This window comes from Mycobacterium sp. 050272, from assembly GCF_039023525.1.
In the GTDB taxonomy this organism is placed as follows: domain Bacteria; phylum Actinomycetota; class Actinomycetes; order Mycobacteriales; family Mycobacteriaceae; genus Mycobacterium.
Genome location: NZ_JBCHKV010000009.1, coordinates 56,124 through 112,231, shown reverse-complemented (window position 1 = coordinate 112,231; position 56,108 = coordinate 56,124). Strand labels below are relative to the sequence as shown.

Sequence of the window (56,108 nt, the reverse complement as noted above, 5' to 3'; positions counted from 1 at the left end):
CATAGCGCGCCAGCTGCCGGTGGTCTTTGAGGAACGTGACGACGAGCGCGAACGCGGCAACGCTGACCAGTGTCCACAACATCTGCTGGGTTGCGCTCGGGTGATGACGACCGCTGAGCTCATTGCCGACCAGGTCGAGCCGGTGGATCATCACCAAGCCAAGTCCGTTGAGCAGCGCCACAATTGGCAGCAGTAGCGGGTCGGTGTAGGGGGCGAAGCGCCTAATGGCCAGGTGCGCGCCGCCGAACAAGGCCAGGAAGGCCAGCCCGTAGCTGACCACACCCCAGCGCAGGCCGCGCTCCTGGTTGGCGTCGACGATCAGCAACGCGGCGACGGTGATCACCGCGGCGAAGCACAACAGCAGGAACTCGGAGTTACGCCGGGTCCGCAACGGCGGCGTCACCGTGACCGGCGGTTGGACCTGTGTGGTCATGCAGCCGCCCGGCAGTCGATGCCCGGCTGAGGTGGGGGTGGCGGGAGCGTAGTCACCGCCGGGGAAGTGGTCGTGGGCGACGGGGTCGCGGGCGGTGCCGGAGGGGTACTGGCGGGGGCGGTACTCGGAGCTGTGCTGCTGGGTGGGGGTCCGCTGGAAGGGGTGGTGGGCACAGGGGCGCTCGGCGGTGTCGTTCCGCTGGTCGCCGGGCTCGGCGACCCGGGTGGCGACGTCGCGCGCGGCGGCGGGCAGGGCGGCAGGAGGTTGTTGGCCGACAATTCTTTCAGCTGCGATTCGGCCTCATCGAGCGTGCCGGCCGGCAGCCCGGCCAACACTTGCGCGCGTGCGGCGGGGCGCAGATCCTGCAACTGCATGAGCCGGCAGTCGGGATGGCCACCGGATTGACTGAAACTAATGATCGACAGGTCGTTGCGTGCGTTCAGACAGCCCACCAAATAGGGTTCGTGCAGGGACATGCCCAGCAGCGACCCTTGAATCCCCTTCATGATCGAAACCGCGCCGTCGTTTTCGGCGACGTAGTAGTTGCTTCGGATGATGGCCCGCCCGATGGCCAGGCCGGTGAGTGCCAGCAGCACCACTAGCGTCACGACGATCACCATCCGGCGCCACGCAAAGCGTGGCCGGGGCGCTGGCTCCTCTTGCGGCACAACGCGTTTGGCGGCTTCTTTGCGGGGACCGATCGCGGAAGCCCGGCCCGCCGAGGTGTTGGGCAGCGTCAGCTGGTCTTCCTCACCGGATACCGCACCGGCGAGAATCGGCTGGGTCTGGCCGTAGTCGTAGTCGACGACGTCGGCGACCACCACCGTCACGTTGTCGGGACCGCCGCCGCGCAGCGCCAATTCGATTAGGCGGTAAGCACTTTCGGCGACGTCGGGAATCTGCAGCGCCTCGTGGATGGTCTCGTCGCTGACCGGATCGGACAGCCCGTCGGAACAGAGCAGGTAGCGGTCACCGGCGCGGGCCTCGCGCATCGTCAAGGTGGGCTCGACCTCGTGGCCGGTCAGCGCGCGCATGATCAGCGATCGCTGCGGGTGGCTGTGCGCTTCTTCCTTGGTGATCCGCCCCTCGTCGACCAAGGTTTGGACGAAGGTGTCGTCCTTGGTGATCTGGGTCAGCTCGCCGTCGCGGAGCAGGTAGCCGCGCGAGTCTCCGATGTGCACCAGCCCAAGCCGGTTGCCCGCGAACAGGATTGCGGTCAGCGTGGTGCCCATCCCTTCGAGGTCGGGCTCCATCTCTACCTGTGCGGCGATGGCCGAATTGCCGGCGCGCACCGCCGTATCGAGCTTGGCGAGCAGGTCGCCTCCGGGTTCGTCATCGTCGAGGTGAGCCAACGCGGCGATCACCAACTGGGACGCGACCTCGCCGGCGGCGTGGCCGCCCATGCCGTCGGCCAGGGCCAGAAGTCGAGCGCCGGCATAGACCGAGTCTTCGTTATTGGCGCGTACCAGGCCGCGGTCGCTGCGCGCGGCATATCGCAGGACCAAAGTCACGGGCGCAGCTCGATTGCCGTCTTGCCGATCCGAATCGGCGTTCCGATAGGAACTCGTACCGCAGTGGTCACCTTCGCCCTGTCAAGGTAAGTGCCGTTGGTCGATCCTAGATCCTCGACGTACCATTCGGAGCCGCGCTGAGACAGCCGGGCGTGCCGCGTTGAGGCATAGTCGTCGGTCAGCACCAGCGTCGAGTCGTCCGCGCGTCCGATCAACACCGGCTGCCCGCTGAGCGTGATGCGTGCACCTGCCAACGCTCCTTCGGTCACCACCAGATAGCGGGCGGCATGGCGGCGCTGGCGGGATGGCAGCAACGTGCCGCGCAATACCAAACCGCGGCGAACCATGACCGCACCGGTTGGTGCGTAGATGTCAGTCTTCAAGATCCGGAGAACGGCCCAGATGAATACCCATAACAGCATTAAAAATCCGGCGCGCGTCAGCTGCAGTACCAGTCCCTGCATCTGGCGTCCTTTCCGTCCTGGCGCCGCACCTCATGAAACCAAGCAACGTCACGATACTTGGAGGGCGGTCGACGCGGGGCGAAGCACGGCAGCTTATGCCCGGTGCGTTCAGTGGATCCGGACGATGATCTCCGAGTGGCCCAAGCGGATCACGTCGCCATCGGCCAACTGCCACTCCTGTACCGGCGCATTGTTCACAGTCGTGCCGTTGGTGGAGTTGAGGTCGGACAGCAGGGCGACCTGTCCGTCCCAGCGGATTTCCAGGTGGCGCCGTGACACACCGGTGTCTGGCAACCGGAACTGGGCGTCTTGTCCGCGACCGACGATGTTCGATCCGTCGCGCAGCTGGTAGGTCCGGCCGCTGCCGTCGTCGAGCTGCAGCGTGACCGCCGCCCCGGCCGACCCATAACCGCCCTGGCCGTAACCGCCGTAGCCGCCGCCGGCCTGCTGACCATAGTCGGCCTGCTGGCCGTACTCGCCTTGCTGGCCGTACTCGTAGTCGCGGTGCGCGGTTTCGGGGTATCCAGCCCCGGCCTGCTGGCCATACCCACCGGCCGGAACGTTCTCCGCGTACTGGGTGTAGTCCCCGCCGCCGTACTCCTGCTGGCCGCCGTAACCCTGGCCACCCGGCTGGTAGCCGTGGTCGTATCCGCCAGCCTGGTCCGGGTAGGACGGCCGCTGCTGCTCGGGCGCGCTTGGGGCGCCCGGGGGGGCATAGCCGCCTTCTTCGGGACGAGCCGGACCGCGACCGTACTCGCTGTAACCGCCGCCGTAGCCCTGCTGGCCACCGCCGGGCTGTCCGTAGCCGCCGCCCTGGCGGTAGCCCTGGTCGTAACCCTGACCGCCTTGGTCGTAACCCTGACCGCCCTGGTCGTAACCCGGGCCGCCATAGCCGCCGCCGGCAGGCGGCCGCTGCTCATACGACGGCGGGTAGCCGGCCTGACCCTGGTCGTAACCGCGACCCTGTTCCGGGTAGCCGCCCTGGCCGGGGTAGCCGCCTTGCTGCGGATAGCCGCCTTGTTCGGGATAGCCCCCGCGCTGGTCCGGGTAGCCGCCCTGCTCGGGGTACCCGCCGCGCTGCTCTTGGTAGCCGCCCTGTTCGGGGGGGCGAGGCGCCTGGTAACCGCCCTGCGCCGGGTAACCGCCCGGCTCCTGCGGATATCCGCCGCGAGGGTCGTGCCCGCCCTGGGGTTCCTGCCCGCCGCGCTGGTCGTCCTGCGGACGCCCGTAACGCTCGTCGTAATACTCGTCGCCGGGACGCCCCTGCCCCTGACCGCGGTAGCTCGAGTTGTCAGTCATTGGTGGTACTCCTGGTTCTGCGCTGAACGCCTGACTTGATTGTGGCCGGGCGGGATCATTGAACTTCGGGCGGGGCTCGACATCGGGGTTGACAGAACCGCGGGCGCGAAACTGTCCGGTATGCAGGTTCGGCAATTGCTCGAACCGAACGACGACATCACCATACGTTTCCCACCCCTGTTCATGGATATAGTCGGCCAGGTATCGACCGAATGCGCTCGACGTGAGATCCGGATCGGCGCCCACCTTCTCGAAGTCGTGCACACCGAGGGTAATGACGTATTCGTTGGGCGCCAAAAGGTGATTCCCGCGAAGCGGCTGCAGACCGTCCTCGGCTTCACGGCGCAAAAGCGCCTCAACCTCTTGGGGGACGATCGAACCCCCGAACATGCGGGCAAATGCGTCGCCGACAGTCGACTCCAGCTTGCGCTCGATCCGGGCAGCGAGCCCCCGTTGGCTACCCATGCTTCAGCGCTCGCCCGCACTTGTCGCGGTATATCGCCGGCGCAAGGCAAACCACCCGCCCGCGTGTCGCATCACCCATGCATGTTATCGGGACACGGTGAGGCTGCGTCACCGTGAGAATTCTGAGAATCACATTCATGCAGGTCAAACTGATACCGAGGCACCACCGCCGACGCCGAACGGGCGGGGCCGGCCACCGCAGCGGTTAGTGCGAACGGCCACTACAGTGATATGGTCCATCGGTTGTTTTCCCCGGGCGAGTGGCGGAATGGCAGACGCGCTGGCTTCAGGTGCCAGTGTCCTTCGGGACGTGGGGGTTCAAGTCCCCCTTCGCCCACCATGTGATGTCGCGAGACATCGAGGACAGATGTCTCGCGACATAGTGAACACCCTCAGTTGTTGGTTGGGGGTGTTTTCTGTTTTTGGGGTTGGTAGTCGGTGTTGGTGTCGAGGGTGAGTTCGCGGATGAGTTGGCCGCCGGGGGTGGCCACGATGCGGATGTTGAGGTCGGCGATGAGCATGAGCAGGGGGGTGTTGGCCCAGCGGTGGCCGATGCCGATGTGGTGCAGGCGTGCGGCGTGGCGCAGGGTGAGCTTGCCGTAGCTGTCGACGCGGTCGGTGCGCACTCGCCAGTGGATGCCTGGCCGCAGTGAGCGCGGCTCGAGTCCGGCCTGGCCCTGGGCACGGTAACGGGCCAGCAGGACATAGGTCCATGAGCGTGCCACCCGATAATCTCGGGCGACCTCACTGATTGGCCGGTGCTCAATCTCGACGGCGGCAACGACCAAACGGGCCTTGGACATGAGGACACCTCGCGATCACTGGGCTGTCCTCTATGTCGGGAGACATCCGTCCTCTATGTCAATGAATCACAGACCCCTTCGCCCACCACGGCGGTTGGTTGGAACCGCAGGCGCAAAGGCCACGAACTCCGCGAGGGGTCGTGGCCTTTCCCAATTGCCACCCATTGAGCGCGATTAGCGATCGGGTGACTACCCCGTCCGCGCCGCGATCAGTAGAACTTGAGCCATGACCGACACAGTCAAGGTCACGATCGATCGCAGCTCGGTGGCGATGGGAGACGACGTCGAATCCCATCGAGAATTTTGGATTTTCTCTGACGACGCGACCGTCGACGATCTTCTCGTTGAGATCTCGGCCCACTACATCCCGGGGGTTGCCGGGCCCGCGGGGTGGCGTGTCGACGTCAACACCGATGAGTTGAACCGCCGCAGCGACATCGGCCTGATCTACACCCGTGACGACCTCCGCCTGGAGGACCAGATCTGCCGAATGCTGCCCGGGAAAACGACATTGGGCGACTTGCTCCGACGTGCCAATTCCGTCGAGCTCGATGTTTACGCAGGCTATATGACCTGGGACATGGGGCGCCCACTTGCTTTTAGCGAGATCACGGCCGGTACTACGTACGCCGGTTCTCAACCGGTGAAGCTGGAATCCGAAGCAGCCGCCGATGCCAAGCGCGACTGGGTGCTGCTCCGTGAACTGGATCGGCGAGCCGCCGCCGTCACCGCAGCGCGGCGGGACTGGATTCGCAACAACATCGTCTGGGCGGCACCGCCGCCGCCCGGCTCCGAAGTCCTCGTCGCCCGCAGTTTCCATTTCCTCACCAGGCTGCACTGCCCCGCCAGCATGAAGGTCGCGGCTGCGCTGCTGGGAACCGACGACGCCGAATACGAGGACTTGGAGACGCTGGTCGATGTCGACAGTCGGCCCGCCGCGGTGATCATGGCGATGGTGCTCGCCGCTTTCGAGTGGCATACCGCGAACCGCAGCTGGCAAGGCGGGCAACGCGATTACTGCGAGGTGTATTTTGAATTTCTGGCGAGATGCGGCTATCGGCTTTCCCCGGTTGAAGAAGTTCTCGCGGGTCGAATCTCCTTGCAGGAGCTTACTTTCTCCGCCGACGACACCGCCCGGCTCGAACGCGTCCGGGAACTGCGCGCCCAGCAGTATCAGCTGCGCAATGATCGCTACTACGCGAAGACCCTCAGCGACGAGCAGTACAAATCCGCGATCGGCCAAGTACACGCCGAACTGAGCGCGCTGGGCGAGCTTCCCGGACCGACGTAGGGACCGGGGTCGGTCGCGTCCGGACCGGGTGCTTCACTGCAACCATGCGCAGAAAACCAGAGCTGGCGCGACGCTTCTATGACCGTTTCGAGCCGGTGCACGCGGTGACCTACTTCGCGCCGGAGGCGCGGGCAGCACTCGACGGGCTGGGATACCGGGGCTTTTGGATGGGCTACTTCGCGGCCCGGTCCGCCCCGCTGGGCATCGCCCCGGCGGAGCTGGTGACCGCGATCTTCCACAACTTCGCTGCCCAGCGGGTGGCCAAGGCCTTGCCGGCCGCCTGGCAGATCGCCGGTCCCGATGCCGCGTTGCGCGCCCGCCAGGACTCAGCGGTCGCGGCGCTGCGCCGCTACGGGCTGCAAGAAGACGAAAACGTCAGTGTTGCAGCCGAATTAGCGGGAAAGGCGGTGCGCCAGGCGGGTGTCGATGGGCGGCCGCTGTTCGCCGCGAACCGCGCCCTGCCCTGGCCGGACAATCCGCTCGCCGCCCTGTGGCATGCCACCACGCTGTTGCGCGAACACCGCGGTGACGGCCATGTGGCGGTATTGACCGCGGCAGGCATCTCGGGCCGGGAATGCAATGTGCTGCATGCGGCGGCCGACCGCGTCCCGCGCGACTACATCGCGCGCACTCGCGATTACGACGAGACCGAATGGCGCCACCACGAGCAGCGGCTGGCCGAGCGTGGGCTACTGAACGAGGACGGCTCGCTCACCGCCGCCGGCGCCGAACTCAAAGATCACGTCGAATCGAGCACCGATGCGCTCGGACTGTCGGCGCTTGACGCACTGAGCGACGACGAGGTGGAGGCGCTGTTCGGAGCTCTCACTCCCATCACCCGTGCGGTGGTCGAAGCCGGCGACGTCCTTGCCGTGACGCCAATGGCACTGCGCCGCAATGAGTTACACGACGCCAGTGCGCATTTGACCTCTGCCTAGCGTTAGGGATCACGCGGCAGCAGGCGCTGCTTCTGCTCGATGAATTCGTCTTGGGTGAGAATTCCGGCGTCGCGCAGGGAGGCCAGCTCACGCAGCTCGGCGGCGATACTCGTGATCGGGCCGCCCGCTGGAATCTGGGCCGCTTCGATCGGTTCGGCAGGCCGGGAATCCTTGGGTTTGCGCCCGGGGATCCCGACGCGCTCCTGGGTTCGAGCGCCAGCGCCGCCGGTGGTGCCCGCCATAGCGCGTCCGGCCATGCTGGCCAGGGCCATCTGGCTGAACAGGCTTCCCGCGCTGGAGCCCGTGGCCTGGGCGGCGGCGCCGACGGTCGCGGCAGGCAGTGCTGTCGTCATCGCGCGTAATTCCGGGGCCGCGGCCACCCACGCCGGCGGCACCGACAGCCGCCCGACCGAGGGCGCGTGGCGGAACTGCCCGGAAACCGTCGATGCCGGTTCGGTGAGCACCGGAAAGGATGTCGGCGGTGCCGGCGCATTGCCCGGCCATGGCTGTACACCGGCCCAGCCGCTGACGATGTCGTCGGTGTGGACACCGGTCCAATATCCGCCCACGTCGTAGGGCAGAGCCGTCGTCCCCAGCGAGGTGTCGGCCGCAAGTCCCGCCGCCCCGATCTCCGGATCGAGAAAAACAGCACTCAGGTCCGCGAGCAGGCCAAGCAGGTCCCGCCCCCCGAATCCAAAGGCGTCGGCTGGGCTGGCCAGGTTGATCAGCGCGTTGGGGACGGCGGAGATGGCTTGCTGGACGTTCTGCTGCGCGTTGCCGACGGACGTACCGGCGGCTTGGGCGACCGCGTCGGCTTGGTAGGCGGTCCCGTCGGTGCTGGTGCTCGACGACGGCGACTCGAACGGGGTCAGTGATGTGGCCGATGCCGACGAGGTCGCGTAGGACTGCATGGCACCGGTGTCCTGCGCCCACATCTCGCTGTACTGCGCTTCGGTAGTCGCAATCGCACTCGTGTTCTGCCCGAAGAAGTTCGTCGCGACCAGCGCTGCCAGCAGAGTGCGATTCGCGGCGACCACCGGCGGAGGCACCGTCTCCGCGAACGCGGCCTCGTAGGCGGCGGCCGCCGCAACGGCCTGGTTGCCCGTCTGCTCCGCCTGCTCGCCGGCGGTTCTCAACCAGGCCACAAGGGGAGCGGCGGCGCCGGCCATGGTTGCTGCCGCCGGACCCAGCCAGGGTCCGGAGGTCAGCTCAGCAATTGCCGCCTGATAGGAGGTTGCTGTCGAATACAACTCCGCGGCCAGGGCCTCCCATGCCGACGCCGCGGCAAGCATCGGTCCTGAGCCAGGTCCGGCGTAGATGCGCGCAGAGTTGATCTCCGGCGGCAGTACCCCGAAGTCCACTTTTCCCTCCGATCGAGCAGGCCCGGCGCGCGCCGCTTGGGTAAACGGCAAACGAACACGCCGCCAAGGCCTGGCCTGGCCGCCTGAGTCCATCATTTTGCTCACGGAGACTGTGAGTTAGCTGGGAGGTCCGGCTACTACTGCCGCCGCTGGCATGTCTAGCTAAGTGAGTACCCGATTTACCCAGCTGCCCTGCGATAACACGTTAAGTCACGTGGCATTGTCCGCCGAAACCGCATGGGCCGCCAATCGCACCGACGGGAATTTAGCTGCCAGTTGACAGCGGCCGTGCCGGAGGTTCGCTTCCAGTAAAGCCGCCGTTGACTGGCGGCCCGCTAGCTGCTGGGCTGGGTTTGCGCCCAGCCTCGTACCTCGGCGGTCACGGGGTCGGTGACATCGTCGAACTCGGGGTGCTTCTTGAGCACGCTCTCGACCATCGAGCACACTGGGACGATTCGTTTGCCGGCATCCCGCGCCCCGTTCAGGGCCTCCTCGATGAGGATGGTCGCCAGGCCGCGTCCGCCGAATTCCGGGTCTACCACGGTGTGGTAGAAGACACGCTGCTCGCCGCGGTCCGCGTAATCGGCGTGGCCGACCGTCTTGCCTTCGACGGCGATGGCGTACGTCTGATGGCCCTCCGTGACGGTGGTTTCCGCGCCGGTCTTATCGGTTGTCGTCATGTCGTTTCCTCTCCAGTCGTTCCGTTCGGTATCGGTCGTGGCCGTAGCCGGGCGGTCGGCAGCGCTGGGGCCGGCAGCCGCGTGAGCGTGCCCCGGTAGCCGCTGACGGCGCCGAAGCGTGCGTCGGCGTCCTCCCAAAGCTGGCGGTACCCGACGATTTCATCGTGAGTGCGCCCGACGAAGTTCCACCACATCAGCAGCTCTTCGGGGAACGGCACGCCTCCCAACAGCATTACCCGCGCGGGCTGCTGCCCAACATTGCGCAGGTGCACGGCTGCGCCGCCCGGGCCTTGATAGCCGAGCGCGGCGACGGCGAGAGTCGTTCCGCTCATCGCCACGGTCCCGGTATCGCAGAGCACACCGTGCTCGAACGCCGGGTCGATGTCGAGGTGCAGTTCGGCGTTCGGGTCGAGATCGATCTGGGCTCCGAGAAGCGGGGTGAACGTATGCACCGGAGACCGGCTACCGGCCAGCTCGCCCAGGAACACCCGCGCGTGCGCGCCCGCCAGCGCGATGGGGTCCGGCACATAGTGTGCGAAGCCGCGTTCGGTGCCGCGATCGGAATCGGGCAGGGCGACCCACAGCTGCAGTCCGTGCAGAACAGCGTCCGACTCGACCGAGACCTCGGAATGACAAATCCCCGCACCCGCGGTCATCAGATTCAACTCGCCGGGCCGGACGAAGGCGTGCACTCCCGCACTGTCGCGATGTTCCACTTCCCCGCTGAACAACCAGCTCACCGTCTGTAGTCCGGTGTGCGGATGCGGGGGTACATCCATGCGCGCCCGGACGGGGCCGTAATGGTCGATAAAGCACCAGGCTCCGATCAGCGACCGCTGTCGCTGCGGCAGGGTCCGTTGCACCCGGATGGCCCGCGGGCCGCCGAGCGGAACTTCCCGCGGATGTAGCACCTCGGTCTCCGCAACCCCTGTAGCGCTGCAGGTGACTTCGGCCGGCGCGTTCTCGAGGTTGCTCACCGTGCCCCCTCTGTTGCGAGCCTGATACGGCGACGCTACCCGCGCTCGCCGGCCTACCTGCCCGGCGGCCGCAGCATCCGCATGGCCACCCGCATGATCGGCTCGGGGACCTGATCCTTCACCGACAACGCGGCGTCGGCGGCGCGGGACCGCAACGGGGCTCCCCGGCCGAACATCCGGTTCAGCGGTCCGCCGGACGGTTCCAGCACGACGTGCAGCGGCGGGGTGCCCACGGTGGCGCCCCGCGCATTGGAGATGACCATCCGCTGAATCTCGCTGGTGCCCTCAAAGATGGTGTACAGCTTGGCATCTCGATACCACTTCTCGACAGGGTGATCGGTGATGTAGCCCCAGCCTCCCATGGTTTGGACCGCGCGCTCGGTGGCTTTGATGGCGACTTCGCTGGCGGCGAGCTTGGCCATCGAGCCCTCGCCGCGCTCGAAGGGGACTTCGTTGGCGGCCATCCAGGAAGCCCGCCAGGTCAGCAGCCGGGCCGCATCGATCTGTGGCCAGGTCGGCCAGCGGGAAAGCGATGCCCTGATTGTCGATGATCGGTGCGCCGAACGCCTCGCGCTCCGTGGCATATGCCGTCGCGTACTCCAATGCCGCGCGCGCGATGCCGATCGCCTGGGCCGCGACCATCGGGCGGGTCTGTTCGAACGTGCCCAGGGTCGCCGAGCCCGAGCGCTGTCCTCCCGCGACGACCGCGCGGGCCTTGGCGAGTTTGTGCTCTAGCTTCTCTTGCCCGCCAAGCAAATTGGCAGCGGGGACGCGAACGCTGTTGAAGCGCAACTCCGCGGTGTGGGATGCGCGACAGCCCAGTTTGTCGAGTTTGCGCACCAGTTCCAGGCCGGGCGTGCCGCCCGGCACCACGAAGAGGGCCTGGCCGCGGTGGCCGAGTTCTTCGTCGACGACGGCATTGACGACGTGCACGTTGGCGATGCCGCCGTTTCCGATCCACATCTTGTGCCCGTCGATGATCCAGTCGTCGCCGTCGCGGCGTGCCCGGGTGCGAAGATTGCGTACATCGCTGCCGCCCTCCGGCTCGGAAATCGCCAGGGCAGCGAGCTTGAGATCGCCTGGGGTGCCGAAACATTCGGGCGCCCACTCCAGCATCTGTTCGGGGGATGCGGCCTGACCGATCGCCGAGAGAGCCAGCGCCGGCATCACGATCGCCAAGCCGATTCCGGCGCAGCCCCAGAACAACTCCTCCATGAACATCGGCAGCGACAGGCCGGTGCGATCACCGATCAGGTCGCGGTAGAACAGCGGACTGTAGAAGCCGCGTTCGGCCGCTTCCTCGAGGACCGGCCAGGGAAACTCCTGCCGCTGGTCGTACTCGAGCGCGACCGGGCGGATCACGGACTCGGAGAATTCGTGCGCCCGCCGGGCCAGGTCGTGCTGCGCGGCCGTCGGGGTCAGGTCGTAAGTCATCATGGGCCTCCGGGTCGACGGACTGTTGTTCCGTCGCGGTCGACTACCCGGTCGACTCGGTGAACAAACGTTCACGGTCGCGGTGCGCCAGTCAGGCTGCTGAACGCGGGCCGACCTGTGCGATGGGCAAATGCAGCACCACTGCGGGCACCGGGATGGGCTCGCTGCGGGCCAGCAACGCCGCGTTCTCGGGCAGCTGGCGGGAGTTGATCTCGCCGGCGGCGATGCGCCGCAAGACGTCGTGGGCTCGAGCCAGCTGGTCGCGCTTGCGGTACTACGCGATCAAGGGCACTGCGACCGGTACCGATATGACCAATCCGGACCAGCCGCAGACGTTAACCAAGCCTTTTGAGATGGACGTGACCTGCCCGTAGCGCGGGCCAACGAGACATCGTCGGGGCCGAAGGCCCAGAGGGGACGCAGCTATGTCGAAGAAGCGTGTCAGCGCGGTGGCGCTCGTGGCGGGACTCAGCATCTCGGCGTTGAACCCGGGATTCGCGAGCGCCTTCCCGCTCGACCCGCCGGCATGCCCGAATGGCAGTTGCCACGGCGGGCCCGGCGGACCGCGCCCGCAGGCGCCGGAAACCACCGCTCCGCCGGCCACCACAGCGGCACCCGCGACCACTGCCGCGCCGGCGACTACGGCAGCTCCGCAGACGACCGCAGCGCCGCAGACCACGGCCGCGCCGCAGACCACTGAGCAACCGAGTCCGCAAACCACCGCGCCGCAAACCACCGCGAGCGCGCCAACCACGACCGCACCGGCCACGCAGACCACGACCCCGCCGGCCAGCCAAACGACGACGCCGGCCCAACAGACCACGACCCCGCCGGCCAGCCAAACGACCACGCCGGCCGAGCAAACCACCACAGCGCCGAGCGCACAAACCACGACGCCGGCGGGCAGCCAAACCACCTCGCCCTCCGGACAGCGGCCCACTCGGACCGTTGTTGCGCCGAGCACTCAACCGCCGCACGAGCCGTATCAGCCCCGTGGGACCTACCTGACGGCCAGCGCCGAGGTCGGCGGACCGATGGACTCATCTGTTGGCTTCAGCATTGTCGGCCACGGGGCCCCGCCTCCACCGCCGCCGCGAGGCTGGGGCTGGAACGACGGCCCGCCGCCGGGTCACCCGCCGCCACACTGGTACGGCCCGCCGCCTCCGGGTGGCTGGAACGGCCCGCCGCCTCCGGGTGGCTGGAACCGTCCGTGGGTCGGCCCCCCGCGTGACGTGGTGTATGCGCGCAGCAACTTCTCGCCGTTCGCCTACAACACCTTTACCGTTGTTCCGGTCTTCAACTGGCAGTTCGGCGGTTGGGGTTACTGGTTCTTCGGTGTCTGGGTCCCGCTTTACTGAGCACCGAAGCCCTTAGTTGGAGCCACGATTCGTCAGGCTGGGCCGCGATGGCGGCCTGGTCACCGTCGAGCTGATCAACTCCAGGACGCTCAATATCTTGGGTAGCGGGGCCATCGAGGAACTGTCCCAGGCGTTCCGCGGGATCAGCGGCGACACCGACGTCCGCGTCGTGGTGCTGCGCGGCGCGGGCGAGCAGGCATTCATCGGTGGCGCCGACATCAACGAGATGGTCGACCTGGACCGCGCCACCGGTGAGGTCTTCATCCGCCGGCTCGCGGGCCTGTGCGAAGCGATTCGCCAATGCCCGGTACCCGTCCTCGCCAGGCTCGCGGGCTGGTGCCTGGGCGGTGGGCTGGAGGTCGCGATCTCATGCGATCTGCGGATCGCGGAGTCGGGAGCCAAATTCGGCATGCCGGAAGTGGCCGTGGGAATCCCCTCGGTCATCCATTCGGCGATGCTGCCCGCGCTGATCGGAGCATCACATGCGGGCTGGCTGTTGCTGACCGGCGAGACGATCGACGCCGCGACGGCGCTTGGGTGGGGACTCGTCCACGAGGTGGTCGCCGCCGACGAGCTCGACCACCGCATTGCCGAACTCACCACGAAACTCAGTGGGTTCGGCACGTCCGCGGTTCGTCAGCAAAAGCGCCTGCTCAACAAATGGTTCGATATGACCCTGCACGGGGCGATCGAAGACAGCGTTGAGCAGTTCGGTCTGGCCTTTCTGACAGGCGAGCCTCAGCAGCACATGCGGGCGTTCCTCTCCCGCAAGCGCGACAACAGCTAGCCCTGCCGGTCACTGGCCGCGAAGGTTCTTGCGACTCTCGTGACAGAAAACTAAGGTAAGCCTAAGCTATGATGCCGGTGATTCTCGCGCGACGACAACGGGAGCGATCATGACTTCTCAACCAGGATTCTCGCTGGTTGTCGGCTACGGCAGCGACATGGGCAATGCCGAGGATGCCGCCATGACGTTCGCCGAAGCGGTTGAAGAATCTCTCGCCGTCGGCGCCGACGCGGTCGAACTGAACCAGGTCGAGCCAGCCGACCTGCAATCGGCGACCCACCTCGTCGTCGTGTGCTCGACATGGGGGGAGGGCGAGTTCCCGGACAACGCCTCCTTGTTCTGGGAGGCGATCAGCGCCGAGGGTGCGCAGCGGCTGGATCATCTGCGGTTCGCGGTGCTTGCCCTGGGCGACACCGGATACGAGCAGTTCTGCAACGCCGGACGGCTACTCGATGAGCGACTGGAAGCCCTGGGCGGAATCCGTTTGATGGACCGCGTCGACGTCGACGGCGTCTATGGGCAGGTGGCCCGGGCGTGGACGGAGGATCTCGTCAAGCTGCTACTGGCCGATCGCACCGATCCTGCGCCCGCGATTGCCGTCGGAGCGCCGGAGCCTCGCCCGTCCGACCATGCCGAACAAGCACGGCGCGATCGCAGCCATCCCCTCTTCGATGCGCGCGTCGTGGTCAACCGACTGCTGACCACCGCCCAGTCCGACAAAGAGGTCCGCCACTACGAGGTCGACCTCTTCGGTTCTGGAATCGATTACCACGCGGGCGATTCCATCGCGGTCCATGCCGGCAACGATCCGGTCCTCGTTGAAGCGATTCTGAGCGAGCTGGGCGTGGGTGCCGACCACGCCGTCGTCGGCTATGACGAGGACCTCGGCGAGCTGCTCACCGAGCACCTCGAGATACGCACACCGTCGCGAGCGCTACAGACGTTGGTCGCCGCCCGCACTGGCGCCGCCGCCGCGAACGCGCTGGGCGCCGAAGCCGTTGCCGGGCAGGGCTCTTGGTGGTACGGCAAGGACGTGCTCGACCTGATTCGGCTGGGCGGGCTGACTGTCGACGAAGTCGTCGACACTTTGCGTCCACTTCAGTCGCGTGACTATTCGATCGCGTCGAGCCCACTGGTACATCCCGACCACGTGCACCTCACGGTGGCGACGGTTCGCTACACGGTCGGCGATCGCCGGCACGGCGGCGTCGCGTCGACATTCCTGGCGGACCGCGCTGACACCGTACGCGTACACCTGCGGCCCAACCATGCTTTCCGGTTGCCCGCGGCCGACGTACCCATCATCATGATCGGCCCGGGCAGCGGCATCGCGCCGTTCCGTGGTTTCCTGCAAGAGCGGCAGGCCCTCGGCGCGTCCGGGCGATCATGGTTGTTCTTCGGAGACCGGCGGCGTCACTGCGACTTCCTCTACGGCGACGAGCTCGGTGCGTTCCTCCGGTCAGGCACGCTGACCCGACTCGACTTGGCGTTCTCCCGCGATGGAGCGCCCGGTGAATCGAAACAGTATGTGCAGCAACGTATGTGGGAGAATGCAAGGGCCATCTTCGGCTGGTTGCAGGACGGCGCGTATGTCTATGTGTGCGGAGACGCCGAGCGAATGGCCAAGGACGTCGACGAGGCGTTACGCGCGATTGTGGGCAGCTGTGGCGGGATGAGCGACGGCGCCGCACACGCCTATGTCAACGACCTCATGAAGAGTCATCGTTACCTGCGCGATGTCTACTGACTAGCTGCCGCCGGGTACACCGGACCCGGGCGTAGCGGCAGGACGAGCCGAAAGCGTGCCCCGCTGTCGTTGGGCAGGCAGGTCAGCTCCCCATGGTGGGCGCGCGCCAGTGCGCGGGCGATGGACAGGCCGAGTCCGGCGCCGCCGTGGTCCCGGTTGCGCGAAGAGTCAAGTCGGACAAGGCGATCGAAGATTCGTTCGCAGTCGGTGTCCGGGATTCCCGGTCCCGAGTCCGTGACCGTCAACTCCGCACAGCGCAATCCCGAGTGATCGGCCTCGCGCACATCGAGCACGATGTGGCCACCGGCCGGGGTGTGCCGGCGGGCGTTGTCGACGAGATTCGACACGATCTGGGTGACTCGGGTGTGGTCGGCGTGAATGGGCGCGGTTGGATCACCGGTACGGCTCACGGTCAGATCTGGGGAAAGCACGGCCGCGCGTTCGCGTTCGGCTTCGGCGATGGCGGCGAGGTCGGTGTCAGCCAGTTGCAGGGTCAGGCCCGCGTCGATGCGGCTCAGGTCGAGCATGTCGGCGACCAGCCGACCCGCCCGCCGGGATTCGTTGAGTAACAGTGTCGCGCGGCGGTATTGGCTGTTGGCTGACGCGTCGTCCTCCGCTTGCACAGTGGCGCCCAAGATCTGCTCGGCGGTGGCCTGGATACCCGTGATCGGAGTGCGCAGTTCATGGGCCGCGTCGGCCAAGAACTGGCGGGTGCGCTGTTCGGATGCTTCCAACGCATCCAGCATGCCGTCGAAAGCTGCTGCGGCCCGGCCTAATTCGGTGTCGGCGCGATCTGGCCGCAGTCGCTGTCCCCGATCGCCGGTGGTGATGGATCGGGCGAGGGTGGTGAGCCGGTCCAGCGGCCGCAGGGCGGTGCGGGTCACAACGATCAGCAAGAGACCGGCCACTACAAGGGTGATTACGCCACCGGCGATCATCACTTCACGCAACCGCCGAATCAGCGCGGTGGTTTGGGTGGTGTCTGCGACCAGGATCACGCGCCCGCCCGACGCCAACGGGTGCACCACGACCGTCGCGGTGGCGTCCGGCGGTGGTGCTGCGGGCGGCGGGAACGGGAAGACCGCGGGCGGCGGCGGTGCGGGACCCCATGCGGGCGGCGGTGGTGGGAGCTGCCAGCCCGGTGGTGGCGGTGGCAGCGCAGGGGGGACCGTGGGGCCGTCGACCGTGTCTGGGGCGATCGCGGGGTCCCCGTAGCTGTTTCCATCGGCGGCCACCAGCAACACGCGGATCCCGCCGCCGCTGAGCTGCGCCACCAGCTGCTCGGGCGGGGTGTTCCCGGCGGCCAGCGCATCGGCACGCGCAGCGGTGGCCATCAGCCGGTCATGCAGATCACGGTGGGCCTGGATGCCCAGCAGCGCGTCGATCGTCACGCCCAGCACCACCAGGAGCACCGCGAGCACGCCAAGGACAAGCACGGCAACCCGCCGGCGTAACGACGGGGTCGGGGTCCGCGGCACCGCCGGGGCGGAGTCGTCGTTCATGGCCGTGCTGGTTGCAGGCGATAACCGATGCCGCGCACGGTATGCAGGATGCGCGGTCCATGGGCTTCCAGTTTCCGGCGCAGCCCGCTGATGTGAACATGCACCAGATTGGCGTCGTAAGCGTCATAGCCCCACAGCGCGGTCAGGATCTGCCCGGTGCTGACGATGCGCCCGCGTTGCTCCACCAGGAAGCCGAGCAGCCGCAGTTCGGTGCCGGTGAGGTCCAGCGCGGTGCCCGCGCGCGTGGCCACTGCCGCGTCGAGGTCCAACGTCAGGTCGCCACACTGGACGACCGCCGGAAGCCGGCCCCGTCGGCGTAAGACCGCGCCCACCCGCGAGATCAACTCGGCCAGTTCGAAGGGTTTGACGACGTAATCGTCGGCGCCGCCGTCGAGACCGCGCAACCGGTCGGGCAGTCCGTCGCGTGCGGTGAGCAACACAATCCCGGCCTGGCCCCAATCGCGAACGACGTCGATCAACTCGAAGCCGTCCCGCCCCGGCATCATCACGTCCAGCAGCACCAGGTCGGGCCGAAAGCCGTCGAGCACGTCTTCCAGCCCTGCGCCATCGGGCCGCATCGCGGTGAAGTACCCGGCATCGGTCAGCGCTTCGCCCACCATTTCGCGGATTGCCTCCGAGTCCTCAACGACCAGTACCCGGGCTGCGCTGCCGGAGCGGGGTCTGCCAGCCGGCCGCGGCACTCGATCGGAGTCGAAGCGATGGCTCATCTCTTCATTCTCGACAGGTTTCTGAAACCAACATGAAGAAATCACGCCACGGATCGATGTCTTCAGGTTGGGACCAGATTCGCTTCCTAGCGTCGCCGGCACGCAGCAGTTCACAGATTTGGAGGACGCATGGCCGACGAGCAACCACCACGGACCAGACCTGATGAGGCGTCTGGGGAATACCAGCGCCCGCCGATCGCGGTTCCTGCCGAGCAGCTGAGCCCACCGGCCGAACCGGGCTTCGTGCGGCGCCACCCCGTGGGCGTCGCGGTCGGAGTCGGCGCGACCGGGTTCATTTCCGGCGCACTACTGACAGCCCTGTTCCTAGCGATCTTCTTGGCGGGGCCGTTGTCGCCGGGGCCGTTCCCCATGCCGGCGCCACCACCGTGCGGCTTCGCGCCGGGCGGGTGCGGTGCTCCCATGCCCCCGCCCCAAGGGTGGGCCGGTCCGGCCGGCGGCTGGGCAGCGCCGCCCCCGATGCCTAGACCGGCCTTCCCGCCGCCGCCTGGGCAGCTTCCGCCACCACCTCCCGGAGCCTGGGCCCCCGAACCATCGCCGGGTGCCCACCAACCTGCTCCCGGTGGTCCGCTTGGGCCGCCGCCCCCGGCATCCGGCCAGGGGCGTTGATGGAATGCGCGCGTCGGCCGTCGGTCGGCACTACGCGCGTAGTTGCGGGAATGAACTGACGGACAGACACGAGAAAGGGGTCGAGTGATGAAGATAAAGATGGTAATCGCTGGTTCGTTGTTAGCGGGTGTTCTCGGGATCGCCGCGACGGGCTTCGGTGGCGCGGTAGCCGGAGCGGATCCCTTCCCGCCGCCACCGGGCCCTGGTCAGCCTGGACCGCCGCCGGCCGGGCCGGGTGGGCCGATCGGTCCCCCGGGGCCAGGTGGGCCGGTTGGGGGGCCGCCTCCCGGTGGTCCGCTTGGGCCGCAGCCTGGAACGCTGCACCCCCCGGGCTTCTGATTCGGGAACACGCACGGGTGGCCGCCTCTGCCGCAAGCGTTGAGGCGGCCACCGTCGCGTACAACGAGTAAAGCCGTTGGAAACCAACAGCTTTGAAGCGATCGACCTCAGGGTCTTTGCGCTGCAGAATAGTTCAGGCACACCGTGGTGCCATCGGGGTGAGTGTTGATGGTGCAGTGGTCTGCCAACGCGTGCATTAACGTGATACCGCGAGACGCACGGGGGTCGTGGGGTTGGCGCCACGAACGCCGATGCCAGCTGCCACGATCGCTGACGCACACGCTGATCGTCTGCGCCGCGGGGTCATAGCCGGCCTGCAGCCGCATGGTGCCGACGACGTCCTGAGCGTGGTAGGCGTGTTCGACGCAGTTGGCCAATGCTTCGTTGACGCCGAGAATGACATCCCCGCTGACCTCTGGTGAGGCCTGCGGCAGCTCCCGCAGCCAGCGCCGCAAGGTGTGGCGCAGCTTGCACGCGGTCGCGGCGTCGGCCGCTCCCGTGCAACTCAACTGCGCCGGGACGGCGGAAACTGCGGGAACCTCAGCGCTCATAGCGCCATCGCATACCCCGTCGATTCTGGAAATAACACGGGACCCGTATCGCTTCTGCCACAGATCAATAGACGCACCGAGACCTGGGCTCAGCGCCGTGGGGGGAGTCGAACGATCTGGACGAAGAAGTTGTCGATCGTTCTGATGGCGGCCATGTAGCGGTCGAGGTCGACAGGCTTGGTGACGTAGGCATTGGCATGCAGGTTGTAACTGCGCAGGATGTCCTCTTGCAGAGACGACGTGGTGAGCACGACGACCGGGATGTCCTGCAGGTCGGGGTCTGATTTAACGGTCTGCAAGATATGGCGGCCGTCGAATTTGGGCAGATTGAGATCCAGCAAGATGAGATCTGGGCGTGGCGCGTCGCGAAATTCGCCGCGGCGGTAGAGGAAGTCCAATCCTTCCGCGCCATCACGTGCAACGTGGAGTTTGTTGGCGATTTTGTGGTGCTCGAAGGCTTCTCGTGTGATCAGTTCATCGCCGGGGTCGTCCTCGACGAGGAGTACATCTATCGGATAAGGCGACGTCATCGGCGGAATCCACCTTTCGGGCGGGCGACGCGCACATAGCGCTTCTTGAAAAGTGGTTTACCCGTTGGTAATAGACACTAATCCGACTGTGACGCTTTGCTCACAAGCCGCGAATCTATTGTCCGGCAACGGAATCCATCGGCGGTCCATCGCCGTGCCCAACACTGCGATGGGCCAGGCTGGTCACGAGTGCCCTACCGCCTTGGACCGTCCCGACAATGTCCACAGCATCGTTGACCGTGAAATGTGAAGCAACGGTGAGCGGTTTGCTGCCATTGCCGGTGATCACGGTGGTGTCCGGGGTGAGTAAATAGGTTTGGGTGTACCCGCTGGCGCTTCGCGCGGTTATCGAATCCGCCGATACCGCGATCAAGACTCCCTCCTGACTCACCGGGACCGACGCGGACGGTGTCGCCGAGGTCACATGGGCAGGCGCCATTGGCTTTTCGGTATCGACGGCAAGGGCGGCAAAACCCACTGCGCACAGAAGAGAAACAGGAGCTGCTCCACACACGAGAAATCGGCGTCGCCGTCTACCCGGTCCGGTCAGTCGGTGCCTGGCGCTCACGATCAATCCTTCTTTCCGCGGTGCGGCGCCATTGGTCATCGGCGCCGACCCAGTCAGATTCGTTGAAGGGTGAATTACCCGACGCGCCCTGCGGGTAAACCCGGTGCTGCCGCGGCGGCTCGTCGTATGGTCGCCGAGATTGATCAGCTGGCGTTGAGCGTCGGGCAATCCTCGTAGCGAGCCGCATCGATGTATGCGTCGGCGCGTTCGGCCGCCTCGTCGCTATCCACGCCGGTCAGGTCGTAGTTGTTCGCCTTTTGCGCGGTGCTGACGATCTGGCGCCGTGACCACCCCTGCGCCAAGGCTGCGCATATCGTCTTTTCCGTCTGGTTTCGATGGTTTGGCCAGTCGGGCAAGAAGGTCACCGGATCGGCGCTTGCCACGGCGATCGTGTCGGGCAGCGCGCCCATTCCAACGAGCGAAATCAGCAGCGACATGCCGTAAAGCAATTTCTTCATGACCGCCGACCGTACGCCCGTTAACCGAGAGTTAACTGTGTTGTCACTGTGTGGACTTCCACTTTCCTGAGTAGCTGAACTCAGGTCCCGTCAGGGACCGAATCGCCATTTGCCGCCATTCACGTTGATCGATTGCTGCACTGGGCCTTTGAATGGCTAGGCTCCGGAGAGCAGGGTTGCGTATTGATTCTCGAGTACTTTGGCTGGGCCCATGCGCCACATTCCCGCCAAGGATTGCGAGAGGGCGTCGGGAAAGATCTCGTCCTCGTCGTTTTCCAGCCCGTCGAAGATCCCCTGTGCCACCGATTGCGTTGAGGCTTTGGGTATTTCGATGCCGCGAGTCATATCGGTATCCACCGGGCCGGTGAGTACGGCATGCACGCGGATACCTTGCGGCGCCAAGATGAAGCGCAGCGATTGTGTCAGCGAGAAAGCCGCGGCCTTGGACACGGAGTACGCCGGGATGATCGGCAATGGCGCCAGGGCGTTGAGCGAAAGGTTGTTGACGATCGAGCCGCCATGGCGCGCCAGGATGGGCAGGTACGCGTTGATCACCGCGTAGGTGCCGAAAAGGTTGACAGCCAAGTGATGTTCGAGCGCGGATCGATCGCTCAGGTCGTCGTATAGCGCCACGCCCGCGTTGTTGATCAGGATGTCGACGGCGTCCACCTGCGTGGCCGACTGTTGAATCTGCGCCGGTTCGGTGATGTCCAGTGCTAACGGTGTGACACGAGAGGCAAAGTTGGCCAATGGCTTTCGTGAGCCGACATACACCCGACTGGCGCCCCTATTCAGGGCTTCGTCGACGAGGGCGCGTCCGATACCACGGTTGCCCCCGGTAATCAGGACCGTTTTGTCTGAGATGGTGACCATGATCGCACTCTCCTTCGTTGCTGGTGGCAGTGAGCGGGCACCCGCCGGTGTCGGTGCTCGATCCCATCCGTCGGCAGATGTCCGTATGTGATCCGATACCTGGACCCGCGACGATTCATCGGTCGGCTGGTCAACGGCCGCTGACGTTCGAGCCGTCAGGGCCGACAGGACATCGCGGCCTTCCTCACCGCGTTGCGCACGGTATCGGCCTGGACTTGTCACAACGTCGTGACGCTCGCAAACTGGTTGATATGCGCGACCGCGAGACCATCGAGTCGGAATTACGGCGGATCGCTGCGCGGGGCGCTCAACCCTCATCCCGAGAGACCGACGAGCTGCTCGACGAACTCCTGGCCCATAGCGCCGGGATTCCGTACCCCGCACCGGTTGCGGCGGCGGAGTTCGACTACGTCCCGGACGCCTGGTTGCGCGAGCCCCCTCGCGAGACCAAGACCGAAAAGGCCATGCCGCGCCGGCGCAAGGGCGCGCTGCGCCGCTTCGGCCTTGTCGCGGCGCTGCCGCTATCTCTGGTAGCTCTTGTCGCCGCGGTGGTGGTGATGCTCGCGTTGCGCCATCACGATTCATCGGGGCAGTCGGCGCAACCGCAACCGACGGAAGGCCCGCCGTCGGTCGCGCCGCCCCAGCCGGTCGCACCCAAAGCGCCGGGGCCGCGGGTGGACGTCGTCGACACGGCTTTCATCGAGGCGTTGAAGCATGAAGGCGTACCGGTTCCCAGCCAGGAGTACGTGGTGGCCCAAGGGCACGCGGTCTGCGATTTCCTGGCGCGCCAACGCAATTTCTCGGATGCGGTCGGATTTGTGCAGCGATCTTCGATATGGGACGCCAACCAAAGCGCCGAAGTCACCGCGGGCGCCATCGTCTCGTACTGCCCGCAGTCCCGGCCTTCGATGGCGGACGAGATGCAGCCCGCCTACCAGAACACACTCTCGGATCTGCAGGCCACCGAAGGAAAACTGCAGGGCATCCAAGACGATCTGCACGGCATTCAGGGTGGGCTGGACAACCTCCCGGGTCACCCGTAACCGGGTTACCCAGCGCGGAGCCCCCTGTCAGGATTGAACTGACGACCTTTCGCTTACAAGGCGAGTGCTCTACCACTGAGCTAAGGAGGCCGGGTAAATCGGCTGCAAGCTTAGCCGTTCAGGCGTCGCCCTCGATGATCCGCTGCGACGGCACCGGACGTGACACCGTGCGCCGCCCGGGTCGCCGGCCCGGCAGCGGGATCCGCTCGGCGATGTTGCTCAGCGGGTTGACGACCATGGTGAGCGCGTTGACGGCGTCCTGCAGCGTGGCGATGGCCGGCTCGAGCGCTTCCATCCCGGGCGTCAATCGCGCCAAAGTGTCGGCGACATCGGCAAGCTGGTCCAGCGGACCGTTTTTGGCGGTCAGCTTGTCGATCAGTCCGCCCTCGGACAACAGGCGGTCCGCCAGCCCATCCTCGGACAGCACCCGCTCTATCAGCCCGTCCTCGGACAGCAGCTGATCGGCCAGCCCGCCCGGCTGCAGCGTCCGATGAAGGCCGCCGCCCTCCGCAGTCAGCCGATCGACCAGGCCGCCGTCCGACATCAGCAGGTCGACCACGCCACCCGGGCGCAACAACCGGTCGAGTGGCCCGTCGACCGCCATCGCTCGTCCCAGCGGTGCGTCGTCGTCCATCATTCTGGCCAGCCGATTGGCACGGTTGATCGCGTCGTCGAGCCCCAACATCGATGTCACCGCGTTGGTGCGGGTTTGTCCGCTCTCACCGAGTGATCGCTTCGCCACCCCGACGGCCGCGGTGGCAAGGTTCAGGCTCGCTTCGGCAGCCGCAAGGCCGACCCGGGCGGGCGCGGTCGCGGCGGACACCATGCTCTTGGCGAGATCCATGGTTCGAGTCTATGCACGACGCGCCCGCAAAAACCGGGTACCGGTCCAAGGTGATGCGATGATTCCTGGCAGACTACTAGCAGAAGCTTGTCACCGAGCTCACAGGAATCACACAATTTTTGCATAGGCAACGTTCAGCTTAGGACGGACAACCCAGATGACAGCGACACCCCAAGGCGACACCAAACCGGAAGCGCGCATCCTCGTCGTTGACGACGAGGTCAATATCGTCGAGCTGCTCTCAGTGAGTCTCAAATTCCAGGGGTTCGAAGTCTCCACCGCGACCAACGGAGCCCAGGCCCTGGACCGCGCGCGTGAAGCGCGCCCCGACGCGGTGATCCTCGACGTGATGATGCCCGGCATGGACGGCTTCGGTGTGTTGCGGCGGTTGCGGGCCGACGGCATCGATGCCCCGGCGTTGTTCCTGACAGCGCGTGACTCCCTGCAGGACAAGATCGCGGGTCTGACGCTGGGCGGTGACGACTACGTGACCAAGCCGTTCAGTTTGGAGGAGGTCGTTGCCCGGCTTCGGGTCATCTTGCGGCGGGCCGGCAAGGGTGGCGCCGAAACCCACAATGCCCGACTGACTTTCGCCGATATCGAGCTCGACGAAGAGACCCACGAAGTGTGGAAGGCCGGCGAACCGGTGTCGTTGTCGCCCACCGAATTCACGCTGCTGCGTTACTTCGTCATCAATGCGGGCACGGTGTTGAGCAAGCCGAAAATCCTTGACCACGTTTGGCGTTACGATTTCGGCGGCGACGTCAATGTCGTCGAGTCCTATGTGTCGTATCTTCGCCGGAAGATCGATACTGGGGAGAAGCGGCTGCTGCACACCCTGCGCGGGGTGGGCTACGTTCTTCGGGAGCCGCGCTGAGCACGCGCTCGGCCATTCGGGGAAAGTAGCAATCGGTGGCGAAGAAGACGGAAACGCCCACACAGGTTCGCCGGGGACTACCCCTGCGAGTGGGGCTGGTCGCGGCGACCCTGGTTCTGGTGGCGTGTGGGCTGGCGGCCTCGGGGGTCATGGTCACGTCGATCCTGCGGCACAGTCTGGTCAGCCGCATCGACACGACGCTGCTCGAGGCCTCGCGCGGCTGGGCGCTGGCCCCGCGGCGGCAACTGACGGCGTCTTCTTACGAAGGCCCGGACCCGGGCCGGCCCCCGTCGAAGTACTACGTGCGCGGTGTCGGCACCGACGGCCAACCGTTTACCGCCATCAATGACCGCAACGCCGAACCGGCCCTGCCGCCCAACAACGACGTGGGCCCCAATCCGACGACGCTGCCCTCGGTCAACGGCTCCGACATTCAGTGGCGAGCGGTGTCGGTACACGGGCCGCACGGCCTGACGACCGTCGCGATCGACCTGTCCGACGTACAGCAAACCGTCCGGTCGCTGGTCTGGTTGCAGTTCGGCATCGGGGTGGCCGTGCTGGTGGTAGTTGGCATCGCCGGCTTCGCGGTGGTGCACCGCAGCCTGCGCCCGCTGGTCGAAGTCGAACGAACCGCCGCCGCGATCGCCGCGGGCCAGCTGGACCGTCGCGTTCCCGAACGTGATCCCCGCACCGAAGTGGGCCGGCTTTCGTTGGCGCTCAACGGAATGCTCACCCAGATTCAGCAAGCGGTGGCATCCTCGGTGTCCTCGGCCGAGACGGCACGCGGCTCGGAGGATCGGATGCGACGGTTCATCACCGACGCCAGCCACGAACTGCGGACCCCGCTCACCACCATTCGCGGATTCGCCGAACTGTATCGGCAGGGGGCGGCCCGCGACGTGGCGATGTTGCTGTCGCGCATCGAAAGCGAAGCCAGCCGGATGGGCCTACTGGTCGACGACCTGTTGCTGCTGGCCCGGCTGGACGTGCAGCGGCCGCTGGAGCACCACCGCGTGGACCTGCTGGCGCTGGCCAGTGACGCCGTGCACGATGCGCAGGCCATCGACCCGAAGCGCACCGTGACGATGGAAATCCTCGACGGCCCCGGCACTCCCGAGGTGCTCGGCGACGAGGCGCGGATCCGCCAGGTGCTGAGCAACCTCGTCGCCAACGCCCTGCAGCACACCCCGACCAGTGCCGACCTCATCGTTCGGGTCGGTACCGACGGCGACGACGCGGTGATCGAGGTGGCCGACCGGGGGCCCGGCATGAGCCAGCAGGATGCGTCGCGGGTGTTCGAGCGGTTCTATCGCACCGACTCGTCGCGCGCGCGGGCCAGCGGTGGTACCGGCCTGGGGCTGTCCATCGTCGACTCGCTGGTTCACGCGCACGGCGGCAAGGTCACCGTGCAAACCGCCCCGGGCGAGGGCTGTTGCTTCCGCGTCACGCTGCCGCGCGTCAGCGACGTACCGGCCCAGGTGGGTTAGGTCAGCTGCTCGAGCGCCGCTTTGATCCTGGCCTGCGCCTGATCGAGCGACTCCGGTGACGGATTGCGGTCGACGTTGGCGAAGCCGAAGTCGCTGAGGCTGCGGGTGGGGAAGACGTGAACGTGCAGATGCGGCACCTCCAGACCCGCGATGATCAGCCCGGCCCGCTCGGCCCGAAACGCCTTGCACACCGCCTTGCCGATCAGCTGGCTGACCGACATCACCCGCGCGAACGCGCCTTGTTCGACGCTCTGCCACTGATCGATCTCGGCGCGGGGCACCACCAGCGTGTGCCCCTGGGTCATCGGCTCGATCGTCAGGAATGCGACGACGTCGTCATCCTCATACACGAATCGGCCCGGTAGTTCACGGTTGATGATCTTGGTGAAGATCGACGCCATGGCCCCAGCATAGGTACGACGACCCGACGCCGTTGCGTCAGTCCTCCTGGCCGAACTCCATCACGTCGAGGTTCCAGTAGCCGCGCATGTTGGTGATCAGCCCCGCCTCGTTGACCTTGTAGGTGAAGACGCCGCGCACCTTGCTGGTCATGCCGCCCTCAAACTTGCTCTGCAGCACCAGAATATGAGCGATCTCGTTGGGATCGCTCGACGGGAACGTTTCTTCGCAGGTGATGGTCAGCTGGTTTTGCGCGATGTTGTTGTCGAAGAACTCGCCGACGGCGGCTTTGCCACGCACGCCGGTGCCGTCGGGGTTGGTGACCGACTTGCCGATCGGGTCCTCGATGACCACGTCGTCGGTCATCAGCGCCAGCCAGCCGTCCCGGTCCTTGCCTTGCGCGCAGCGCCACGACGACTGCGACGCGGTGAGTGCCGGGGATTGGGTGGTTTGGGTCATCGCTATCTCTCCTGTCGTTAGATCGCGCACGCGGCGCGTGCGCCCTCTTCGGTTGCCTTACGAATAAGCCCCAGACCGCTGCAATCGCCGGCGGCATGCACGTCGGCCTCGGGCAGGGCGGCCGTCACGCTGTCGAACAGTGCGGTGTCGGGTTCGACGGATCCGGCGATCACGACGCTGTCGGCGGGCAGTTCGCGGGTGGCCCCACCGACAGGGGTAAACAACACGCCCCGGGTCGTGATGCGATCGACGGCCGCGCGGATGTGCACGGTGACGCCGAGCCGGTCGAGTCGGTCCATGTGCTCAGTCTTGCGCTTGTTACCCACTTCCGGGGCGATGTCCTTGCCGGACTCGAGGATCGACACCAGCCGGCCCCGGCTGGCCAGGAACTCAGCGAGCTCCAGGGCGACCAGGTCTGCGCCGATGATGACGACGCGGCGGCCCACCGGCATCCAGGCGCGGGTGGCAAGCCGGACGGCGGCCGGGTGTACCAGCCGCTGCCGCCGACCCGCCAGCAGCGCGGCGCCCAGCCGTTGCCAAGCCGGATCGGTGGCGTTGGCGTGGCCGCCGAGCAACTCACGCAAACCCGGCCCGGTGTGGACGTGCGGCAGGTCGGCTCCCGGAATCGCCGGCACCGCGACGTGACCGCCGGTGGCCACCACCACGGCGTCAGGCCGGTGCGCGAGAACATCGTCGACCGAAACTGCATGACCTAGATGCACTTTGGTGCTGCTGAGCTTGATCTCGTCGCGCAGATACCGCAGGAACGGCTGGTTCTCGGGATGCAGCACGCAGGCCCAGCGCAGCGCGCCGCCGAGCTGGCCGGCACGCTCGAAGAGCGTGACGCGGTGGCCGCGCTGAGCGGCCACGCGGGCGGCCTCCAGGCCGGCCGGCCCGCCGCCGATCACCACGACGCGCTTGGCGCGACCGGCGCGCGGCGCGGACAGTTCGCGTTCCTTGCCGGTGCGGGGATTGACGGCGCAGTCGACGGAGAACCGCTGTTCCATTGCGTCGATACAGTTTTCGCAAGAGATGCACTTGCGGACGCGGTGCGATTGACCGGTCTGCAGTTTGCGGGGCAGATCGGGGTCGGCTAGCAGCGGGCGTCCCATCGCAATGAAGTCCGCTCGTCCGTCGGCGAGGATCTGCTCGGCCCGGACGGGGTCATGGATCCGGCCGACGGCGATCACCGGCACATCGACCACCTGCTTGACGGCCGCGGCCGCGCCGACGTTGAGCGCGTCGCCGTCGTCGGCGGCGTTGACCATGCCCGTGACGAGCCGGTCGATCACCCCGCCGCTGACGTGGAAGGCTTTGACGCCCGCGGTGACGAGTTCGGGTGCCATTCGGGCGGTTTCGTAGATCGCCCGCCCTCCGGCGACCCGCTCGTAGCCAGAGATGCGCAGCGTGATGGGCAGCGCGTCGCCCACCTCGGTTCGAATGGCGGCCAGCGCCTCGAGCACCACCCGCAGCCGGCCCCGGGTGGAGTCGCCCCGATAGTCGTCGGTGCGTCGATTACGTTGTGGTGCAAGAAAAGAGCCCAGCAGCATGTAGCCGTGTGCGGCGTGCAGTTCGATACCGTCGTAGCCCGCCTCGGCGGCGCGGCGCACCGCGGCTCTGAACAAGTCGAAGACTTCGCAGAGTTGTCGCTTGCTGATTTCGCTGGACGGGCGGCCGGTGAGATACGACGGGATCACCGATGGCCCCAACGACTCGACACCGAAGATCTCCGGGCCCAGCCCGTCGGGGCCGGCGTGCACGATCTGCGGCTGGATCTTGGCGCCGTGGTCGTGCACAACCTCCACCAGCGCCCGATGGGCGCCGACCGCCTCGTCGGTGCCCAGATGCAGGCCACCGGGAGTCTCGGGGTGGTGATGGTCAATCCCGGTGGCGCCCAACGTGATCAATCCGACCCCACCGCGGGCACGAGCGGCGAAATAGTCGCGGGTGCGCGCCGACGGTAGCCCGTCGCCGGTGCCGTACATCGTCTCCATCGGAGACATGACGACCCGGTTGCGCACCGTCATGGCGCCGATTCGCCCCGGCGCCAAGAGGTGCGGAAAGCTGGTCACCCAGGACCGGTCGGGTTACCGGTCGGCGTCGGTGTACCGAATGACGCCGCGAATGTTCTTGCCGTCAAGCATGTCCTGGTAACCCTCGTTGATCTGCTCGAGGCGGTACTGGGTGGTGACCATGTCGTCCAGGTTGAGCTTGCCGGCCTTGTACATCGACAGCAGCTGCGGGATGTCGTACTGCGGGTTGCCACCGCCGAAGATGGTGCCCTGCAGGTTCTTCTGCATCAGGGTCAGCATCGCCAGATTGATGTTGACGTTGGTGTCCAGCAGGCTGCCGATCGCGGTCAGCACGCAGGTCCCGCCCTTTTGGGTGATGTTCAGGTAGTTGTCGATGTCGGCACCGTGCAGCTCGCCGACGGTGACGACCACCTTGTGGGCCATCAGGCCGTAGGTGACCTCGGCAATGCCCATCAGCGCGGCGTTGATGTCCGGGTAGACGTGGGTGGCACCGAACTTCAGTGCCTGGTCGCGCTTCCACTCCACCGGGTCGATCGCGAAGATGTAGCGCGCGCCGGCGTTGACCGCACCCTGCAGCGCGGCCATGCCGACACCGCCGACGCCGACGATCGCGACGTCCTGGCCCGGCCGGATGTCGGCGGTGCGGACCGCCGAGCCGTAGCCGGTGGTGACGCCGCAACCAACCAGGGCGGCCACCTCGAACGGCACCGACGGGTCGATCTTCACCACCGAGGCGCGGTGCACAACCATGTACGGCGAGAAGGTGCCCAGCAGCGTCATCGGGAAGACGTTCTGGCCGCGGGCCTGGATGCGGAAGGTGCCATCGCTGACGGCCTCGCCGCCGAGCAGGCCGGCGCCCAAGTCGCACAGGTTGCGCATGCCGGACTGGCAGGTCGGACACTGCCCACAGGACGGGATGAACGACAGCACCACGTGGTCGCCCGGGGCGATGTCGTCCACGCCGGGGCCGACTTCGGTGACGATGCCCGCACCCTCGTGGCCGCCGAGAACCGGGAAGCCCGCCATCGGGATGCCACCGGTAACTAGATGATGATCCGAATGGCACATCCCGGCCGCTTCCATCTGGATCTTGACCTCGTGCGCTTTGGGGTCGCCGATCTCAATTTCCTCGATGGACCACGGCTGGTTGAATTCCCAGATCAGTGCGCCTTTTGTCTTCATGAAGGACCTCCACTAACGTGCCCTGACCCGAATGCCGGTGAAAGGGGCCGGCCGGGGCCGGATGGCAATTTAGAACGTGTTCTCATTCGCTGACCATTATGACGTGCATCACCGCGCTGTAAACAAGTGGGGGTCCAACCAACCGGTCGGGAGGTCACCAGATGGGAACGGGGGCCTGGCCCAGCGGGTAATAACCGGGCAGCTTCTCGCCGGCGATGCTGCGCTCGATGCGCTTCTGCATCCCTTCGCTCAGGTCGCCGGACTCGATCAGCTTGCCGAACATGTACGCGACGTGACCGAAATCGAAGAAGTCACGCTGCCAATCGATAAGCCCTTCGGCGTTCAGGCGGAACCAGCTGCCGCCGATGCCGTAGATCTCGTCGCGGGTGCCGTCGGTCTTGTTCACGATCTGCTTCCAGAAGCCGACGATCTCACCCTGCTTCTCATCGATGAGCACCTTCTGGTACTCGTAGACCCAGTTCTCCAGGCCCTCCATCTCGAGGCCGAGTGCGACATCGCGGATCTCGTCGACACCCACGCACATCACGTCCTCCTTGGGGCCGATGTTCCAGCCGTAGGTCGCGTCCTTGGCGTAGAAGTCGGCCAACGGCTTCCAGTCGCCGGCCTTTTCGCAGTCCTTGTTGGTCTGTAGCCAGCGCTCGACCCATGCTTCGAGATCTGCGCGCGAGTGTGACGCTTGTGATGTCATGGATCAATCTTCCTTTTCCTCGATGAACAGGGCTTGGGTTGGGCACATATCGACCGCGCGCTGGACTTCATCGCGGGCGTCTTCGGGCGGTTGCGAGTCGAGGATCTCGACCTTGCCCCGCCTGGGCACCTTGAAGTAATCGGGTGCCTCCAGCTCGCACATGGCGTGGCCCTGACACAAGTCCAAATCGACTCCGATACGAAATGCCATGGCAGGCTCCTAGGCGGTGCGCTTGCGGTAGCGGGCCTTGGCGGGCCGAGCCAGCTGGACGACCATTTTGGAGTGGTCGTTGTGGTAGCTGTCGGCCGGCTGCGCCATCTCAAACTCATACTCGCGCAACAGGACCGAGAAGATTGCCTTGATTTGCATCTGGGCGAACGCCGCGCCCACGCAGCGGTGTCGCCCGGCGCCGAACGGAATCCACGTCCACCGGTTGACGATGTCGGCCTGCTCGGGCTTGTTGTAGCGGTTCGGCTTGAACGCGTCCGGATCGGGGAAGTCCTCGGGGATGCGGTTGCTGATCGCGGGGGACGCTGCGACGAAGTCGCCCTTGTGGATCGGGAAACCTTCGACCTCAAACTCGCCTTGAGCCACCCGCATCAGGATGATCAGCGGAGGGTGCAGCCGCAGTGTCTCCTTGACCACGTTGTCCAGCTTCGGAATCGACCGCAGCGCATGGAAACTCACCTCCTGGCCGTCGGCGTACAGCTCGTCGAGTTCGGTCAGCACTTCGGCGTACGCGTCGGGATGGCGGATCAGTTCGATCAAGGTCCACGCCGAGGTCCCCGAGCTGGTGTGGTGCCCGGCGAACATAAGTGAGATGAACATGCCGGTGACCTCGTCGGCCGAGAAGCGCAGGTTGCCCTCTTCGTCCTTGATGGACACCAGCACGTCGAGCATGTCGCGGTCGCTCTTGTCCTTGGGCGGGTTCGCGAGCCGCTGATCCATGATTTCCTGAACCAGTGCAACAAGTTTCACCCGCGCCTCGTCGCGCAGCTTGAAGCTCTCGATCGGCAGGTACGGGTCGACGTAGCACAGCGGATCGGTGCCGCGCTCCAATTGGTGGTAGTACTCGGCGAATCGGTGGTCGAGCTGCTCTCGGAACTTCAGCCCGATCAGGCAGGCGGTCGAAGTGTAGATGGTCAGCTCGGCGAAGAAGTCGAGCAGCTCGATTTCGCCCTCGTCGCCCCAATTGGCGATCATCTTCTTGACTTCGCCCTCGATCGTGGCGGCGTGCCCCTTCATCTGCTCGCCGCGCAGCGCGGAGTTGTGCAGCATCTCCTTGCGCCGCTCCGGGCTGGCGTCGAACACCACGCCCTTGCCGAAGATCGGCGTCATGAACGGGTAGGCCTCGGCCTGGTCGAGATCCTCGTCGGCGGAGCGGAAGAAGAACTCGTTGGCGTTCGCACCGGACAGCAGGATCACGTGCTTGTCGACCAGCTGGAACCAACCGACGTCGCCGCACTCCTCGCGGACCCGCTTCATCAAACCGATTGGGTCGGTGCGGAATTCCTCAAGATGGCCGTGCTCCTCTTCGCCGCCGGAAACCCGCGGCACGATGGCTGTGGTCATGTGCTCACTCCTTCTCACCGCGCGCCGCGCGCCGCATCGTCGATTCGCGAAGTCATGACGGCATCCCCTCTTCGCCCAGGGCGAGCTTCTGTCGATCCTTGTTGTCGGCCAGCGGGGCTTCGGGCTGAAGCTCCATACTTGCGATGAATCCACCACGCGGTGTCTCGGCGACGAACGTGATAGCCCGCCCGAGGTCTGCCGCGCGCAGGAAGTAGTCGTGGCGGGCCTGGCCCCACTTGGCCCAGTCCTGCAGCGCGGGACCGATCTTGTCGGCCGGAAGACTCCAGCCCATCGACGTCTTGGTCGGGCCCGGGTGCACGATCGAGGCCCGCACACCAGTGCCCTCCAGTTCCATCTGGAAATTGGTGACCATGGCGACCAGTGCGGCCTTGGCCGCGCCATAGGCGCCCATGTGCGGTCGCTGGCGCAGTGCGACATCGGAACCCACGAAGATCAGGTCGCCGCGCTGGCGTTCGAGCATGCCCGGCAGCACGGCCGAGGCCAACCGGAAGGCGCCGACAAGGTGGATCTGCAGCTGCGATTCGAACTCGTCGCCTGCGATCTCGGCGAGCTTGCCGAAGTAGGTGTCACCCGCGCCGGCGACCAGCACCTCGATGTCGCCGAGCGCGTCGACCGACTGTGCGACAAAGGTTTTCACTGAGTTCGGGTCGGTGACATCGAGGTGGAATCCGACCGCCTCGCCGCCATCGGCGTTGATCTTGCCGACGATGTCGTCGAGCTTCTCGACCCGGCGGGCGCCCAGGGCGACCGGGAAGCCGTGTGAGGCGAGTTCGATCGCGGTGGCCTCTCCGATGCCGGAGGAGGCGCCGGCGACGATCACCGGCCGACGTTCGGGCAGGGGGGCAAAGCGAGGCATCAGCGGGTCTCCACGGTGATGGGTAGGTGAGCGAATCCGCGGACATTGCTGGAGTGGACGCGGACGGCGTTGGCCTCGTCGACTTGATATCCGCGGATTCGCTTGAACAACTCGGTGAGCGCTACGCGTGCCTCCATCCGGGCCAGGTGGGCTCCCAGGCAGAAGTGCGCCCCGCTACCGAAACTCATTAACTTGGAGCCGATTTCACGTCCGATCAGATAATCGTCCGGGTTATCGAACACCCGCTCGTCGCGATGGGCGGAGCCGGGCAGCAGCAGAACCACGTCCCCGTCGGGGATCGTGATGTCGTAGAGGGTGAGCTCGCCGGCCACCGTGCGGGCGAGGATTTGGCTGGACGTGTCGTAGCGCAGAGTCTCCTCGACCCACGACGTCACCAGTTCAGCGTCGTCGTAGACTCGCACCAGCTGTTCAGGATTCTTGTGTCCCCAAAACGCAGCGTTGGCAAGCAATTTGGTGGTGGTCTCGTTTCCGGCGATCACCATCAGGAACATGAAGCCGAGTACTTCGTCGTCGGTCAGCCGGTCGCCGTCGATCTCTGCTTCCAGCAACGCGGTGGTCAGATCGTCGGTCGGCTTGGTGCGCCGCTCGGCGACCATCTGCTGGTAATACACGATCAGGTTGATCGACGCCTCGACCGCCTCCGGTGGCACGTCGGTGACGCCCTCGTCGCGGTGCATCACGCCGTCGGCCCAGGCCCGGACCTGCACGCGGTCGGCCTCGGGTACGCCCATCAGCTCGGAGATCACATCCATCGGCAGCTTGCCCGCGAACTCGTCGACGAAATCGACAGTGGCGCTCCCGGATGCTGCCTGCTCCAGCATTGTGTCGAGGTGCTTAACCGCGATTTCGGTGACCCGCGGTTCGAGCTCGCGAATGCGGCGCGGGGTGAATCCCTTCGACACCAGCGTGCGCAGCCGTAGGTGGGCCGGATCGTCCATCGCGAGGAAGCTCATCGTCTTGCTGGCATGCGGGCCACGCGAGGCCGGGTCCAATGAGACGCCGTACTTGTTGGAAAGCGTTGTGCTGTTACGGAATCCCTGCAACACATCCTGATGCCGCGACAGCGCCCAGAACTTCAGTTCGTCATTGCGATACAGCGGCGCTTCGTCGCGCAGCCGTTTGTAGTACGGATACGGATCTTCGTGGAAGTCGTAGTCATAAGGATCGAGGACCAATTCGTGGTCTCCAACGTGGAGGGTCATTTACGTTTTTGTCTCCTGGCTCGTCTCCCCGGTGCCGGGCAGGATCAGACTGACGACATAGGCCAACCGGTCGGCGATCTGGTGATAGGTGAACTGGCCACTGGCGGCTTGTACCAGTGCGCCGAAGAATGTCATCTCGAGCGCGGACACCGTGCTGGCGTCAGCGCCGGGCCCGATGGCCGTCGCAATGCGACGGTGGATCTCCGCGCCGATGCGGTCGCGCGCGGCGCCTACAGCGGGATCGGCGCTTCCGCCGAGCAGCGCGATTGTGCACGCGGCGCCGACCTCGGGTTCGTCTGCGACCACCAACGCCAGATGCCGCAGCACCTTGTCCACCCGAACTGGCATGGGGTCGTTGACATCGGTGAAGAACGGGACCTGTTGCACCAGGTCCAGATACACCTCGGCGATCAAGTGGTTTTTCGACGAGAAGTAGGTGTAAGCGGTGGCGGGGGCCACTTTGGCCCGGGCCGCGACGGCACGCACCGTCAGGTCGGCGTACGACTTCTCGCGCAGGGTCTCGATGCCGGCCGCAAGCACCTTGCGGAAGGTCTCCTCTTGGCGACGATTGCGCGGCGTCTGACCGCTTGATTGCCCGGTCTGGGCTGGGACTGTAACCAGAGCATCGCTGGACACATGTCCAAGCTATCGGACGGAAGGGACTCCAAGCAAGCCCGCCGGCTAAATATGCTGGATAATGAGCAGTTATGCGACGGTATGCCGCCGGTTTGGAGATCGACTCTTGCACCGCTGATGGACCGACAGCTATGGTTCCTGGGGGCATTATCGGACAACTGTCCATTCGGATGGGCGTGTCGAATCGCCCGTTGGATTTGCCACGCATAGACGGGAGCGAGAGATGGCCTTGTTGGCCGACGGCGTGAGTGAACTCTTCATCGACGGCAAGATGTCGCCCGGCGGGGCCGGTACCTTCCCGACGATCAATCCGGCGACGGAGGAAGTGCTGGGAGTCGCGGCGGACGCCGACGCCAACGACATGAGCCGCGCGATCGATGCCGCGCGCCGCGCCTTCGACGAGACGGACTGGTCGCGCGACACCGAACTGCGCGTGCGGTGTGTGCGCCAGCTGCGCGAGGCGATGCAGCAGCATCTTGAAGAGCTGCGCGACATGACCATCGCCGAGGTCGGTGCGCCGCGGATGCTCACCGCGATCGCACAGCTCGAAGTCCCGGTCAACGACTTGGCATTCGCGGCCGATACCGCCGAATCCTATGAGTACAACCAGGATCTCGGCGAGGCCAAGCCGATGGGTATCCCTACCCGGCGCACCATCGCACGCGAGGCGGTCGGGGTCGTCGGTGCCATCACGCCGTGGAACTTTCCGCACCAGATCAACCTCGCCAAGATCGGGCCGGCCCTGGCGGCCGGTAATACCGTCGTCCTGAAGCCGGCTCCTGACACTCCTTGGTGTGCCGCCGTATTGGGCGAGCTGATCGCCGAGCACACCGACTTTCCTGCGGGTGTGATCAACATCGTCACCTCCAGCGACCACGGTGTGGGCGCGATGTTGTCCAAAGACCCTCGGGTGGACATGGTTTCGTTTACCGGATCGACGGCCACCGGCCGCGCCGTGATGGCCGACGGCGCCGCGACCATCAAGAGGGTTTTCCTCGAACTGGGCGGCAAGTCGGCGTTCATCGTCCTTGACGACGCCGACCTGGCCGCAGCGGTGGGGGTGGCGGGCTTCTCGGTGTGCATGCACGCCGGCCAGGGCTGCGCGATCACCACTCGTCTGGTGGTGCCTCGGGCCAAGTACGACGAGGCCGTCTCCATCGCGGCCGCGACGATGGGCGGCATTAAGGCCGGCGATCCCACTGACCCCGGAACCATCTGCGGCCCAGTGATTTCCGCGCGTCAGCGGGATCGGATCCAGGGTTACCTCGACTCGGCGATCGCCGAGGGCGGGACGTTCGCCTGCGGAGGCGGCCGCCCAGCCGATCGTGAGGTCGGTTTCTTCATCGAGCCCACCCTGATCGCCGGTCTGGGCAACGACGCCCGCGTCGCACGCGAGGAGATCTTCGGACCGGTCCTGACGGTGATCGCGCACGATGGTGACGACGACGCCGTGCGTATCGCCAACGACTCGGCATACGGGTTGTCGGGCACCGTGTTCGGCGCCGATCCGGAGCGGGCCGCCCGGGCCGCCGCGCGGGTGCGTGCCGGAACCATCAATGTCAATGGCGGCGTGTGGTATTCGGCCGATGCGCCGTTCGGTGGGTACAAGCAATCCGGGAACGGCCGCGAGATGGGACTGGCCGGGTTCGAGGAATACTTGGAAACCAAGACGATTGCGACAGCGGTTTAACCAGAGGAGCTTGAAGAACATGAGATTTGAGAACAAGGTCGCCATCGTCACCGGATCGGGCGGCGGCATCGGCCAGGCCTACGTCGAGGCGCTGGCCCGTGAGGGAGCGGCCGTGGTTGTTGCGGACATCAACGTGGCGGGTGCCGAGAAGGTGGCCGACGGCATCAAGGGCGAGGGCGGCACCGCGCTGGCGCTGCCCGTCGACGTGTCGGATCCGGCGTCGGCCAAGGAGATGGCCGATCGCACGCTGGCAGAGTTCGGTGGCATCGACTACCTGGTCAACAACGCGGCGATCTTCGGCGGCATGAAGCTGGACTTCCTGATTACCGTCGACCCCGAGTACTACAAGAAATTCATGAGCGTGAATCTCGATGGCGCGCTGTGGTGCACGCGCGCGGTGTACAAGAAGATGGCCAAACGTGGCGGCGGAGCGATCATCAACCAGTCGTCCACCGCAGCCTGGCTGTACTCGAACTTCTACGGCTTGGCCAAGGTCGGAATCAACGGACTCACCCAGCAGCTGGCCACCGAACTCGGGGGGCAGAATATCCGGATCAACGCCATCGCGCCCGGTCCGATCGACACCGAGGCCAACCGGTCCACCACGCCGCAGGAGATGGTTGCCGACATCATCAAGGGAATTCCCCTGTCGCGCATGGGACAGCCGGAAGATCTCGTCGGCATGTGCCTGTTCCTGCTATCGGATGAGGCGTCCTGGATCACCGGGCAGATCTTCAACGTCGACGGCGGACAGATCTTCCGGTCATGACTGAGGTCCTCAAGCTCGGGTACATCGGGTTGGGCAATATGGGTGCCCCGATGGCAACGAAGATGACCGAATGGCCGGGCGGGGTGACGGTTTACGACATTCGTACCGAGGCGATGACGCCACTGGTCGAGAAGGGTGCCGGCATCGCCGACAGCGTCGCCGACATCGCGGCCGCGGACATCATCCACATCACCGTGCTCAACGACGCCCAGGTGCGTGAGGTCGTCGCGGAGTTGGCTGCACATGCCAAGCCGGGCACCGTGATTGCGATCCACTCGACGATCAGCGACACCACCGCTGTCGAGCTGGCGGCCGAACTCAAACCGCAGGGAATTCATATCGTCGACGCGCCCGTCAGCGGCGGGGCGGCCGCCGCGGCGGAAGGCAAGCTCGCCACGATGGTGGGCGCCGATCGCGACGTATACGAGCGGATCAAACCGGCTTTCAAGCACTGGGCGGCGATGGTCGTCCATGCCGGCGAGCCAGGGGCGGGCACCCGAATGAAGCTGGCGCGCAACATGTTGACGTTTACCTCATATGTCGCGGCCTGCGAGGCGATGAAACTCGCCGAGGCGGCGGGGTTGGATCTGCAGACGCTGGGCCGGGTGGTCCGCCACACCGACGCGCTCACCAGTGGCCCCGGCGCGATCATGGTGCGCGAAGACATGAAAGACCTTGAGCCGGGCAACTTCCTGTACGAGCCTTTCCTGCATACCCGCGGTCTGGGCGAGAAGGACTTGAGCCTGGCGTTGGCCCTCGGAGAATCCGTGTCGGTCGACCTGCCGCTGGCCCAGTTAGCGTATGAGGGGTTGGCCGCCGGCCTCGGAGTGCCGCACACAGAGAAAGAGACGTAAATGGACGAACTGCGCCGCAAGGGCCTCGAGAAAATGAACGAGGTCTACGGGTGGGAGATGCCCAACATCGAGGGCGACGCTTACTTCGACCTGACCGTCGACCATCTGTTCGGCGACATCTGGAACCGGCCCGGCCTGTCGATGCGAGACAAGCGGATCATGACGTTGACGGCGGTGACCGCGGTTGGCAGCCGCGACCTGGCCGAGATCCAGATCAACGCGGCACTGCTCAACGGCGAACTCAGCGAGGACGAGCTCAAGGAAATGGCCGTTTTCCTCACCCATTACCTCGGCTTTCCGCTGGGCTCCGCGCTCAACGGCGCGGTCTCGGCCGTCGTCGCGAAGCGCAAGAAGGCCGCGGCCAAGGGTGCCGGCGAGGACAAGAAGGCCAACGTGGATGCCGCGCTGAAGATGCACTCGGGCGACTGACCCGCTTACTCAGTACGGCTGACCACCTTCGGGCATCACGAATTCGGAGGGCGCTCCGTAGACACCGTTGACCGTCGTTCCGCCCTGGATGATGCCTGGCGCCATATCTATCATGCCCTGCGGGAACCCGAGTCTCGGCTTGGTCAGTTTGGTCAACCGAGTCAGTTCGTCGTCGGTGAGGTTGACATCGACGGCGCGCAGATTGTCGTCGAGCTGCGAAAGTCTGCGTGCCCCAATGATGATCGACGAGACGGCGGGCTGTGCGCCCACCCAGGCCAGCGCAACGCTGGCAACATTGGTCTCGTGCGCCTTGGCGATGGCCTCGAGTTCGTCGATCAGCGCGTAGGTCTTGTCGTTGAGGAATGCGCCAACCATCGCACCGCGATCGGCGTTGTGCTGTCCGGCGTTTCGCCGCGTGTACTTGCCGCTGAGCACGCCGCCCTTCAGCGGTGACCACGGCGTGATGCCCAGGCCGAATTCGCCGGCCATCGGGACCAGTTCCTGTTCGATCGTGCGTTCCAGCAGCGAGTACTCGACCTGTAGGCCGATGAATGACGACCAGCCGCGGAACTTGGCGATCAGGTTGGCTTCGACGATCTTCCACGCCGGGGTGTCCGATACCCCGATGTAGCGGACCTTGCCCGCCGCGACGAGATCGTCCAGCGCTCCCATCGTCTCCTCAATGGGAGTATTGACGTCCCACATGTGCAGCCAGTACAGGTCGATGTAGTCGGTCTGCAAGCGCCGCAACGAGTTTTCACAGGCATTGATCAGCGATTTGCGGCCCGCGCCACCACCATTGGGGTCGCCCGGGTACAGATTGCCGCTGAACTTCGTCGCGATCACCAGGCGATCGCGCCGCGCCGCGTGGCGTCCGACGTGGTCGCCGATGATCTTTTCGGAGTGGCTGCGGGTGTAGAAGTTGGCGGTGTCGATGAAGTTGCCGCCGAGTTCAATGTAGCGATCGATGATCTGTTGCGACTCTTCCACGCTGGTGCCCCAGCCGAGGTCTTCACCAAACGTCATCGCGCCCAGACACAGGGGGGTGACGCGCAAGCCGGACCGTCCGAGTGTCACGTATTGATCCAGAGGCATGATGGCCACTCCTGGTAGATTGTTCGAACATGAGTTTGTTCATTAATAAACTAGTTCACTGCTGAACGATCTGGCAAGTCGATGTCTGCGGTTGATGCGGCCAAGATCTGGTCACTGAACTATCGGGTACTGCTCTCGGTCATATCGTGCGCCGAGGCCGACATCTGCGGGCTGGGGCTCGAATCCAAAGAGCTGTTCCTGCTCGCCGAGATCGACGAGCATCCCTACCCGGCCGAGTTGGCCGCCGCGCTGAGCATGCCCAAGGCGACGGTGACGTTGTACTTGAAAAGACTCGAGGCCGCCGGGTTCGTGCGCCGGGAGATCGACCCGGCGGATTTGCGTCGCCATCGCCTGCTGCTGACCCCGGCCGGGCGCCAAGCTGCCGCGAAAGGGCTGGCGCTGCTGTCCGCCGAGTTCGACAAGCGCCTCGGACGCCTGACGGTAGCGCAGCAAAAGGACCTCAAAAACCTGCTCGAGAAGATCCTGTAACGCCGTGCCGCTAGTCTGACCTGTCGTGCGCGTTCTGGTGATCGGCTCCGGTGCCCGTGAACATGCCCTGCTGCTGGCTCTCAGTAGAGATCCGCAGGTCACTGGGCTAGCTATTGCTCCCGGCAACGCCGGCACCGGCAGGTTGGCCGAGCAGCACGACGTCGATATCACCTCCGGCGCGGACGTCGTCGCGCTGGCCCGCGAGGTCGGTGCCGACCTTGTCGTCATCGGACCTGAGGTGCCATTGGTGCTCGGGGTCGCCGACGCCGTGCGCGCCGCCGGCATCGCCTGCTTCGGCCCCAGCAAGGACGCGGCTCGCATCGAGGGATCGAAAGCGTTCGCCAAGGAGGTCATGGCGGCCGCCGGGGTGCGGACCGCTTCGAGCGAAATCGTGGACAATCCGGCGCATTTGGATGCGGCCCTCGGTCGCTTCGGACCGCCCGCGGGTGAGCCCGCCTGGGTGGTCAAGGACGATTCCCTGGCAGCCGGTAAGGGCGTGGTAGTCACGCCTGATCGCGTCGCCGCCCGCGCCCATGGCGCAAGCTTGCTCGAGTCCGGTCATCCCGTGTTGCTGGAGTCCTTCCTCGACGGACCCGAGGTTTCGCTGTTCTGCGTGGTCGACGGCGAGACGGTGGTGCCGCTGCTGCCGGCGCAGGATTTCAAGCGGGTGGGCGACGGCGACGCGGGCCCGAACACCGGTGGCATGGGCGCCTACGCGCCGTTGCCGTGGCTGCCCGCCGACGTGTGCCGCGACATCGTCAGCGGGATCGTCGAACCCGTTGCGGCCGAGATGGTTCGGCGCGGTTGCCCGTTCTCCGGATTGCTCTATGTCGGCCTCGCGATCACCGCGAAGGGGCCTGCGGTGGTCGAATTCAACTGCCGCTTCGGCGATCCGGAGACCCAGGCGGTGCTGGCGCTGCTGGAGTCACCACTGGGGCAGCTGCTGCATGCCGCCAGTACCGGCGCTCTGGCCGGCTTCGGCGAGTTGCGCTGGAAAGACGGTGCGGCCGTGACCGTGGTGCTGGCTGCCGAGAATTATCCCGGGCGCCCGCGAGTCGGCGACGTCATCACCGGATCCGAAACCGACGGGGTGCTCCATGCCGGGACAGCCCGGCGCGACGACGGCGCAATCGTCTCGTCGGGCGGACGGGTGCTGTCGGTGGTCGGCACCGGGGCCGACCTGGCCGGTGCGCGCGCGGCCGCATACCGGATTATCGACTCAATTCGGTTGCCGGGCAGCCATTTCCGGACTGATATCGGGTTGTTGGCACAGGAGGGCAAGATCCACGTCTAGAACGCGGTGGCTTGCCCGTCCCGGCGTGGATCACTGGCCGCGAGATACCCGTCGTCGAGGCGCCAGATCGCCTGGCAGCTGCCGAAGGCGTTGTAGTCGTCGACGGTGAGCAGGTCGTGTCCGCGCCGACGCAACTCATCGAGTGCCGACGGCGGGAAGGCCGGCTCGCAGGCGACCTGCATGCCCTGTAACCAGCGGAACCGCGGGCCATCGCAGGCGGCTTGCGGATTCTGGCCGTAGTCGGCGATGCGGACCAACACCTGCACGTGGCCCTGGGGCTGCATCGGACCGCCCATGACGCCGAAGCTCAGGACGGGCGCGCCGTCCTTGGTGACAAAGCCCGGAATGATCGTCTGGTACGGCCGTTTGTTCGGCCCGACTTGGTTCGGATGTCCTTGATTCGCAACGAAACCCGCTCCGCGGTTCTGCAGTGAGATGCCGGTGCCTGTCACCACCACGCCGGAGCCGAACCCCATGTAGTTCGATTGGATCATCGACACCATCATCCCCGATGCGTCGGCCGCGGTGAGGTAGACGGTGCCCCCCGCCGGGGTGCCCGCCGATGCGGGCTGGGCCCGATCGCGGTCGATCAGCGCGGCCCGCCGCTTGAGGTACTCGGTGTCCAGCAGGTCCTCGGGGCGCATAGCCATGTGGTCGATGTCGGAGATGTAGGCCTGCGCGTCCGCGAAGGCCAGCTTGAGCGCTTCGATCTGCAGGTGCAGGCTGTCGGCGGAATCGACTGGCAGCGAGGACATCTCGAATTGCGCAAGGATCCCGAGCGCGATCAACGCGACGATGCCCTGGCCGTTGGGCGGTATCTCGTGGACGGTGTAGCCGCGATAGATTCCAGAAATCGTACCCACCCAATCGGCGCGGTGGGCGGCGAGGTCGCCGGCCCGCAACACCCCGCCGTTCGCCGTCGCGTGCGCTTCGAGTTGGGCCGCCAGGTCGCCGCGGTAGAACGCCTCACCTTTGGTCGCGGCGATCTTTTCCAGTGTTGCGGAGTGCTCGGGAAGTCGAACGCGCTCACCGGGTTTCGGTGCCCGCCCGCCAGGCAAGAACGCCTCGGCAAAGCCGGGCTGCGATTCGAATGTCGAGACCTGGGCGGCCCATTGCTGCGCGATCGTAGGTGACACTGGGAAGCCGTTGCGGCCGTACGAGATCGCCGGCTCGAAGAGGCGCTCGAACGGGAGTTTGCCGAACTTGGCGTGTAACTCGACCCAGGCCGACACCGCTCCCGGGACGGTCACCGAATTCCAGCCCAGCACGGGAACACCGTTGCCGCCGAAGTACTCCGGCGTCCATGCGGCCGGCGAGCGGCCGGATGCGTTCAGCCCATGTAACTGCTTGCCGTCCCAGACGATGGCGAAGGCGTCTGAGCCGATGCCGTTGGAGACCGGCTCCACCACGGTCAGCGTGATCGCGGTGGCAACGGCCGCGTCGGCGGCACTGCCGCCCTCGGCGAGCATCCGAAGACCGGCTTGGGCGGCGAGCGGTTGCGACGTGCACACGACGTTCGACCCCAGAACCGGCTTGCGCGGCCAGGCGTAGGGGAAGTTCCAGTCGAATGGCGTGCTCACGTCCGCGAGGGTAGCGCGCCTAGGCCGTCAGCAGCGGCGCCATCCAGGTCAGTTCGGCCGGTAGCTGCGAACTCCAGAACGCGGGGTTGTGCCCGCCGGGCGAGAAACCACCTGCGGGCGGGTGCGGCAACTGCGCGATGAACTGCTTGGTCGCGTCGTAGAAGGGATCACTGTCGCCGCAATCGATCCGGATCGGAATGGACGCCAGCGCCGGCATTCCGAACACTGAATTCGCCGCGAAGTCGTCGGGACCGTCGAAAGCGCCGGGCGCGGCCGCGCCGGATGACATCCACAGCGCCGGGCTCACCGCGCAGATCGCCGCGGTGCGCGCCGGTCCGAGCCGGCCGCCGAGCAGCAGCGCGCCGTAGCCGCCCATCGACCAGCCCAGGAATGCCACCCGCGAGGTGTCCAGCCGCTGGCTGTCCAGCATCGGAATCAGTTCGTCCAGCACCATCGCACCGGAGTCTTCGCCCGACGACCGCTTGTGCCAGTAGCCGCCGCCGCCGTCGACGGCGACGACCGCGAACGGCGGCAGCCCCGCATTGACGGCCTGAGCCAGACCCTGCTCGACGCCGCCGGCCATTACCGTGGCCGCGTCACTGCCCTTGCCGTGCAGGGCGATAACCGGACGCAGCGCCTTGGTCTGTCCCGGGGGCCGGGCGATCGCCCAGTTCGTCGATATCCCGCCACGCGCCGCGGAGGTGAAAGCACCCGTTGTCATTGTCGGCGCCGGGTCCCCGGGAGGAGCCGGTTCCAGCGGCGCGGTCGGCGGCGCCAACGGAACCTGCGTGCTCGCACTCGAAACCGGGATGCTGCGAGTTGTTCTGGTGTGTAATAGGTTGTCGAGCGCAAACGCGCCCGCTGCTCCTATAGCCGCGCTGGCACCAAGACTGAGCACCGCGCGACGGCTCAAGTCGGGCATGCGGGCCATCATGCCATGTTCGTCAGGCGGGCCGTTTAGCGGAAATGGCAATGCAGTACCACTTTGACTGGCACGATGGCTACTCGTGACTGCAGCGGTTACTCCGAAAGGAGAACGTCGACGGTATGCGTTAGTCAGCGCTGCCGCCGAGCTGCTTGCCGAAGGCGGGTTCGAAGCAGTGCGGCACCGGGCGGTCGCACAGCGTGCTGGTCTGCCCTTGGCGTCCACCACTTATTACTTCTCGTCCCTGGACGATTTGATCGCGCGCGCGGTCGAACACATCGCGATGATCGAGGTTGCCCAGCTGCGAGCGCGGGTCAACGCGCTGTCCCGCCGGCGTCGCGGGCCCGAGACCACCGCCGAAGTACTGGTCGACCTCTTGGTGGGCGACCTGTCCGATCAGACCCTCGTCGAGCAGCTGATTTCGCGATACGAGCGCAACATCGCCTGCACCCGCCTGACCGCGTTGCGCGAAACCATGCGCCGCAGCCTGCGTCAGCGTGCCGATGCCGTCGCCGAGGCGATCGACCGATCCGGGCGAGCCGTGCGTATCGAGCTGATTTGCACCCTGATCTGCGCGGTCGACGGCTCGGTGGTCTCCGCGCTGGTCGAAGGGCGCGATCCGCGCACCGCGGCGATGGGAACGGTGATCGACATCATCGACGTGCTGGCACCGATCGACGAGCGGCCGGTGCGGATCTGACCCTTATTGCCTGGTCAGGTCGGCAGGCAGGGACGGCGTGACGATGTATCCGCTGGCCGAATCCCCGTAAATCGTGATGCGGGCCGGGCAACGCTGGGCGTATAGCGCTACATAGGCGCAGATCACGGCGTCGACCGGGTCTTCGGCGCGGCGCAGCTCGCTCTTGCGCTGCGCGCCGGTCACCTGTTCGCGCAGCGCGATCCAGTCGCGGTGATCGGCGACGCGCATCGGCACGTCGGTGTCGGCAAGCCGCTCGACCCCGTCCATCAGCAACAGCAGCTCGGATCTGAGCTGTTCAAGGGTGCGGCCGGGCTTGGCCTTGTATTTCAGGGTCCGCTCCAGCCGGAACAACGCCACGGTCGCCGCGTGCGGGTAGACCTCGAGCGCGCGCCGGACGGTGGTGGAGTGTGGATCCAAGTCGAGGCTCAGCGCCTCGGCCAGCCGCGCCGCACGAGGCCCGTTGGCGAATTCGGGTTTTCCGGTGTTGGCCGGGTGCGCGCCTGCTTCGAATCTGCGGAAGTCGCGGTTGAGCGCCGTCTCGGCCGGGCGCTGACCAGTACGGTTCTTCACTACGAGCGGCGCGTCGAAGCCGACGGCGCAATCGCCTCGCACGTACGGGCGCAACGCCGCCAGGATTTCGTCGTCGTCGCGGACCGCGCCGACGCTGACCAGGCAGCCGTCGGGGTCGACGACGGCGATACCGGTGGGACTGCGGATGCCCCACGCGAGGTCGACGCCGAGGAAATGCATCGGGACAGGTTATGCGGTAAGCGCTCGTCGCATCGGTGTGTTGTCGGAGCGACGTCCCGTGTGCCCGCCTAAGAGCGACAACGTGGAGATTTGTCAGGGTGACGATCAAATTGTCGCTCGGAGGCGGGCACTTTGGGTCCTGCCGAAGCGAAGAACCATGCCGGCTGTGCCGACCGTAAGCTGTGTGCTTGTGAGCATTCCGAATGTGCTGGCCGCCCGGTACGCCAGCGCCGAGATGGTCGGGATTTGGTCGCCGGAGGCCAAGGTCGTCGCGGAGCGGCGGCTGTGGCTGGCCGTGTTGCGGGCGCAGTCCGAACTCGGTGTTCCCGTGCCCGCGGAAGCGGTCGCTGACTACGAGCGAGTGCTCGAGGATGTGGACCTGGCGTCGATCGCGGCCCGCGAACGGGCGCTGCGGCACGACGTCAAGGCTCGCATCGAGGAATTCAACGCGCTGGCCGGTCACGAGCATGTGCACAAGGGGATGACCAGTCGCGATCTGACCGAGAACGTCGAGGAGCTGCAGATCCGGCGGTCGCTGGAACTAGTTTTCTCCCATGGGGTGGCAGTGGCCGCGCGGCTTGCCGAGCGGGCGGTGCAGTATCGCGATCTGGTGATGGCCGGACGCAGCCACAACGTCGCCGCTCAGGCCACCACGCTGGGTAAGCGGTTCGCATCCGCGGCCCAGGAGACGCTGGTCGCGTTGACCAGGCTGCGCGAGTTGATCGACCGTTACCCGCTGCGTGGGATCAAGGGGCCGATGGGAACCTCGCAGGACATGCTCGATTTGCTCGACGGTGACTCAGCCAAGCTGAGCGAGCTCGAGCGCCGTATTGCTGAATTCCTGGGTTTTACAACGGTTTTGACCAGTGTCGGACAGGTGTATCCGCGGTCGCTGGACCACGACGTGCTCTCCGCGCTGGTGCAGCTGGGTGCCGGACCGTCGTCAATGGCCCACACCATCCGACTGATGGCGGGGCACGAACTCGTGACCGAAGGGTTCGCGGAGGGCCAGGTTGGTTCCTCGGCGATGCCGCACAAGATGAACACCCGCAGCTGTGAAAGGGTCAACGGGCTGCAGGTAGTGCTGCGCGGGTATGCCTCGATGGCCGCCGAGCTGGCCGGCGCGCAGTGGAACGAGGGCGACGTATTCTGCTCTGTGGTACGACGAGTTGCCCTGCCGGACAGCTTCTTTGCTATCGACGGCCAAATCGAGACATTCTTGACGGTGCTCGACGAGTTCGGCGCCTACCCCGCCGTGATCGAACGGGAGCTGGATCGTTATTTGCCGTTCCTGGCCACCACCAAGGTATTGATCGCGGCGGTGCGGGCCGGAATGGGGCGTGAGGCCGCGCATCACGTGATCCGCGAGCACGCCGTCGCGACGGCATTGGCGATGCGGGAACGCGGCGCCGAGCCCGATCTGCTGGACCGGTTGGCCGCCGACGATCGACTGCCGCTGGATCGCGCGGCGCTCGAGGCGGCGCTGGCGGACAGGAAAGCCTTCACCGGCGCCGCCGCGGATCAGGTCGATGAGGTTGCCGCAATGGTCGATTCGCTGGTGGGTCGCTATCCGGACGCGGCCAAATATGCTCCGGGTGCCATCCTGTGACCGTCGCCGGCGCGATCTCGGGGATCGACTTCACCGATCTGGATAACTTCGCCAACGGTTTCCCGCACGAGTTGTTCGCGGTGCACCGCCGCGAGGCGCCGGTCTATTGGCACCAGCCGACCGACAACACCCCGGACGGTGAGGGCTTTTGGTCGGTTGCGACGTACGCGGAAACCCTTGCCGTGCTGAAGGATCCGGTGACATACTCATCGGTGACCGGCGGGGCGCGGCCGTTTGGCGGTACGTTGTTGCAGGACCTGTCAATCGCGGGCCAGGTGCTCAACATGATGGACGACCCGCGGCATTCCCAGATCCGGCGGCTGGTCAGCTCCGGACTGACGCCGCGGATGATCCGGCGCGTCGAAGATGATCTGCGGGCCCGGGCCCGACGGCTGCTGGACGACGTGGTGCCCGGCGAACCGTTCGACTTCCTCGTCGACATCGCGGCCGAACTCCCGATGCAGATGATTTGTATCTTACTGGGAGTGCCTGAATCCGAACGACATTGGCTGTTCGAGGCCATCGAGCCGCAGTTCGACTTCGGCGGCTCGCGCAAGGCGGCGCTTTCGCAGTTGTCCGCGTCTGAAAGAGACGCCGCGGCCGGGTCGCGGATGTACAACTACGGCCAGGAGCTGATCGCCGCGAAACGCGCCAAACCGACCGACGACATGCTGTCGGTGGTCGCGAACGCGACGGTCGACGAGGTGGACGGACCAGTGCCGTCCGACCTCGAGGTGTATCTGTTCTTCAGCTTGCTGTTCAGCGCCGGCGCGGAGACAACCCGCAACGCGGTGGCGGGCGGGCTGCTCTCGCTGGCCGAGCACCCGGACCAATTGCGTTCGCTGCGTGCGGATTTCGGCCTGCTGCCGACGGCGGTCGAAGAGATGGTGCGCTGGACATCACCGTCGCCGTCGAAGCGGCGCACCGCGACCCGCGATGTCGTCCTCGGCGGTCAGCCGATCGAAGCCGGACAGAAGGTACAGATCTGGGAGGGCTCGGCGAATCGCGACGCGATGGTCTTCGACCGGGCGGACGAGTTCGATATCGCCCGAAAACCCAATCCGCACCTGGGCTTCGGTCAGGGCGTGCACTACTGCCTGGGTGCCAACCTGGCGCGCCTGGAGTTGCGTGTCCTGTACGAAGAGCTGCTGTCGCGCTTCGGCGCCGTGCGAGTGGTGGCGCCCGTCGAATGGACCCGAAGCAACCGCCACACCGGTATCCGGCATTTGGTCGTGGAACTACTCGAGGAATCGTGAGGTTGCGACGCGCCCTCGCCGCAACTAATGCCCGCGAATCGTGATTCCCGCCGAGCGTAGTTCGAGTGCGGCCAGCGCGCGGATCGTGAACGGATCCTGGTGCCGCCAGCCGCCGACAGGATCCGCACTGACGCCGGCCAATTTCGCCGGCGAGCGATTGGTCAGCGCCCGCAGTGCCAGCAACTCCTCGCCGGCCGGGGTGGCGGCCAGGGCCGTCACGGTCAATTTGCGCCGGAAGAAGCGAAGCCGCAGGTAAAGCCACGGCACGGCCGCGATGAGGACGGGGGGAGCGATCACGGCCAGCGCCAGCAGCACCGCGAGCCAGCTGGCCGTCGTGTCCAGGTCGTGGACCGCGTTGGCGATGTCGAGGGCGGCTTGGCTCGCCGAGGTGAGCGGCTTGCTGACATTGTCGCCGACGACCGGAATGTGTTGTGCGCCATGCCCCGCGGAGGCCAGGTTCCCCGCGATGCTGTGGGTACCGTCCTCGACCTGGCGGCCGGCGTCGGCGATCGTCGAGATGGCGTCGTAGACGGCGGTGCCGATGAGCAGCCAGATCGCCGTCCACACGACGATGACCGCGTCGCTGAACAGCTGGGCCAGCAATCGGCCGGGCGTGGTGGCGTAGGGCAGAAAGCGCGATCTCATAGCCTCGATCCCAGCACAGCTCCGGGGCCGGGGTGGGCTTCCCGATAGGCTGGCCGGATGCGCCCTGCACTGTCCGACTACCAGCATCTGGCCAGCGGCAAGGTCCGCGAGCTGTATCGCGTCGACGAAGAGCACCTGTTGCTGGTCGCCAGCGACCGGATCTCGGCATACGACTTCGTCCTGGACAGCACGATCCCGGACAAGGGCCGCATCCTGACCGCGATGAGTGTGTTCTTCTTCGGCCTCGTCGAGGCACCCAACCACTTGGCCGGACCGCCCGATGACCCACGCATTCCGGACGAGGTGCTGGGTCGCGCGCTGGTGGTGCGCCAGCTGGACATGATGCCGGTCGAATGTGTGGCCCGCGGGTATCTCACCGGCTCGGGATTGCTGGACTATCAGGCGACCGGCAAGGTCTGCGGAATCGCGCTGCCGCCTGGGCTGGTGGAGGCCAGCAAGTTCAGCGAGCCGCTGTTCACCCCGGCGACCAAAGCCGCGCTGGGTGATCACGACGAGAACATCACCTTTGACCGGGTGATCCAAATGGTGGGCGCGGTACGCGCCAACCAGTTGCGCGACCGCACGCTGCAGATCTATGTGCAGGCCGCCGATCATGCCTTGACGAGGGGAATCATCATCGCCGACACCAAGTTCGAATTCGGCACCGACACCGACGGCAATCTGCTGCTGGCCGACGAGATCTTCACCCCGGACTCCTCGCGGTACTGGCCGGCCGAGGATTACCGCGTCGGAGTGGTCCAGACCAGTTTCGACAAGCAGTTCGTCCGCAACTGGCTCACCAGCCCCGCGTCCGGCTGGGACCGGCACGGCACGCAACCGCCACCACCACTGCCGGACGACATCATCGCCGCCACCCGCGACCGTTATATCAATGCCTACGAACGGATTTCCGGCTTGAGCTTCGGCGACTGGATCGGCCCGGCCGCATGACTGCGGCCGGTACCCCACCTGTCGCGAAACGGATCGACACCACGCGCGAGCACCATGGCGATGTGTTCGTCGACCCCTACGAGTGGCTGCGCGAGAAGTCGAATCCCGAAGTCATTTCTTACCTCGAGTCCGAGAACGACTACGTCGACCATGCCCTTGCCCACCTGGAACCGCTGCGGCAAAAGATCTTCGACGAGATCAAGGCGCGCACCAAGGAAACCGACTTGTCGGTGCCGACCAGGCAGGGCGACTGGTGGTACTACTCGCGCACTTTCGAGGGAAAGCAGTATCGCGTCCAATGTCGTTGTCCGGTATCGGATCCCGATGACTGGGACCCGCCGGTTCTGGACGAGAACACCGAAATACCGGGCGAGCAGGTACTGCTCGATTCGAATGAAGAGGCCGAGGGGCACGACTTCTTCGCTCTGGGTGCCGCACTGGTCAGCCTGGACGCCAACCTGCTCGCCTATTCCGTCGACGTTATCGGAGACGAACGATACACGCTGCGGTTCAAGGACTTACGGACCGGCGAGAAGTATCCGGACGAAATCGCCGACATCGCGGGCACAGTGACGTGGGCGGCCGACAACCGGACCGTGTACTACCTGACCCTGGACGACGCCCACCGCCCGGACAAGGTGTGGCGGTATCGGCTTGGCTCGGGGGAGCCGTCGGAACTGGTGTATCACGAAGCAGACGAACGGTTTTGGCTTGGAGCGGGACTGAGCCGCAGCGAGGCGTACGTGTTCATCGCCTCGGGTTCGTCGATAACATCCGAGGTGCGCTACGCCGATGCCGCGGACCCGCAGGCGCAGTTCACCGTCGTGCAGCCGCGCCGTGAAGGCGTCGAGTACTCGGTGGAGCATGCGGTGGTCGGGGGACAGGACCGGTTCCTGATCCTGCACAACGACGGCGCGGTGAACTTCATGCTCACCGAGGCCCCGGTCGGCGATCCCACGCAACAGCGCACCCTGGTCGCACACCGCGACGACGTTCGGATCGAAGCCGCGGACGCCTTTGCCGGTCATCTGGTGATCAGTTACCGGCGTGCGGCACTGCCGCGAATCCAGTTGTGGCCCATCGGTTCTGATGGCGAATACGGCGAGCCCGAGGAGATCGCCTTCGATTCGGAGCTGATGTCGTCGGGCCTGGGCGGCAATCCGAACTGGGTTTCGCCCAAGCTGCGGATCAGGGCGGGATCCCTCGTCACGCCGCTGCGGGTCTACGACGTCGACCTGGGTACCGGCGAGCGCACCTTGTTGCGTGAGCAGCCCGTACTCGGTGACTACCAGCCGGGCGATTACGTCGAGCGGCGGGACTGGGCAGTCGCCTCCGACGGCACCCGCATCCCGGTTTCGATCGTGCACCGCGCCGGCCTCGAATTCCCCGCGCCCACGCTTATCTACGGATACGGCGCCTACGAGATATGCACGGATCCAACCTTTTCCATCGCGCGGTTGTCGCTGCTGGACCGGGGCATGGTGTTCGTCATCGCCCACGTCCGCGGCGGGGGAGAGATGGGCCGGTTGTGGTACGAGCACGGAAAGCTGCTGGAGAAGAAGAACACCTTCACCGACTTCGTGGCGGCCGCGCAGCATTTGGTGGACTCGGGAGTGACGCGTCCGCAGCAGCTGGTGGCCTTGGGCGGCAGTGCGGGTGGGCTGCTGATGGGCGCGGTGGCCAACCTGGCGCCGGAGCTGTTCGCCGGGATCCTCGCCCAGGTCCCGTTCGTCGACCCGCTGACCACGATCCTGGATCCGTCGCTGCCGCTGACCGTCACCGAGTGGGACGAATGGGGAAATCCGTTGAGCGACAGCGAAGTCTACGCGTACATGAAGTCGTACTCGCCTTATGAGAATGTGGAGACGAAGAAGTATCCCGCCATTCTGGCGATGACCTCGCTGAACGACACCAGGGTCTACTACGTGGAGCCGGCCAAATGGGTTGCGGCGCTGCGGTACGCCAATGCCGACGGCAACCCGGTGCTGCTCAAGACACAGATGGCGGCGGGCCACGGCGGCGTCAGTGGTCGCTACCGGGGCTGGCAGGAGACCGCATTTCAGTACGCGTGGTTGCTAGCCGCTGCCGACGGCGACCGCTACGGCGGCGGCGAGGCAGACGATCTCGGCGGCGGTGCGCACGGGTAGCCGCGTCGTCACCGACTAGCGGGGATCAGTCGGCCGGCGCTTCGGCCGGCTCGGGGTCTTGCGCCGGCTCCGGGCGCCTCGTCGGAAGAAACGCGGCCGGGATGATTGTCAACACCACCATCGCGACGGCCACCACGAAGACCGCCGTGTAGGCGTGGGAGAGGCCGTGCGTCACGTTGGTGGCGAATTCGGGGCCCATCGTTTTCCACGCCGATGACGAGGCTTCGATCGGCATGCGTTGCCCGCTGGCCTGCTGTTGGGCCGCGACGAGCTTGTTTGCCGTCACCAGGGTTTCGTTGTGGTTGAACAGCTGTGTGAGGATCACGCCCAGCAACGCGGCGCCGATCGACCCGCTCACCTGTTGGTTGACCGTCACCAGCGTGGTGCCGCGCGCGACCTGATGCGGGGCCAGCGCCTGTAGGACCGCCGCCGACAGCGGCGTCGTGGTGCAGCCGACTCCCAGGCCCATGATGGCCAGCCCGATCAGCAGCGTCGGGTTGTACGCGGCCTCCGTGGCGACGCCATAGGTGAAGATGCCCAGGCCCACCGCCATCGTGGGAAGGCCGATCAGCACCATCAGGCCGGGTCCGCGTTTGTCCATGAATGCCCCGGCCAGTGGCATCGTCAGGACCGCACCCAGGCCGACCGGGGCCAAATACATCCCGGACTGCATCGGTGTTTGGTGCATCACCACTTGGAAGTAACTCGGTACCAGCAGTCCCAGCCCGACGAACGGGGCACCGAATACCAGCAAGGCGAGATTGGCCTGGGTGACCACGCGGTTCTTGAAAAGGCGGAGGTCGATCAGCGGATGGTCGGTGCGGAAGGAGTGCAGGACGAATGCCGCGACCAGCAAGAAACCCATGATCGTCGGCACCAACACGGCGGGATTGCCCACCGTGCCCTTCGCCGGGATCGACGAGACCCCGGCCAAAAACAGCGTGACACCCGGCGGCAGCAGCAGCACGCTGACAATGTCGAGTTTTTCCCCCGGGGCCGGGCGATCCTTCGGAAAGGTGATTGCCGCGAGGACGATCGCGAGCAGGCCGATCGGTAGGTTGATCAGGAAGATCCACTGCCAGCCGTAGGCGCCGACCAGCCAGCCGCCCAGGATGGGCCCCCCGATTGGCCCGAGCAGGATCGGAATTCCCCCGATCGCCATCAGTCGACCGACCCGCTTCGGGCCCGCCTCATGAGTCAGGATCACGAAGCTCAGTGGCATCAACATGCCGCCGCCGATACCTTGGACCACTCGAAAGACGATGAGCAGCATGATGGTTGGCGATATCGCGCACAGCAGCGAGCCCAGCATGAACACCAGGACCGAGCCGATGAAGAGCCGTTTGGTGCCGAATCTGTCCGCTGCCCAACCGGTCACTGGGATGACTGTCGCGAACGCGAGCATGTAGGCCGCCACCGTCCAGGAGACGACCGCCTGGGTGGAATTGAACTGGGTAACGAAGGTGCCTTGAGCGACCGCGACGACGGTGCTGTCGAGCACCGCCATCACGGCGGCCAGCCCGCAGATGAAGACGACGCGCATCAGCTTGGCGTCGAGCTTGTCGGGGTAGTCGCGGCCCGCCGCGGCGCTGTGTCCGGCGGAGGCGAGGGGGATCGCGACGTTGGGGGCTGCGGAACGCGCGCCTTCCATAGCGTCGCTGAGCATACGGCCGAGCATAACGAGACGACCGCGCCATTTGGTCGCTTTGCCCGTATTCCCGACCCGTTAAGCCCGGGCGCGGGGGACCAGATCCGCCCTTGCTGACGGCCTGGCCGTCATCGTCTCGACACCCGCACGGACGAATTCGATCCGTGGCCAATCAGTGCGGCAAGGCCATTTCACGAGATCCTGCAGAGTTGGTATCGGTGCTGCTCGAGACCCCGATCGGGGCTATTCGACGGCAGTTTGGATGGCAGGCTTTTTGGGCAGAAACGACGCCGGGATGATGGTAAAAGCGACCAATATCACCGCGACCACGAATACGGACGTATAGGCCTGCGAAAGGTCGTGCAGGAGATTGGCCGAAAATCCGGGTGCGAGTGACTGATGTGGTATTTGTGACGGATCAACCGGCACGCCGCTGATCGCGGCCTGCTGCTGTAGCGCCGCTAGTCTGTTCGCCGCGACGATGTCGGGGCTCCGGTCGAATTGGTCGGTCAGGATCATCGCCATCAGCGCGGTTCCCACCGAGCCGCCCACCTGGTGGCTGACGCTCATCAGCGTGGTGCCGCGGGCAATCTGGTGCGGCGCCAAGGCCTGCACCGACGCCACCGACAGCGGCATCATCGTGCACCCCATCCCCAGACCCATGATCGTCAGCGCGATCAGCAGGGTGGGCGCATATCCGGCATGCCTGGCCACACCGAAAGCGAACGTACCCAGGCCGGCAATGATCATCGCGATACCGGCCAACACGTATTTGCCCGGCCCATGTCGATCCACCAGTGGACCGGCCAATCGCATCGTCAGCATGGCGCCGAGTCCCTGCGGGATCAGGTGCACTCCGGCTTGCATCGGCGTCTGGTGGAGAACCTGCTGGAAATAACTCGGCAGCAGCAGACCGGCGCCGAAGAATGCGCCGGCGAACAGCAGCATCGTCACATTGGCCCGGGTGAGGACCGGGTTCTGGAACAGATGCAGATCGATGAGTGGATGATCGGCGCGGCGCAATGCGTGCACCACGAACGCGGCAATCAACGTCAGGCCGATGACCGCGGGTATCACGACGCGACGATCGGCGACCGTTCCGTAACGCGGGATCGACGACACCGCGAACAGGAACGTCGCCAACCCGGGTGAGAGCAACAGCCCGCCGATGACGTCGAACGTTTCCGACCGCGCGGGGTGATCTCGCGGGAACACGATCCAGGCCAGGATGAACGTGGCGAGCCCGATCGGCAGATTGATCAGGAAGATCCACTTCCAACTGGAAGTGTCGATCAGCCAGCCGCCCAGGATCGGGCCGGCGATCGGGGCGAGCAACATGGGAATGCTCAATATCGACATCAGGCGACCGAGTCGCCCGGGGCCGGCTTCCCGGGTCATGATCATGAATCCGAGCGGCATCAGCATGCCGCCACTGATGCCCTGTATTACGCGAAATATGATGAGCTGCAATATCGTTGACGCCAACGCGCACAGCAGCGAGCCCAGCACGAACGCCACCACCGAGCCCATGAAAAGCCGTTTGGTGCCGAACCGGTCGGCCGCCCAGCCGGTCAGTGGGATCACGGTCGCCAACCCGAGTGTGTAGCCGGTCATCGTCCACGCGACGACGGCCTGGCTGGACTCGAACTCGGCGATGAAGGTGCGTTGCGCGACGGTGACGACGGTGACATCCAGGATCGCCATGATGGTGGCCAGCAGACACACACCGGAAATCCGCAGCAGCGGCGCGTCCAGCTTGTCCGGATAAACACGTTCCTCGGCACCCAGCAGCCCGGCGGGGGCGGTGGGCAGCGCGGCGTCGCCCGCTGCAGAACGGGCCTTCTCCATGGCGTTGCTTAGCATATCGAACCGTTTTCCGGTCGCGACGGTGGTCCGCGTTTGCTCACGGCGTGCCGGCGGGCGGGCCGCCCGCCAGCGTGCGACGCCGGGGGTGGACGTCACGCGAGCGGCCCAACTCCGTTGTGGCGAAAGCCGTATCGGGGCCGCAAGTGACATCTGGCATACGCGTCGATATACGCCTGCAGTCTGCGTGTCCTTCACCATCCCGACACCTGCGCTCGTCAAACTGCGGTTGTGTCTGGAAAACTGATCGTCTCGGTCTCGGGGATAGGCGAGCGCACCCTGGACGACGTCGAGGCGTTCTGCGCACAAATGGATTCCCGCAAGGTCCCGGTTTCGTTGCTGGTCGCGC

At 65.9% G+C, this 56,108-nt stretch carries 54 protein-coding genes, 2 tRNA genes and 2 pseudogenes (2 of these 58 cut by a window edge); 22 read left to right on the top strand and 36 right to left on the bottom strand.

What is annotated here, in order from left to right; translation table 11 throughout:
- The 4 genes from AAHS21_RS18615 to AAHS21_RS18600 all read right to left on the bottom strand — a co-directional run.
- Nucleotides 1–433: the 5' end (the start) of an FtsW/RodA/SpoVE family cell cycle protein gene (locus tag AAHS21_RS18615; protein WP_342929063.1), read on the bottom strand. It extends 977 nt beyond the left edge of the window; 433 of the gene's 1,410 nt are visible here — the first part of the coding sequence; it begins with the start codon at nt 431–433; its stop codon lies off the left edge, out of view.
- Nucleotides 430–1,944 (bottom strand): protein phosphatase 2C domain-containing protein, encoded by a 1,515-nt coding sequence (locus tag AAHS21_RS18610; RefSeq protein WP_342929062.1) that lies wholly within the window; start codon nt 1,942–1,944, stop codon nt 430–432. The genes AAHS21_RS18615 and AAHS21_RS18610 overlap by 4 nt, the downstream gene beginning before the upstream one ends.
- Nucleotides 1,941–2,408, bottom strand: a complete 468-nt coding sequence (locus AAHS21_RS18605; protein ID WP_342929061.1) for an FHA domain-containing protein — start codon at nt 2,406–2,408, stop codon at nt 1,941–1,943. The genes AAHS21_RS18610 and AAHS21_RS18605 overlap by 4 nt, the downstream gene beginning before the upstream one ends.
- Nucleotides 2,409–2,516: 108 nt before the next feature.
- On the bottom strand, nt 2,517–4,172 hold the full coding sequence (locus AAHS21_RS18600; RefSeq protein ID WP_342929060.1) for an FhaA domain-containing protein: 1,656 nt from the start codon (nt 4,170–4,172) through the stop codon (nt 2,517–2,519).
- A 254-nt stretch (nt 4,173–4,426) separates the two neighbouring features.
- On the opposite strand from AAHS21_RS18600, the gene AAHS21_RS18595 reads away from it, so the two are divergent.
- Nucleotides 4,427–4,512 (top strand) — tRNA-Leu (locus tag AAHS21_RS18595).
- Between the two features lie 52 nt (nt 4,513–4,564).
- On the opposite strand, the gene AAHS21_RS18590 is transcribed toward AAHS21_RS18595, so the two are convergent.
- On the bottom strand, nt 4,565–4,975 hold the full coding sequence (locus AAHS21_RS18590; protein ID WP_342929059.1) for a helix-turn-helix domain-containing protein: 411 nt from the start codon (nt 4,973–4,975) through the stop codon (nt 4,565–4,567).
- A 226-nt stretch (nt 4,976–5,201) separates the two neighbouring features.
- Here AAHS21_RS18590 and AAHS21_RS18585 point away from each other — a divergent pair, with 226 nt between their 5' ends.
- Entirely contained in the window at nt 5,202–6,266 is a 1,065-nt protein-coding gene (locus AAHS21_RS18585; protein ID WP_342929058.1) for a hypothetical protein, read from the top strand.
- 44 nt (nt 6,267–6,310) lie between these two features.
- On the top strand, nt 6,311–7,204 hold the full coding sequence (locus AAHS21_RS18580; protein WP_342929057.1) for a hypothetical protein: 894 nt from the start codon (nt 6,311–6,313) through the stop codon (nt 7,202–7,204).
- A 2-nt stretch (nt 7,205–7,206) separates the two neighbouring features.
- Here AAHS21_RS18580 and AAHS21_RS18575 read toward each other — a convergent pair whose 3' ends face one another.
- From AAHS21_RS18575 to AAHS21_RS18555, 5 genes and pseudogenes are all read right to left on the bottom strand, one after another.
- Entirely contained in the window at nt 7,207–8,565 is a 1,359-nt protein-coding gene (locus tag AAHS21_RS18575) for a PPE domain-containing protein (protein ID WP_342929056.1), read from the bottom strand.
- Between the two features lie 335 nt (nt 8,566–8,900).
- Nucleotides 8,901–9,245 carry a GNAT family N-acetyltransferase gene (locus tag AAHS21_RS18570; RefSeq protein WP_342929055.1) on the bottom strand — a complete coding sequence of 115 codons (345 nt, stop codon included), beginning with the start codon at nt 9,243–9,245 and terminating at the stop codon, nt 8,901–8,903.
- Complete coding sequence (locus tag AAHS21_RS18565) at nt 9,242–10,222, bottom strand: pirin family protein (protein WP_342929054.1); 981 nt, start codon at nt 10,220–10,222, stop codon at nt 9,242–9,244. The genes AAHS21_RS18570 and AAHS21_RS18565 overlap by 4 nt, the downstream gene beginning before the upstream one ends.
- Nucleotides 10,223–10,275: 53 nt before the next feature.
- Nucleotides 10,276–11,656: pseudogene (locus AAHS21_RS18560) on the bottom strand (acyl-CoA dehydrogenase family protein).
- A gap of 91 nt (nt 11,657–11,747) precedes the next feature.
- Nucleotides 11,748–11,930: pseudogene (locus AAHS21_RS18555) on the bottom strand (transcriptional regulator); the annotation flags it as partial.
- Here AAHS21_RS18555 and AAHS21_RS18550 point away from each other — a divergent pair.
- From AAHS21_RS18550 to AAHS21_RS18535, 4 genes are all read left to right on the top strand, one after another.
- Nucleotides 11,881–12,030 carry a lipoprotein LpqH gene (locus AAHS21_RS18550; RefSeq protein WP_342929145.1) on the top strand — a complete coding sequence of 50 codons (150 nt, stop codon included), beginning with the start codon at nt 11,881–11,883 and terminating at the stop codon, nt 12,028–12,030. The pseudogene AAHS21_RS18555 and the gene AAHS21_RS18550 overlap by 50 nt on opposite strands.
- A 51-nt stretch (nt 12,031–12,081) precedes the next feature.
- Complete coding sequence (locus tag AAHS21_RS18545; RefSeq protein ID WP_342929053.1) at nt 12,082–13,014, top strand: MAP_0585 family protein; 933 nt, start codon at nt 12,082–12,084, stop codon at nt 13,012–13,014.
- Nucleotides 13,015–13,030: 16 nt separating this feature from the next.
- Nucleotides 13,031–13,801: an enoyl-CoA hydratase gene (locus AAHS21_RS18540; protein WP_342929052.1), complete on the top strand. Its 771-nt coding sequence runs from the start codon at nt 13,031–13,033 to the stop codon at nt 13,799–13,801.
- A 109-nt stretch (nt 13,802–13,910) separates the two neighbouring features.
- Nucleotides 13,911–15,548 carry a sulfite reductase flavoprotein subunit alpha gene (locus AAHS21_RS18535; RefSeq protein ID WP_342929051.1) on the top strand — a complete coding sequence of 546 codons (1,638 nt, stop codon included), beginning with the start codon at nt 13,911–13,913 and terminating at the stop codon, nt 15,546–15,548.
- On the opposite strand, the gene AAHS21_RS18530 is transcribed toward AAHS21_RS18535, so the two are convergent.
- From AAHS21_RS18530 to AAHS21_RS18500, 7 genes are all read right to left on the bottom strand, one after another.
- The gene (locus tag AAHS21_RS18530) at nt 15,542–17,050 is read right to left on the bottom strand and encodes an ATP-binding protein (RefSeq protein ID WP_342929050.1); all 1,509 of its coding nucleotides are present in this window, start codon (nt 17,048–17,050) and stop codon (nt 15,542–15,544) included. The two genes, AAHS21_RS18535 and AAHS21_RS18530, sit on opposite strands and share 7 nt — an antisense overlap.
- On the bottom strand, nt 17,047–17,778 hold the full coding sequence (locus AAHS21_RS18525) for a response regulator transcription factor (protein WP_342929049.1): 732 nt from the start codon (nt 17,776–17,778) through the stop codon (nt 17,047–17,049). Before AAHS21_RS18525 ends, AAHS21_RS18530 begins: the two co-directional genes overlap by 4 nt.
- A 1,073-nt stretch (nt 17,779–18,851) precedes the next feature.
- Complete coding sequence (locus AAHS21_RS18520; RefSeq protein ID WP_342929048.1) at nt 18,852–19,295, bottom strand: ATP-binding protein; 444 nt, start codon at nt 19,293–19,295, stop codon at nt 18,852–18,854.
- A gap of 89 nt (nt 19,296–19,384) precedes the next feature.
- On the bottom strand, nt 19,385–19,825 hold the full coding sequence (locus AAHS21_RS18515) for a response regulator (protein WP_342929047.1): 441 nt from the start codon (nt 19,823–19,825) through the stop codon (nt 19,385–19,387).
- A 115-nt stretch (nt 19,826–19,940) separates the two neighbouring features.
- The gene (locus AAHS21_RS18510; protein WP_342929046.1) at nt 19,941–20,303 is read right to left on the bottom strand and encodes a hypothetical protein; all 363 of its coding nucleotides are present in this window, start codon (nt 20,301–20,303) and stop codon (nt 19,941–19,943) included.
- A 233-nt stretch (nt 20,304–20,536) separates the two neighbouring features.
- Nucleotides 20,537–20,830, bottom strand: a complete 294-nt coding sequence (locus AAHS21_RS18505; protein ID WP_342929045.1) for a hypothetical protein — start codon at nt 20,828–20,830, stop codon at nt 20,537–20,539.
- A 177-nt stretch (nt 20,831–21,007) separates the two neighbouring features.
- Entirely contained in the window at nt 21,008–21,724 is a 717-nt protein-coding gene (locus AAHS21_RS18500; RefSeq protein ID WP_342929044.1) for an SDR family NAD(P)-dependent oxidoreductase, read from the bottom strand.
- 251 nt (nt 21,725–21,975) lie between these two features.
- Here AAHS21_RS18500 and AAHS21_RS18495 point away from each other — a divergent pair, with 251 nt between their 5' ends.
- Nucleotides 21,976–22,767, top strand: coding sequence for a DUF732 domain-containing protein (locus AAHS21_RS18495; RefSeq protein WP_342929043.1), 792 nt, complete (start codon nt 21,976–21,978; stop codon nt 22,765–22,767).
- 18 nt (nt 22,768–22,785) lie between these two features.
- Here the strand turns inward: AAHS21_RS18495 and AAHS21_RS18490 are convergent.
- Both AAHS21_RS18490 and AAHS21_RS18485 read right to left on the bottom strand, forming a co-directional pair.
- Nucleotides 22,786–22,857: transfer RNA gene (locus tag AAHS21_RS18490), tRNA-Thr, on the bottom strand.
- 28 nt (nt 22,858–22,885) lie between these two features.
- Nucleotides 22,886–23,611: a hypothetical protein gene (locus AAHS21_RS18485; protein ID WP_096290223.1), complete on the bottom strand. Its 726-nt coding sequence runs from the start codon at nt 23,609–23,611 to the stop codon at nt 22,886–22,888.
- A 157-nt stretch (nt 23,612–23,768) separates the two neighbouring features.
- Between AAHS21_RS18485 and phoP the strand changes: the two genes are divergently transcribed.
- Both phoP and AAHS21_RS18475 read left to right on the top strand, forming a co-directional pair.
- Nucleotides 23,769–24,488: a two-component system response regulator PhoP gene (phoP, locus tag AAHS21_RS18480; protein ID WP_342929042.1), complete on the top strand. Its 720-nt coding sequence runs from the start codon at nt 23,769–23,771 to the stop codon at nt 24,486–24,488.
- A 35-nt stretch (nt 24,489–24,523) separates the two neighbouring features.
- Nucleotides 24,524–25,975, top strand: a complete 1,452-nt coding sequence (locus tag AAHS21_RS18475) for a HAMP domain-containing sensor histidine kinase (RefSeq protein WP_342929041.1) — start codon at nt 24,524–24,526, stop codon at nt 25,973–25,975.
- Here AAHS21_RS18475 and AAHS21_RS18470 read toward each other — a convergent pair.
- From AAHS21_RS18470 to AAHS21_RS18425, 10 genes are all read right to left on the bottom strand, one after another.
- Nucleotides 25,972–26,376 (bottom strand): HIT family protein, encoded by a 405-nt coding sequence (locus AAHS21_RS18470; protein WP_342929040.1) that lies wholly within the window; start codon nt 26,374–26,376, stop codon nt 25,972–25,974. The two genes, AAHS21_RS18475 and AAHS21_RS18470, sit on opposite strands and share 4 nt — an antisense overlap.
- Nucleotides 26,377–26,413: 37 nt before the next feature.
- Nucleotides 26,414–26,833, bottom strand: coding sequence for a ketosteroid isomerase family protein (locus AAHS21_RS18465; protein WP_342929039.1), 420 nt, complete (start codon nt 26,831–26,833; stop codon nt 26,414–26,416).
- A 17-nt stretch (nt 26,834–26,850) separates the two neighbouring features.
- Nucleotides 26,851–28,905 (bottom strand): FAD-dependent oxidoreductase, encoded by a 2,055-nt coding sequence (locus AAHS21_RS18460; RefSeq protein WP_342929038.1) that lies wholly within the window; start codon nt 28,903–28,905, stop codon nt 26,851–26,853.
- Between the two features lie 15 nt (nt 28,906–28,920).
- Entirely contained in the window at nt 28,921–30,048 is a 1,128-nt protein-coding gene (locus AAHS21_RS18455) for an NDMA-dependent alcohol dehydrogenase (protein ID WP_342929037.1), read from the bottom strand.
- A gap of 154 nt (nt 30,049–30,202) precedes the next feature.
- Entirely contained in the window at nt 30,203–30,757 is a 555-nt protein-coding gene (locus AAHS21_RS18450) for a nuclear transport factor 2 family protein (RefSeq protein ID WP_342929036.1), read from the bottom strand.
- Nucleotides 30,758–30,760: 3 nt separating this feature from the next.
- The gene (locus AAHS21_RS18445; protein ID WP_342929035.1) at nt 30,761–30,967 is read right to left on the bottom strand and encodes a ferredoxin; all 207 of its coding nucleotides are present in this window, start codon (nt 30,965–30,967) and stop codon (nt 30,761–30,763) included.
- Nucleotides 30,968–30,976: 9 nt separating this feature from the next.
- Entirely contained in the window at nt 30,977–32,329 is a 1,353-nt protein-coding gene (locus AAHS21_RS18440; protein WP_342929034.1) for a cytochrome P450, read from the bottom strand.
- A gap of 52 nt (nt 32,330–32,381) precedes the next feature.
- Nucleotides 32,382–33,206, bottom strand: a complete 825-nt coding sequence (locus AAHS21_RS18435; RefSeq protein ID WP_342929033.1) for an SDR family oxidoreductase — start codon at nt 33,204–33,206, stop codon at nt 32,382–32,384.
- Nucleotides 33,206–34,429, bottom strand: coding sequence for a cytochrome P450 (locus AAHS21_RS18430; protein WP_342929032.1), 1,224 nt, complete (start codon nt 34,427–34,429; stop codon nt 33,206–33,208). The genes AAHS21_RS18435 and AAHS21_RS18430 overlap by 1 nt, the downstream gene beginning before the upstream one ends.
- Entirely contained in the window at nt 34,430–35,065 is a 636-nt protein-coding gene (locus AAHS21_RS18425; RefSeq protein WP_342929031.1) for a TetR/AcrR family transcriptional regulator, read from the bottom strand.
- A gap of 223 nt (nt 35,066–35,288) precedes the next feature.
- Here AAHS21_RS18425 and AAHS21_RS18420 point away from each other — a divergent pair, with 223 nt between their 5' ends.
- From AAHS21_RS18420 to AAHS21_RS18405, 4 genes are read left to right on the top strand one after another with little or no spacing between them, the layout of a single operon-like run.
- Nucleotides 35,289–36,755, top strand: a complete 1,467-nt coding sequence (locus AAHS21_RS18420) for an aldehyde dehydrogenase (RefSeq protein ID WP_342929030.1) — start codon at nt 35,289–35,291, stop codon at nt 36,753–36,755.
- A 19-nt stretch (nt 36,756–36,774) separates the two neighbouring features.
- Entirely contained in the window at nt 36,775–37,524 is a 750-nt protein-coding gene (locus AAHS21_RS18415; RefSeq protein WP_342929029.1) for an SDR family oxidoreductase, read from the top strand.
- The gene (locus AAHS21_RS18410; RefSeq protein ID WP_342929028.1) at nt 37,521–38,378 is read left to right on the top strand and encodes an NAD(P)-dependent oxidoreductase; all 858 of its coding nucleotides are present in this window, start codon (nt 37,521–37,523) and stop codon (nt 38,376–38,378) included. Before AAHS21_RS18415 ends, AAHS21_RS18410 begins: the two co-directional genes overlap by 4 nt.
- Complete coding sequence (locus AAHS21_RS18405) at nt 38,379–38,807, top strand: carboxymuconolactone decarboxylase family protein (protein WP_096290208.1); 429 nt, start codon at nt 38,379–38,381, stop codon at nt 38,805–38,807.
- A 9-nt stretch (nt 38,808–38,816) separates the two neighbouring features.
- Here the strand turns inward: AAHS21_RS18405 and AAHS21_RS18400 are convergent, their stop codons facing one another.
- Entirely contained in the window at nt 38,817–39,911 is a 1,095-nt protein-coding gene (locus tag AAHS21_RS18400) for an aldo/keto reductase (protein WP_342929027.1), read from the bottom strand.
- A 72-nt stretch (nt 39,912–39,983) separates the two neighbouring features.
- Between AAHS21_RS18400 and AAHS21_RS18395 the strand changes: the two genes are divergently transcribed.
- Entirely contained in the window at nt 39,984–40,391 is a 408-nt protein-coding gene (locus AAHS21_RS18395; RefSeq protein WP_342929026.1) for a MarR family transcriptional regulator, read from the top strand.
- 25 nt (nt 40,392–40,416) lie between these two features.
- Complete coding sequence (gene purD, locus AAHS21_RS18390; protein WP_342929025.1) at nt 40,417–41,685, top strand: phosphoribosylamine--glycine ligase; 1,269 nt, start codon at nt 40,417–40,419, stop codon at nt 41,683–41,685.
- On the opposite strand, the gene AAHS21_RS18385 is transcribed toward purD, so the two are convergent.
- The gene (locus AAHS21_RS18385) at nt 41,682–43,265 is read right to left on the bottom strand and encodes a gamma-glutamyltransferase family protein (protein ID WP_342929024.1); all 1,584 of its coding nucleotides are present in this window, start codon (nt 43,263–43,265) and stop codon (nt 41,682–41,684) included. The genes purD and AAHS21_RS18385 overlap by 4 nt on opposite strands.
- A gap of 19 nt (nt 43,266–43,284) precedes the next feature.
- The gene (locus AAHS21_RS18380; RefSeq protein ID WP_342929023.1) at nt 43,285–44,199 is read right to left on the bottom strand and encodes an alpha/beta hydrolase-fold protein; all 915 of its coding nucleotides are present in this window, start codon (nt 44,197–44,199) and stop codon (nt 43,285–43,287) included.
- A 55-nt stretch (nt 44,200–44,254) separates the two neighbouring features.
- Here AAHS21_RS18380 and AAHS21_RS18375 point away from each other — a divergent pair, with 55 nt between their 5' ends.
- A complete protein-coding gene (locus AAHS21_RS18375) occupies nt 44,255–44,890 on the top strand; it encodes a TetR family transcriptional regulator (protein WP_268133137.1) in 636 nt (211 codons plus the stop codon).
- Nucleotides 44,891–44,893: 3 nt separating this feature from the next.
- Here AAHS21_RS18375 and AAHS21_RS18370 read toward each other — a convergent pair whose 3' ends face one another.
- On the bottom strand, nt 44,894–45,640 hold the full coding sequence (locus AAHS21_RS18370; RefSeq protein WP_342929022.1) for a DUF429 domain-containing protein: 747 nt from the start codon (nt 45,638–45,640) through the stop codon (nt 44,894–44,896).
- Between the two features lie 190 nt (nt 45,641–45,830).
- Between AAHS21_RS18370 and purB the strand changes: the two genes are divergently transcribed.
- A complete protein-coding gene (gene purB, locus AAHS21_RS18365) occupies nt 45,831–47,249 on the top strand; it encodes an adenylosuccinate lyase (RefSeq protein WP_342929021.1) in 1,419 nt (472 codons plus the stop codon).
- A complete protein-coding gene (locus tag AAHS21_RS18360; protein ID WP_342929020.1) occupies nt 47,246–48,505 on the top strand; it encodes a cytochrome P450 in 1,260 nt (419 codons plus the stop codon). The genes purB and AAHS21_RS18360 overlap by 4 nt, the downstream gene beginning before the upstream one ends.
- Nucleotides 48,506–48,529: 24 nt before the next feature.
- On the opposite strand, the gene AAHS21_RS18355 is transcribed toward AAHS21_RS18360, so the two are convergent.
- Entirely contained in the window at nt 48,530–49,150 is a 621-nt protein-coding gene (locus AAHS21_RS18355) for a hypothetical protein (RefSeq protein WP_096290199.1), read from the bottom strand.
- A 57-nt stretch (nt 49,151–49,207) separates the two neighbouring features.
- Here AAHS21_RS18355 and AAHS21_RS18350 point away from each other — a divergent pair, with 57 nt between their 5' ends.
- Nucleotides 49,208–50,101 carry a phosphoribosylaminoimidazolesuccinocarboxamide synthase gene (locus AAHS21_RS18350; RefSeq protein WP_342929019.1) on the top strand — a complete coding sequence of 298 codons (894 nt, stop codon included), beginning with the start codon at nt 49,208–49,210 and terminating at the stop codon, nt 50,099–50,101.
- On the top strand, nt 50,098–52,248 hold the full coding sequence (locus tag AAHS21_RS18345; protein ID WP_342929018.1) for a S9 family peptidase: 2,151 nt from the start codon (nt 50,098–50,100) through the stop codon (nt 52,246–52,248). The genes AAHS21_RS18350 and AAHS21_RS18345 overlap by 4 nt, the downstream gene beginning before the upstream one ends.
- 25 nt (nt 52,249–52,273) lie before the next feature.
- Here AAHS21_RS18345 and AAHS21_RS18340 read toward each other — a convergent pair whose 3' ends face one another.
- Together AAHS21_RS18340 and AAHS21_RS18335 are read right to left on the bottom strand one after the other, a co-directional pair.
- On the bottom strand, nt 52,274–53,914 hold the full coding sequence (locus AAHS21_RS18340; protein WP_342929017.1) for a DHA2 family efflux MFS transporter permease subunit: 1,641 nt from the start codon (nt 53,912–53,914) through the stop codon (nt 52,274–52,276).
- A 225-nt stretch (nt 53,915–54,139) separates the two neighbouring features.
- A complete protein-coding gene (locus AAHS21_RS18335) occupies nt 54,140–55,759 on the bottom strand; it encodes a DHA2 family efflux MFS transporter permease subunit (RefSeq protein ID WP_342929144.1) in 1,620 nt (539 codons plus the stop codon).
- A 231-nt stretch (nt 55,760–55,990) separates the two neighbouring features.
- On the opposite strand from AAHS21_RS18335, the gene AAHS21_RS18330 reads away from it, so the two are divergent.
- Nucleotides 55,991–56,108, top strand: partial view of a DUF2334 domain-containing protein gene (locus AAHS21_RS18330; RefSeq protein WP_342929016.1) — the 5' portion only. It continues 587 nt past the right edge of the window; only the first 118 of its 705 coding nucleotides appear in the window; it begins with the start codon at nt 55,991–55,993; the stop codon falls past the right edge of the window.

Excerpts from the sequence above, each read along its gene's own strand:
- AAHS21_RS18605 (WP_342929061.1), bottom strand. The coding sequence starts at position 2,408 with ATGCAGGGACTGGTACTGCAGCTGACGCGCGCCGGATTTTTAATGCTG.
- AAHS21_RS18600 (WP_342929060.1), bottom strand. The coding sequence starts at position 4,172 with ATGGGTAGCCAACGGGGGCTCGCTGCCCGGATCGAGCGCAAGCTGGAG.
- AAHS21_RS18590 (WP_342929059.1), bottom strand. The coding sequence starts at position 4,975 with ATGTCCAAGGCCCGTTTGGTCGTTGCCGCCGTCGAGATTGAGCACCGG.
- AAHS21_RS18585 (WP_342929058.1), top strand. The coding sequence starts at position 5,202 with ATGACCGACACAGTCAAGGTCACGATCGATCGCAGCTCGGTGGCGATG.
- AAHS21_RS18580 (WP_342929057.1), top strand. The coding sequence starts at position 6,311 with ATGCGCAGAAAACCAGAGCTGGCGCGACGCTTCTATGACCGTTTCGAG.
- AAHS21_RS18570 (WP_342929055.1), bottom strand. The coding sequence starts at position 9,245 with ATGACGACAACCGATAAGACCGGCGCGGAAACCACCGTCACGGAGGGC.
- AAHS21_RS18550 (WP_342929145.1), top strand. The coding sequence starts at position 11,881 with ATGCGCCGCAAGACGTCGTGGGCTCGAGCCAGCTGGTCGCGCTTGCGG.
- AAHS21_RS18545 (WP_342929053.1), top strand. The coding sequence starts at position 12,082 with ATGTCGAAGAAGCGTGTCAGCGCGGTGGCGCTCGTGGCGGGACTCAGC.
- AAHS21_RS18535 (WP_342929051.1), top strand. The coding sequence starts at position 13,911 with ATGACTTCTCAACCAGGATTCTCGCTGGTTGTCGGCTACGGCAGCGAC.
- AAHS21_RS18530 (WP_342929050.1), bottom strand. The coding sequence starts at position 17,050 with ATGAACGACGACTCCGCCCCGGCGGTGCCGCGGACCCCGACCCCGTCG.
- AAHS21_RS18525 (WP_342929049.1), bottom strand. The coding sequence starts at position 17,778 with ATGAGCCATCGCTTCGACTCCGATCGAGTGCCGCGGCCGGCTGGCAGA.
- AAHS21_RS18520 (WP_342929048.1), bottom strand. The coding sequence starts at position 19,295 with ATGAGCGCTGAGGTTCCCGCAGTTTCCGCCGTCCCGGCGCAGTTGAGT.
- AAHS21_RS18515 (WP_342929047.1), bottom strand. The coding sequence starts at position 19,825 with ATGACGTCGCCTTATCCGATAGATGTACTCCTCGTCGAGGACGACCCC.
- AAHS21_RS18505 (WP_342929045.1), bottom strand. The coding sequence starts at position 20,830 with ATGTCGCTGCTGATTTCGCTCGTTGGAATGGGCGCGCTGCCCGACACG.
- AAHS21_RS18500 (WP_342929044.1), bottom strand. The coding sequence starts at position 21,724 with ATGGTCACCATCTCAGACAAAACGGTCCTGATTACCGGGGGCAACCGT.
- AAHS21_RS18495 (WP_342929043.1), top strand. The coding sequence starts at position 21,976 with ATGCGCGACCGCGAGACCATCGAGTCGGAATTACGGCGGATCGCTGCG.
- AAHS21_RS18485 (WP_096290223.1), bottom strand. The coding sequence starts at position 23,611 with ATGGATCTCGCCAAGAGCATGGTGTCCGCCGCGACCGCGCCCGCCCGG.
- phoP (WP_342929042.1), top strand. The coding sequence starts at position 23,769 with ATGACAGCGACACCCCAAGGCGACACCAAACCGGAAGCGCGCATCCTC.
- AAHS21_RS18470 (WP_342929040.1), bottom strand. The coding sequence starts at position 26,376 with ATGGCGTCGATCTTCACCAAGATCATCAACCGTGAACTACCGGGCCGA.
- AAHS21_RS18465 (WP_342929039.1), bottom strand. The coding sequence starts at position 26,833 with ATGACCCAAACCACCCAATCCCCGGCACTCACCGCGTCGCAGTCGTCG.
- AAHS21_RS18455 (WP_342929037.1), bottom strand. The coding sequence starts at position 30,048 with ATGAAGACAAAAGGCGCACTGATCTGGGAATTCAACCAGCCGTGGTCC.
- AAHS21_RS18450 (WP_342929036.1), bottom strand. The coding sequence starts at position 30,757 with ATGACATCACAAGCGTCACACTCGCGCGCAGATCTCGAAGCATGGGTC.
- AAHS21_RS18445 (WP_342929035.1), bottom strand. The coding sequence starts at position 30,967 with ATGGCATTTCGTATCGGAGTCGATTTGGACTTGTGTCAGGGCCACGCC.
- AAHS21_RS18440 (WP_342929034.1), bottom strand. The coding sequence starts at position 32,329 with ATGACCACAGCCATCGTGCCGCGGGTTTCCGGCGGCGAAGAGGAGCAC.
- AAHS21_RS18435 (WP_342929033.1), bottom strand. The coding sequence starts at position 33,206 with ATGCCTCGCTTTGCCCCCCTGCCCGAACGTCGGCCGGTGATCGTCGCC.
- AAHS21_RS18430 (WP_342929032.1), bottom strand. The coding sequence starts at position 34,429 with ATGACCCTCCACGTTGGAGACCACGAATTGGTCCTCGATCCTTATGAC.
- AAHS21_RS18420 (WP_342929030.1), top strand. The coding sequence starts at position 35,289 with ATGGCCTTGTTGGCCGACGGCGTGAGTGAACTCTTCATCGACGGCAAG.
- AAHS21_RS18415 (WP_342929029.1), top strand. The coding sequence starts at position 36,775 with ATGAGATTTGAGAACAAGGTCGCCATCGTCACCGGATCGGGCGGCGGC.
- AAHS21_RS18410 (WP_342929028.1), top strand. The coding sequence starts at position 37,521 with ATGACTGAGGTCCTCAAGCTCGGGTACATCGGGTTGGGCAATATGGGT.
- AAHS21_RS18405 (WP_096290208.1), top strand. The coding sequence starts at position 38,379 with ATGGACGAACTGCGCCGCAAGGGCCTCGAGAAAATGAACGAGGTCTAC.
- AAHS21_RS18395 (WP_342929026.1), top strand. The coding sequence starts at position 39,984 with ATGTCTGCGGTTGATGCGGCCAAGATCTGGTCACTGAACTATCGGGTA.
- AAHS21_RS18380 (WP_342929023.1), bottom strand. The coding sequence starts at position 44,199 with ATGATGGCCCGCATGCCCGACTTGAGCCGTCGCGCGGTGCTCAGTCTT.
- AAHS21_RS18370 (WP_342929022.1), bottom strand. The coding sequence starts at position 45,640 with ATGCATTTCCTCGGCGTCGACCTCGCGTGGGGCATCCGCAGTCCCACC.
- AAHS21_RS18355 (WP_096290199.1), bottom strand. The coding sequence starts at position 49,150 with ATGAGATCGCGCTTTCTGCCCTACGCCACCACGCCCGGCCGATTGCTG.
- AAHS21_RS18350 (WP_342929019.1), top strand. The coding sequence starts at position 49,208 with ATGCGCCCTGCACTGTCCGACTACCAGCATCTGGCCAGCGGCAAGGTC.
- AAHS21_RS18345 (WP_342929018.1), top strand. The coding sequence starts at position 50,098 with ATGACTGCGGCCGGTACCCCACCTGTCGCGAAACGGATCGACACCACG.
- AAHS21_RS18340 (WP_342929017.1), bottom strand. The coding sequence starts at position 53,914 with ATGCTCAGCGACGCTATGGAAGGCGCGCGTTCCGCAGCCCCCAACGTC.
- AAHS21_RS18335 (WP_342929144.1), bottom strand. The coding sequence starts at position 55,759 with ATGCTAAGCAACGCCATGGAGAAGGCCCGTTCTGCAGCGGGCGACGCC.